The following is a 57671-nucleotide window of genomic DNA, read 5'->3' as shown; positions in this document are numbered from 1 at the left end:
GATGAACCGCTCGAACAGCACGTCCATCCGATCGGGATCGACCGACGTGATGCCCAGGCAATAGCACACGGCCGAGTTGGCCGCCGAGCCGCGGCCCTGGCACAGGATGTCGCGCCCACGCGCAAAACGCACCAGGTCCCAGATGGTGAGAAAATAGGCCTCGTAGTTCAGCTCGGCGATCAACCGCAGCTCGTGCACAAGCAATTGGCGGACCCGCTCGGGCACGCCCTCGGGCCAGCGCTGGCGGGCGCCCTCCCAGGTGAGCTGCTCCAGGTGCGCCGCCGGCGTCCGGCCGGTCGGGACCAGCTCCTCGGGATACTCGTAGCGCAGCTCGTCGAGCGAAAAACGGCAGCGGGCGGCCACCTCGACGGTACGGGCCACCAGCTCCGGCGCGGCGGCAAAGAGTGCGCGCAGCGCGGCGAGCGGCTTGAGGTGGCGCTGGGCGTTGGGAAACAGCCGCCGCCCGGCCTCGGCCACGGTGCAGCCGTGGCGCACGGCGTGCAACACGTCGCACAACGGCTGCCGCTGGGGAGTGTGAAAATGCACGTCGCCCGCCGCCACGACCCGGAGCCGCGCCGCCTCGGCCAGGCGCAGCATCTGGGCCAGCCGGGCCTCGTCGTCGGGGCCTTGGTGTAGCTCGGCCAGGGCATACAAGCGATCGCCAAACACCTCGCGATAGCCGTGCAACGAGGACGGGTGAACGAGTTTTTCGCCGCCTTGCCAGGCGGCGCTCGCCAAGTCGCCACGATCGGCAGGCAGGCTGCGCAAGCGGGCGCTGCCCGATGCGGCGCGCTCGGCGAGATCGGCCGAAGCGGGTTCCGCGTCGCGTTCGACCAAGGGCGCGCAGGCCAGCAGATCGTCGGCGTGCGCGGCGACGTCGGCGAACAACAGCTGGCACTGGCCCTTTTCGGCGCGCCGCCGGCCGAGAGTCAACAAACGGCACAGTCGCCCATAACCGCGACGATTCATGGCCAGCAGCACGACCGGCGAGGCATCGACCGGCGCGATCTCGGCCCCGATCAACAGCGGCAAGCCGACCTGCTTGGCGGCCGTGTGCGCACGCACCACACCGGCCACGCTGTGACGATCGGTGATCGCCAGCGCCTGATAGCCCAATTCGGCCGCGCGCTCGACGAGTTCGGCCGGATGCGCGGCGCCTTCGAGAAACGAAAAGTTCGACTTGCAGTGCAATTCGGCATAACCATCCACGGGATTGTTCCTCGCCTGCACGCGCCGCGATGGCCCTCCCTGCGCCGGCGGCGCGGCTCAATCGAACCAACCGTGCAAAAACCAACCGCCATCGGCCGAACGGCGAAACAGCCAGGCCCGGCGGCCGTCGTCGAGCTCGACGCGGTAATAGTCGCGGCGGACAAAACGCCCGCGCCACCAGCCGGTCTCGATGCACTCGGGCCCCCAGCAGTGCGCGACGGGCAATTCGCGACCCTGCCAGCGAAAAGCCTGCAACGCGCCCCGCGGCGAACAACGCACCGCCAACGGCCGTCGGGCCAGCGGCAGCAGGGTCGCCGGGCGCAAAGGCCACGACGCGGTCGCGGCGCGCCGGCGCCGGCCGCCGCGCGACACGGGCGCCACCACCGAGCGTGTGCGATAGGCACGCTCGGGCTGAGCCTCGGGCAGCAACTCGACGCGCGACACGGCCCGATATCCCAGGCGGCTGATCAAACGGCCCAGCAGTTCGTCGAGTTGCCGCGGAGCGGCGTCGCGCGTGCCGGTGGAAAACAACTCGAGCTGCCGCTGCTCGCGTGGCGCGATGCGACGGGCCTCGACGTGCGCCGACAGCACGCCCGAGCCTGGCCGCCGCCGGTCGAGCTGCAACCGGGCCAGCTCCAGCCAGTGCCGCACGTCGAGGCTGGGGCGAAACAAGTGCAGGTCGATCACGACCGGCTCGGCCGGGGCACAGCCCAAGGCAACGCGGACCTGCGTGGCTCCCCGATGGCGCGCGGCCAGTTGCTCGGCCACGCGGGCCAACAACCGCTCCAGTTCGCGCAGCAGGATTTCGAGATCTTCCAGGGGCAACTCCCAGGCCGCGGCGGCTTCGTGACGCGTGGCGGGCGCCACACCTTCGAGCACCTCGGCCGCGCGACCTTGCAAATCGTCGAGCCGGCGAGGAACCTGCGCGGCCACGTGCGCGGCGAGCGAGCCGCGCGGCAAGTCGATCAATTGTCCCACTTCGCGCAACCCCAACCGGGCCAGCGTCTGCCAGGTGTTGTCGTTCAATTGCAGCGCCTCGATCGGCAAACTGGCCACCGCCTCGGCCGTGGTTCCTGGCGCGATGATTTGCGGTGTGCCTGGCTGCGCGGCGAACCGGGCCAGCGCCCAGGCCGCGGCGAACGAGTCGGCAATGGCCACGGTATAAACCCAGCCCGCCGGCGCCAGGTGCGCGGCCAACTGGCTCAGCCACGGCTCTTCGCCACCCCACAAGCCGGCCAGGCCGGTGAGTTCCAGCCAGATCGCATCGTCGCGATCGTCGGCCACGGCCACTTGAGGACTGAAGACATGACACGCTTGGGCCAGCGCTACGAGCGCCTGGCGATCGGCCAACCGATCGTGTTCTTCGACGATCGGCGCCAGACCGCGGGCATCGTGGGCCAACAGGGCCTGCGCCTCGGCCAGCGGCAGGCCGGGATGCACGCCGCGCGCGACCAGTTCTTCGCTGGCCGCGACGATGACCAGCCCGCGCCGAGCATCGGCGCGCGACAAGATCAGCGGCCGCGCCCGCTCAACCTCCTGCGACGCGGCACGCCGGCGCTGGAGCGGCCACGCGGGGAACCACAGGCACGCCACACGCAGCGCCGCCGGCAAGGGAGGACTCGGGGCCACAGGCAGACAGGTGGTGCGTTTCATGATCGATCAGCAGCTCCAGACTGCGGCCGCGCCCCGGACCGCGGGCATGCCAGACTTCGACGCGAACCCGGGGACACCCCGCGCCGCTCGGACGCGGTTCGACCCCGAACCGCAGATCGGCCCACGTCGGTTCGCGGCGCGCCGGCGGTGGACGCAGCAACAAACCGATCGCTCCGCTTTGCTCGGCGGCCAACTGCCAGCGTCGAAACGTGTGGGGATCGAGCGTCTCGGGCCAGGCCACGACGGCAGCCAGCCCCGGGCAGCGCAGGGCCTGATCGGTTGCCCAACGGGCCTCGTCCGCACGGCCCGGCCGCACCAGGACCAGGCGATCCAAAGGCAGCCCCCAGGCCTGAGCGGCCGGTGGATAAAAAGTCTCGGCCGGATCGATCACGGCCCAATGCCCGGCGGCGCCACAGGCCTCGCGAGCCGCGACCAGGGCCAAGGTGGTGGCGACTCCCCCCTGTACGGCGGCGATCCACTCGATCAACGCACCACGGCGAAACCCTCTCTGCGGCAGCAGGCGATCGAGCGCCGTACAGCCCGTCCGTACGATGCCGGCCGGGTCGATGCGCGGGCTCTCGAAGCACCGGACCTGCTCGGCCAGGCGCTCGACAGTTTGACGGCGAGAATCGGCAGCCGAGATGGAACTCATGACGCCTGGCAAAATACTGAACTTTTGAACACTATTCAATGCTAGCACCCACCCCTGGCCGTGCAAGCGAGCTACCCCATGCAAGGCGACCGCCAACCCGAACCATTTGCTCTAACAGCTTTCAAACCCTAGGGTTTCCGCAAACCAATTGGGTTGGGCAAACTGGGACAGAAAACATTTCTTCCCAACCGAAAAATCACGGAGTACGTATTCGAGGGAAGTGTTCTCACCCGCCTGAAGTGCCGATACGATGGCTTGTTTCACCCCCACTCGTTTGGGGCACCTGGCAGTTCCTGAGGCATTGGCATCGACGAACGACTGGCGTTCATTTTCAGCAGAGAGCACAAGCCCATCACACGGGGGCCCTGGCAGCTCGACCCGGAGAACCAAACTGCAATGACCACCGCTACGATTGAAAGTCCCGCGCTCGAAGTCGACGTGATCGAGGAACTGCGGCTCCGCCGTTGGGCGCGCGAGAATTACGTGTCGGACGAGCTGCGCAATCGGGAATGGCACCCGATCGTGCTCGACGAGATGCAGAAGCGCGACCGCGAACTCAACGCCCTGTCGGCCGCGACGGCTTGAGCCGAACGACGCTCGATCGTTCGCGCACCTCTCCGCGCGCCCCGCTTCGAGCCGTGTCGAACCGAGGGCGCCGACACCGCCCAAGCACCGCTGCTACACGCGCACCTTCGCTATTGCGGCACAGCCGGACCAGGCGCGCTGCCCGGGGCGCGAAGATCGTAGCAGGCCATCTCCAGATGGTTGCGGATGTACAACCGGCCATCGACCAGCGCGGGATTGTTCCAGGTCCGCCCCTTCACGGCCTCGTTGAGCAGCGCCAATTCGACGTGCTTTTGGGGCTGCGCTTCGACCAGCGCCAACTGCCCTTCTTCGCCCAGCACGATCAACAAATCGCCGGACAAGAGCATCTGCCCGTGCCCATACCGGCCTTTCTTCCACTGACGTTTGCCGTCCTCGAGAGCCAGGCACGTCAGAATGCCCTTGTCGAGACCGTAGACGTAACCCTCGCGCACCACCGGGCACGCGTAGTCGCATTTCAGCTCGCGGTTGCGCCACCGCTGTTCGACGGCGAACTTGCCGTCGGCCGATTTTTTCACCTGCACCACGGCCGTACCGGCGTTCGACGATAACAGCAACCGATCATCAGGCAGCGCGATGGGCTGCGCGGCGTTGATGTCGAAATCGCTGCGCCAATCGAAGCGCCAAAGCTCGTGGCCGTCACCCGGATCGTGCGCCGCCAGACCGCCGGCATCGAAGATCAGGATCTGCCGCGCGCCGGCGAGGGTCACCAGCATGGGCGAGCCGTAGCTGCCCTGGGTATGGCCGGCGCTCCACACCAGATGGCCGTCCCCGGCATCAAAAGCCAGTACCCCGCGACTGTTCTCACTCCCCTTCTGCACGCCCGGGTTGACGATCACCAACTGGTCGCAAACGAGCGGCGAACCGCTCATGCCCCAGGTCAGATTGGCAACCTGCGCCGCGTCGAGAATATCGTGCTCCCAGAGCGGCTTGCCCGTGCGGCCTTCGAGGCAGGCCAGATGCCCGGTCGCACCCAGTGTGTAGACCTTGCCGAAGGCGACGCTCGGCGTGGCGCGTGGACCGTCGCCGCCCAGTTGCTCGCTGAACAACGCGTCGTATTCGTAACGCCAGTGCTCTTTGCCCGTGGCAGCGTCGTAGCACACGACCGTTTCCTTTGGGCCGCGCTGTTCGATGGTGATCGCGTTGCCGGCCACGACCACGAACGCCGCATAGCCGCCGCCGACCGGCTGGCGCCAGAGCGCCGGCGGCGGCGAATTCCAATCGCGCTGCAACGGCGGACTCTGCACGACGCCGTCTCGGGCGCGGCCGCGATACTCGGGACAATCGCCCGGCGCCGCCACCAGATCGACAGCCAAGGCCTCGGCTTCACCCACCTGTTGCCGATGCGCTGCCAGCAGACTGTCGCGCGAAGGCTCCCAGCGAAACTCCAGCTTCACTTGCATATCGCCGGTCAGATCCACCCGGCGCACCGCGGCAAACCACAGCCCGGCCGCCACGGCGAGCATTCCCAAGAAGCCCATGCGCGCCCACAGCGCATAGCGGCTCAGCGTTACAAACCAGGCTGCCAGCGCCGCCAGCGCACCGGCCACGACAAACGTCACGTACATCCCCGCGACATCGGCCGACATGCGATCTTCTGGCACCAAACGCAAACCGACGATCCCCGCCGCCGCGGCAGCAACGATCAATCCGGCCAACCAGAGGCGGTGAGAACGACGCACCGGAGCTTGTTGTTGCTCTTCCATCATGCAGACGAGCCTCCCATGACCTTCAACAGCAGCCCGTTGCCACCCCACGCGGCACGGAGCAGGCGAATGGTCTGGCGACATTCTAGAAATCGAACGACAACCCGCCAAACACGTCGCCGGCAAAAAAGGCCGCGGGCACAGCCCTGGCTTCGCTTCGAGGCGAAACCCAGGCCGTGCCCGCGAGATGCCGTCGCGCCGCCGGCGCGCCCGACTATTCTTCGCTTTGCAGGAACGGCTTCAGTTCCTTGGCCATAAACTCGGCGCCGTAGTGGGCGGCGTAAAACTCGTCTTCCAGGCTCAGCTTATCGGCCGTACGGAGCCAGAAATCACTGGCGTAGTAGATGCCGTACTTGTTGATGCAGCAACGGCCCAGATAGCGCGCGTCATTGATCTCATGAATCTTGCTGAGAAACTCGGCCGACGGCTTGAAGCCTTCCGGCAAATCGGCGATCCAGCGGAAGATGAAAACCGTCCGGACGTCGTTCCCTTCGTTGTCTTTCCAGAGCGACGGATCGGAGGCGATGATCACCGACACCGTGCCGCTCGATTCGACGGTCACGCGAAAGCGACCGTCTTCCATTTTCTTGTAAGCAAAGGCGCTCTGATCGAGCAATTCCTGCAGCGAGCCAGCCTTGGACGTGGCGGCCGGGGCCGCACCATCAGGGTTCGAGCGCTGGGCCAGCGCCACCGAGGTCCCGCAGAACAACATTCCGGCCACCGTGGCCGCGGAGAGAAATCGAGCAAACGGGCAGTGCGTCATGGAAGAAGTGCTCCTCGCGGAAAGTAGGGGCCGAAAGTCCGATGGTCCGATCCGTTCAACACATCCGAATTCCGTCTCGGCCCTGGCCCTGGATCATGAAATCCGGCCCTGCGGAGGGGCCGGAGCAAAACCTGCCAACGACAATCTGACTAATTGCCTGCGCCCATCGGCGGATTCGCGTTGGTCGGCGCGCCGCGCTCGCCGCCGATCGCCTCGCCCTGCGCAATCGGCTTCGCCACGGATGCACTGAGAGAACGCATCATGCCGCTCATCCGCGCCGCGCGGGCGGGATTCAATTTATTGACTTTTTCGCCCGGTGCGACTTTCACAGGCTTGGCAGCCGCAGCGGCTGCCTTGGCCTCGGGGGCCAGGCGGGTTTGTTTAACCGCGCCGGAATTGGTTGCCCCGGAACGCAGCGCCGGAGTGCGGGCCGTGTCAGGTTTCATCGCCACCGGATGAGTTGCCGACTTTACGGCCATCTTGAAGCCCTTGCGGACCTTCAAGTGATTGATCTCGGCGGGCGCCGCCTCGGCCTGTACGGCTTGGGCCGTTGGACGCTGCTGCTGGGAACTACGCGGGTCGTCGGCCACGGCCGGCTGCGCGGCCAGCACCAACCCTAGCCCGACAAAGCTCCATCGAAATGTTCGCATCACGTGACTCCTTGCGGTGAATCCCTGCATCCGGCGGAGGAACACCATATTACCCCGCCCATGGGGAGATTCCACCAGGGATTAGACGGAGACGTGGCGCGATTCGTTCCCTCGCCCTGGAAATAAACCTTTTCCTAATCTGCCACTGCAGCGGCCGGCCGCTGGGCTAACTGCCCCCGCGCCGCTGCATGTAGTACCGCTGAACGTCGGCAATACAACTACGGCCCGTCGGCGAACGCTCCAGGCAGCAAGCCTCAGGCGACTTGGCACGCTCGATCGTCGCTCGAACGCGTCGCACGCCGCCTTCGGCCAGGTCTTGATCGATGTCGTCGAGCGTAAGCCCGAAACATGGGCAGACCGGCGCGGCCGGGTCCTTGGGATAAACGGGCTGGCGCAGGGAATCGACGCTCACCACCCGCTCCAGCACGTTGAAATAGGCGGCATCGCAGCGCGGAAAAGGACAAAACCACGCGGCATCGCCCAGCGCCGCAGCCGCTTCGGGCATCAATTGTGCCGCGAGCGTTTCCCGTCCGACCGCAACTCCCGGCGAACCACAGCGCGGGCAGCGCGCCGTCTGCAGGTCGTCCGGTTCGCGGACAAAGGCCTTGTTCACGGCACGTCACTCCGGCGTCGCGATGGTCTAGAGCTGACGTCTCAGGCTAACTCATCCCTTGCGCATGGGCCAAGAGTGGCTGTTGGCGGAGACGTTGCGAGTTTTTTTGGCGGATGACCGTTGACGGGGCCGCAGAGCAGGCGTATTATCCGCAATCGATTTGCATCTGCAAGCATTTTGCCTCAACCGTTGCCGTGTCGTTTTCGCGCTCCATCGCCGCTCGCTACGTCGCCTTGGCCGCCTATGTGACCATGGGTGTGGCGAGCTATGGCTGGCACGGCCCGGCGGGCAATTGCGGCCACCCGTGTGCACACGCGGGACCGCACCTCCTCGCTGCCGAGCACAGTGAGTGTCACCATGGCCCTGGCGCGCACGAGCACGAAGAGCATCACCACGGCGATTCGGAGCATCGCTCCGGACACGAGCACGATGCGCCGTCCGACTCGCCGACATCCGACGAATGCTCGATTTGCAAACTCCTTTCGCAGGCCTGCGACCGCAACGTCACGACCGTCGTCTTGCATCTGCAAGGCCCGGCCGTAGACCGGCCCGTGGTCATCTCAGTCCAGGTAAGCGGTGTGCGCCTGCTTACCGTCCATCCGCGCGGGCCGCCCAAGGTCGTCTAGGCCGCGTTCCTCGGCATTCCTCGGCGCCGCAGTCTGCGCCGAGTGCTGCCCTCGTGGCGTGGCTGACGCTCTGCTCGCGCCGAAGGTCCGTCGCTTGCGTTTGAAGCTTTCGGCGCGGCATTCACGAGTCTAGCAGTCCTGCGCGAGGGTGAGGCCATGTTTGCGCGCCGCAGTGCATTTACGTTGATCGAACTGCTAATTGTCCTGGGCATCATCGGCCTGCTGATCGGGCTCTTGATCCCGGCCGTGCAAATGGCGCGTGCTTCGGGTCGCAAGACCGAGTGCGCGAACAATCTGCGCCAAATCGGGCTGGCCGTGACGATGTATGGAAACGCCTTCAACGGGCAGTTTCCAGGCACGATGCACGACAGCCTCGATCAGGATATCCGCGACTCGTGGATCCATCTGCTGGCGCCGTACTTGGAGAATGTCGACGAGGTCCGCATTTGTCCCGACGATCCGCAACGCGACAAACGGCTGGAAGCGCGGATGACCAGCTATGTGCTGAACGACTACGTCACCGTTTCCGACCCGGAGCCTGTGCGCCGTGCGGGCCTGCGCGTGGCCATCACCAATCGGAATTACATCAAGTCGATGTCGACGACGATTCTGGCGTTCGAGATCGCCGGCAAAGCCGATATCTCGCTGCACAACGAGCATATCCACGCCAAGACCTGGTTCTCGAAGAGCAACTTGCGTGACAAGACCATCTGGATAGCGATCACGAACGAGATTTCGCCCGATCGCCACTACGGCACCAACTACCTGAAGCACCAGACGCCGGATCACCAGACGAATGGTCTGGCGCATTACCTGTTCGCGGATGGCCACGTGCAACTGTGGCCCGACGCGATTCTTCACCGCTGGGCGGACGAGGGCTGGAACTTTGCCAAGCCCAACTCGGCCTTTCTGACTCAATGATCGTCGCGCCGTGGAAACGCTCGTGAACTAGCCGTTCGATCGCCTGGCACGATCGCTGGCCCTGCCGGCGACGGCTGCTCGGCGCCGCACTGCGTCCTGGAACGACGCTGCGGATCTAGCTGCGCGCTCGCCGGTGCGCAGAGCACGACGCTGTACGAGTTCTTTTCCCTGCTTGCATTTGTCTTACTTGGAGACCCTACGATGAGTCGCAACCTGTTCCAAAAACTTCTGCCGCTGATTACCGCCTTCGCCTGGATCGTCGGCACCCCACCCTCCGCGCTGGCACAGCACGCCGGGGACATCGTCCTCAAAGTGCAAGGCGGCCAGATCGTGCCCGGCGCGCTCGGCGCGAACGATGAGTTCGCCCAACAGTGTGTGTTTGGTGTCGAGCTCGGCGAAATTTTTCCCAACTTTGCCGATGAGCCGGGCTTCGATTCGACGGCCGGAACTTTTCCCGTGCCAAGCAGCAACGGCTTCAGGCTGCTCGACGCCGTGCGCGCCTGGGACGGCAGCGATTTTGACGCTTTTTCCAGCGAGCGGATGGGCGTCGGCTTCGGCCCGCTGCCCGATGTGCTGACGCCGATTTCGACGTCGACGGTGACGGGCTTCACTCTGCCGGTGGCCGCCGACGGTACCTGGCACCGGCACCTGGAGTATTTGCTCAGCTCGCCCGCCGACGACGGTATCTACCTGATGAAGATGTCAATCTTCAGCAACCATGCCGGCGTCGCCGAGTCGGATCCCTTCTATCTCGTCTTCAACAACAACATGTCCGAAGTCGATCACGACGCGGCCATCGCCTGGGTCGAAGAGAATATGTGCAACCCGGTGCCGGAGCCGAGTTCGCTGATGTTGGCCGCGATCGGCGCGGCGGGCCTCGCGGTCACCTGGCGGCGACGGCGGCGCCGCGCCGGCTAATCGCTCGTCCGAATAGCGGATGGATTCGCGGCTGGATGTTTCCTGACGGCCTCTTCTTGCCCGTCGTCGCGGATACCCTAACGGGCCCGCGGCGGCGGGCGGTTTTGTTCGATTGGGTGTATGATCGCCTCCCGCTGGGCAGGAACATCCGAGTCACGAAGTCCTCCAGGTCGATGCCGTGAAGCTTTCCCCTCGTCACGAGAAGTTGCTGGCCCGCACGTTTCTCGACTACCGCGCGACGAGCGACTTTGTCGACTTGCCGCTGGTCGTCGAGCGCGCCGAAGGGCTGTATTACTGGGACGTCGAGGGCAAACGATACTTCGACGCCATTGGCGGCATTTTCGTGGCGGTGCTCGGACACGGGCACCCGCGGGTCGTCGAGGCGGTCCGCCGGCAATTGGGGCAACTGACACTCGCGCCGCCGCTGCACGGCATTGCCACCATCACGCTCGATTTCATTGAACGGCTCGGCGAAGTCGCACCGGCAGGGCTGAATTTCGCCAAGCCCTTCAGCGGCGGCAGCGAATCGGTCGAAGCCGCACTGAAATTCGCCCGCCAGTACTTTCGCCAATCGGATCACCCGCACAAGCACAAGTTCGTCAGCCTGTACCGCGGCTATCACGGCGGCACGTTCGGAGCGATGGCCGCCAGCGGCACCGGCAAGCGCACGGCCAAGTTCGAGCCGCTGCCGGGCGGGTTCTTGAAGGTCATGCCCCCGCTGGCTTATCGCGATCGGTTCGGCGATTGGGAAGCGTGCAACCGGTTTTGTGCCCAGTTGTTCGAAGACGTCATCGTTCATGAAGACCCGGACACAGTCGCCGGGGTGATTCTCGAACCGATCAGCAATACGGGCGGCATCAGCACGCCGACTGACGATTACTTTCGCCTGATCCGCGAAATCTGTGATCGCCACCAGGTGTTATTGATTTTCGACGAGATCATCACCGGCTTTGCCCGTACCGGAGGGATGTTTGCGGCGCAGGCGATCGGCGTCACGCCCGATCTGATCTGCTCCGGCAAGGGACTGTCGAGCGGCGTCGTGCCCTTGGGCGCCATGATCGCCCGCGGCGACATGGCGGCGGCGTTTGTCGGACGCGCGGACAGCGATCGTCACTTTGCGCACGGGCACACCTATTCGGGGAACCCATTAGCGGCGGCGGCCGGGTTGGCCGTGATCGATGAGATCGTCGAGCAACGGCTGGTCGAACGCGCCCGCGTGCTCGGCGAGTACCTGGCAGCCAAGCTCGAAGGCCTCAAGCGGCTGGGGTGTATTCGAGAAGTTCGCGGACGTGGACTGCTGCGCGGCGTCGAACTGGTCGAAGACCCGGTCACCGGCCGGCCCTTCCCGCCCGAACGCAAGCTCGGCAACGCGTTGCGGCGCGCGGCCATCGAGCGCGGAATCATCCTACGGATCGATCCCGATTGGTTTGCTGTGGCACCGGCCGTCATCGCCACCGAGGCGCAAATCGACGAACTTTGCGCGCTGGTGGAACAGTGCTTGATCGACGCACTGGAACAGGTGGCCAATCGTCCCTAAGCCCTTGGCCCTGTTTGCGTTGTGCAGCCGACGCGACAATCCGCCAAATTGACCGTCACCCCGGCTTCCGCGTAGACTATCGCACAACAGATCGACGGGCGTTGATGGATCGGCGCTCGATTGCGATATGCAACCGGGGAACGAGGCAATTGATGGCCACGATGGAACATCGCCGCTTTACGCCATCGGTTTTGCTCGCCGGGGCCGTTTGGCTGATCTCGTTTTGGGTGTTTTCACCCGCGGCGACTCTCGCCGATGAGCCCGTGGCCGCCGCCGATCCCGCGGCGATTGAGTTCTTCGAGACCAAGATCCGCCCGCTGCTCGCGAACCAGTGCTGGGAGTGTCATGGTCCGGGCAAGCAGGAGTCGAGCCTGCGGCTGGACAGCCGCGAGGGCATCGCTCGGGGTGGCGACTCTGGCGCCGCCGCGGTGCCGGGAGATCCGCGTACGAGCCGCCTGATCGAAGCGGTCGCCTATACGGGGGATCTGCAAATGCCCCCCGCCGGCAAGCTGACCGACGCTGAAATCGCCGACCTTACGGCCTGGGTTGCCATGGGAATGCCCTGGCCTGCTGACGCCGCCCAGCATGTGGAAACGCTGGACGAGCGGACGCAACGTTTCCGCCAGGATCACTGGTCGCTGCGCCCTGTGAAGATGCCAGCACCGCCGCCGGTCGCCGACGGCGAATGGCCGTTGACCGGCGTAGATCACTTCGTGCTCAGCCACTTGGAGCAAGCCAAGTTACGTCCTTCGGCACCGGCGGACCGACGCACGCTGCTCCGGCGCGTGACGGTCGATCTCACCGGTTTGCCGCCGACCTATGAAGACGTCGTGGCGTTCGAAAATGATCGCTCGCCCCAGGCATACGAAGACGCCGTCGATCGGCTGCTCGAATCGCCGCTTTATGGGCAACGCTGGGCGCGACACTGGCTCGACGTGGCACGTTACGCCGACACCAAGGGCTACGTCTTCACGCAGGACCCGAAGTATGCGTTTTCCTACACCTATCGCGATTACGTCGTCCGGGCCTTCAACGACGATCTGCCGTACGACCAGTTCCTGATCGAACAACTCGCGGCCGACCTGCTGCCGCTGGGCGATGACAAGCGCCCGCTGGCGGGCCTGGGCTTTTTGACGCTCGGCCGGCGGTTCATGTTCAATCCGCACGACATTATCGACGATCGCATTGATGTCACGACGCGCGGGCTGATGGGCCTGACCGTCGGCTGCGCCCGTTGCCACGATCACAAGTACGATCCGATCCCGCAGGCCGATTACTACTCGCTGTACGGTGTGTTTGCCAGCACGCACGAGCCGGAGGAGCTGCCGCTGGTCGGAATGCCGGAGGAAACCGCGGCCTATCAAGCCTTCCAAGCGGAGCTGGGCAAACGCCAGGCGGCACTCGACGAGTTTTTGAACACGGAGCATCCGCGCCTGTTGGACGAGCTGCGCACCAGCGCAGGCGCCTATCTGGCCGAGGCCCTGAAGCCGGCGGTCGTCGTCGACAAGGACGATGCCATGCTTTCGTTCTCGCCTGGCGAAGTCCGGCCGGCGGTCGTCGAACGCTGGCGGCGCTTCCTCAAAGAGAAAACGAACGCAGCGCATCCGGTGTTCGGCCTTTGGCATGCCTTCGCTGCCCTGCCGGGCGAGCAATTCGCTGATGCCGCGCGCGATCTTTCGAGCAAACTGGCCGCGGCGGCCGCCGGCAAAGGCGAAGTCGCCGGCACGACGTTGCCCGTGGCCAATGCCAACCCGTTGGTGCGCCAGGCGCTCACCGATCGCCCGCCGCAGTCACCGGCCGATCTCGCGGCCCGCTATGGCGAATTGCTCGTGAACAGTTACCGTGCCTGGCAATCTCTGCCGCCGGGGCCGGACGGTCAGCAACCGGCCGCGCTACCCGACGCGGCGGCCGAGGAGTTGCGCCAGGTGCTCTTCGGCGAGGGGACGCCGACCGCCATGACTCGCGACGAGATCTCGGGGCTCCTCGACCGCCAGACACAAGCCAAGTACGGCCAGCTCGCGCGGGTCATCGAGGAGTTGCAATCGCAAAGCCCCGAGTCGCCGCCGCGAGCCATGGCCTTGGCCGACAACCCCACGCCACATCAGCCGCACGTTTTCCTTCGGGGCAACCCGGGCCGGCCAGGCGATGAAGTGCCGCGGCGATTCCTCGGAGTCTTGTCGAGCCAGCAACGGGCCAATTTCGGCCCAGGCAGCGGCCGGCTGGAGATGGCCAGGGCCATTGCCAGCGCCGACAACCCGCTCACGGCGCGGGTCATGGTCAACCGGGTGTGGATGCACCATTTTGGGGCATCGCTGGTGCCGACGCCGGGCGATTTTGGCGCCCGCGGCGAACCGCCGACAAATCCCGAGCTGCTCGACTACCTGGCCGCGCGCTTCGTGGCCACGGGCTGGTCGGTCAAGCAGTTGCATCGCGAAATCGTCTTATCGCGGACCTATCAGCAGGCCAGCCTGCCTCGCGAAGATGCGATGGCGGTAGATCCTGAAAATCGGCTGTGGTGGCGCACGCTCCCGCGGCGGCTCGAGTGGGAGGCCCTGCGGGATTCGCTATTGGCGGTTTCGGGCACGTTGGATCTGTCGCTCGGCGGCCGTCCGGTCGATCTGTTCGCCGAGCCGTTTACCGGCCGTCGCACGCTGTACGGTTTTCTCGATCGGCAAGACTTGCCGGGACTGCTGCGGATCTTCGATTTTGCGAACCCCGACGTCAGCACGCCGCAGCGGTCGGTCACCACCGTACCCCAACAAGCGCTGTTCTTGATGAACTCGCAGTTCGTGATTGCCCAGGCCAAGCAGTTGGCGGCGCGAACGACGAGCTCGGCCGGCGACGTGCGACCGCGCGTGACGGCGCTGTACCGTCTGGCCCTGGCGCGCGACCCGCAAGAGAATGAGTTCGCCGCGGCCGAGCAGTTCCTCACCGCGGCCGCCGCCGACGCCACGCCCGAGCTTGCTCCGTGGGAGCAGTTTGCCCAAGTGCTCCTGTGTTCCAACGAGTTTGCGTTTGTCGACTGATCGCACCCACAGTCAGGCCGATTCGCCCGAGGCGAGTATGAACCAGCCCCCGCCATTCGATCTGCCACGCCTGAGTCGCCGCGAGCTCCTCCAACGCGGTGGCACCGGGCTGGGGCTGCTGGGCCTGGCCGGGCTGTTGTCGGCCGAGACGCAAGCCGCTGCGCCGATCGATGCGCTGGCCGTGCGGCCGCCCCATTTTCCAGCCAAGGCGAAGCACGTCATCCACCTGTTCATGAACGGCGGCCCTTCGCACGTCGACACGTTCGATCCCAAGCCGTCGCTGGCCAAGTATGCCGGCCAGGCGCTGCCGACCGAGAATTTGCGCACCGAGCGCAAGACCGGGGCGGCGATGCCCTCGCCCTACAAGTTCACCCGGCATGGCGACAGCGGGCTGGAGATCAGCGAGATCTTTCCGCAGGTGGCGCGGCATGCCGACGAATTGTGCGTGATCCGCTCGTTGCATGCCGACGTGCCGAATCACGAACCTTCGCTGATGCTGATGAACTGCGGCGATGGACGTCTGGTGCGCCCGAGCATGGGCTCCTGGGTGACCTACGGCCTCGGCACCGAGAATCAGAACCTGCCCGGCTTCATCGCCATGTGCCCGGGCGGCTACCCGATCAAGAGCACCGAGAACTGGCAATCGGCCTTTTTGCCCGGCGCCTACCAGGCGACCTACATCGACAGTCAGCACGCCGAAATCGAGCGGCTGATCCAGAACATTCGCAACAACGCGCTGGGCCTGGAGCCGCAGCGCCGCCAGCTCGACTTGTTGGCCGAGTTGAATGCCCGGCATGCGGCCGAGCGGCGCGAGGAAGCGGCCCTCGAAGCGCGGATCCACTCGTTCGAGCTGGCCTATCGCATGCAGATCGAAGCCGCCGAGGCCTTCGACGTCAGCCGCGAGCCGCAGCACATCCTCGATCTGTACGGCCCCGGCGTTCAGGCCCGCCAGATTCTCATCGCCCGGCGGCTCGTCGAGCGCGGCGTGCGGTTCGTGCAGCTCTGGCACGGCGCCGGCCAGCCGTGGGACAACCACGACGACTTGGAAGCCAATCACCGCACTCTCGCGCGGCAATGCGACCAGGCCATCGGCGCGCTGTTGACCGATCTCAAGCAGCGCGGGCTGCTCGAATCGACGCTCGTGCTCTGGGGCGGCGAATTCGGAAGGACGCCCACCGTCGAGCTGCCGCAGGCCGGGGCCAATGCCGGCAAGGTGAACGGCCGCGACCACAACCACTACGGCTTCAGCGTGTGGCTGGCCGGGGGCGGAGCGCGCGGCGGCCAGGCCTATGGGGCCACCGACGAGTTCGGCTTCCAGGCCGTCGAGAACAAGGTCCACGTTCACGACCTGCACGCCACGATGCTCTCGCTGCTCGGCTTCGACCACACCCGGCTCACCTACCGCTTTGCCGGCCGCGATTTCCGGCTGACCGACATTCACGGTCGCATCGTACCGGAACTGATCGCGTAGCAGCGCAGCCGGATCACGGGCCGGAACGTAGCGTAGCTGCCCCCGGCGACTCGCTGCGAGCTGCCGGGGGCCAATCAGCTACCTGGACCTTCCACGCGACGCCGGCTCAGCGCTCTTTCGGCTGCCAGAGGCCCAGCACGGCGCCCTGAGGGTCGGTAAAGATTGTCAACGACCCAAAATCGCCGGCCGGATGGTTTTCGAGCATGATCGTCGCGCCCAGCTTGCGGGCCTTGTCGGTCGCGGCCTTCAAGTCGTCGACGAGCACATACGACAGCCAGAACGAAGGCACGTTGGGCATCGGGTTCTGCATGATCCCGCCCCCGGTCCCTTCGCCGGCGTGAATCATGTAGTACATGCGATCGGGCATCTGAATGCCCTCAATCTTCCAATCGAACAGTTTGCCGTAGAACTCGCGGGCCACGTCGAGATCGTTGGCGTTCAACTCGCAGTGACAGAATGGATTTCCCACGATGCGTAACTCCTGGGGGTAAAGAAAAAAGATGTCTGATGTCTAGCAGAGCGACGGCAGGAAGCGCTCGAGCCGATCGAGGCAGCCGGTCCAGCCTTCGCCGTGTTTGGTGCGGTCGATTTCAGTCGGCAGCAGCTCGTGCGTGAGCACCAGTCGGGTGCCGCCGTCGTGATCCAAGAGCTCGACCGTGACGAGGGTCTCATCGCGCAGGCTGCCTTCGTTCTGCCACTGCCAGGTGAACACCAGCCGCCGCGGCGGGCTGATCTCGCGGTATTCGCCGGCCACGATGTAGAGCGGCGCGCCCGGCCGCTGCATCCCAATCCGATACCGGCCGCCGACGCGGAAGTCGACCTCCATGATCGGATGGTCCATGTCCGGCGCTGGCGCAAACCATTGGGACAACTGCTGCGGATCGGTCCAGGCGCGAAAGACGCGTTCGCGCGGCGCCCGCAAGGTGCGGTGCAGCACAAGTTTTGGCGGGCTGTCCGTCGTAGACTCTGCCATGAGGGGCCTCCATTAATTTAACCGTCTGGTTAAATGATAGCCGCGACCCATGTGCAGTCAATAGCCGCATGGACCACGGCCCGCCGATTTTGTAGGGCGGGCCCGACGGTGGTTCTTGAACCTAGACGATCTCGCCGATCAATCGGGCCGTGTCGGGGAGCAGTCTTTGCGGTCGGTTTTGGGCGTCGCGCAACAGCGTTTCGAGCGAGATTCCCGGGCGGTCGTAGAGCGTGGCCAGCACGTCGCAGGAACTAACAGTACCAAAGGTTCCTGGAACCTTTTCTGCTTTAGGTCCTCGACCAATGGTAGACCTCTTGGCTTGGCAGTTCGGGCAATGATCAACCGATCCGACGATGACTCGACCTCCACAAATTGGGCATCTCGACGTCGCCGACATGTTGATGGACCTCGATTAGAAACGTCTGCCGCGCCTTAGCCATCGTTGACTTGCCCGTCAGGAGCCTCACTGCTTTGGTTTGCTCACCGAGCGTATCTTAAGTCGCGGTCCACTGTCGCCATTGACGTACACGATATATTTCACACCTGCCTTAGGAACCCAAATCACGACACTGACGTGGTCCCGACCACGTCCATTACCCCCGTCCACACTGATCTCTTGTCCCTTAGGGTGACCGAGGTCCCCGCTGAACTCGTACACGCTGATGTCGAGGGTCGCGGGCGGAGCCTCCATTCCAGCAATGGCCATTGGGACCCCGGCCTCGCATTCCAATACCAGAGTCACAGAAGATCCATAAGAATGCGATCCACTCCTCTTTGGCACTTCTGCGGGAGCCAGTTTCAGAACAGGGCTATCTAAATCCACTGGTACGACCCGCCACATCTTTGTGACCTCCGCCCTCCCGAATGATGCCGACCACAACACCAGCACGCAACACAAGCACCACCGGATCATCCATCGCGTACTTTCGCGTCCCACGTTATTTTCAATCATCCTTGTGCATTCCTCTCTAAAGTGTCCAGCTGATCAATACGCGGTCCCTTGTAGAGGACATCGGTTAACGCGCGGCGGTTTATTGGTCCCCACCAGTTCGGCCCATCTTCGGTAATAGGTCCGGCCGCTCTACACGAATGTACTCTTCGATCGTCCCTGTGTTCAGGGGCAACAAGGACTTACTCTTCCCTGCGCTCTCTCTGAACCGACCCTATCGCTAGCACCGTAGTACGGTGCATGAGCCCTTCTTCTTCGCGCAGCCGGGAGGACTTGGATGGTCCTCCGTCGTGTGGCCGTGGAGTTGCTCCAAGATGGATCGACCCAGGATGCTGTCGCCGAGCGGCTGCACGTCAGCCGTTCGAGTGTGAAACGCTGGATCAAGGCCTTTCGCGGCGGTGGCGTCGCGGCCTTGAAGCCCAAGACTCCCAAGCCCGCCGCGCGCCGCTTGTCGGAAGACTAATGCCACCAGCTCTGCGACATCCTCGTCGCCGGGCCGCTGGCTGCCAGGGGGAATAAACGGGGGGGAATAAACGGGGACAGGTCCAGGGAATAAACGGGGATAGGTCCAATTTACGAATCCGAGAGCGAAGCCTTGCGCGGGCGGCCGGGCGCGCGGAGCGTGGCTTGGAGCCCAAGGGCGGCGGCGGTCGACGCGATCCATGACGTGCTGCCGTAGGGTGTGCCGCGCTGCGGGAAGAAACGGGGACAGGTCCAATTCTTGCCTGGTTGCGGGATCGTGGTTCCGATCAAGGCCATGCCAGGAACCGCGCGAGCCGCACCGGGTGGGTTCGTTTATCATGTGCTGAATCGTGGCGTGGGGCGGATGCGGTTGTTCGACAAGGCCCGCGACTACGAAGCGTTCGAAGAGGCACTGGCGGAGACCTTGGCCAAGGTGCCGCTACGGGTCTGCGGCTTTTGGGCAGCAGAAAAGGTGTCAGGAATGCTCTGTAGAAAACCCCTGATCTTGGTCGCATCACTCCGCGGTGCGCAAGTTGGTTGCCCCGAATTCCTCGAGAGAATAGCAATTGGCATTTGCGGACATGATACGAGCGAGGCGTTGCAAGGTAGCTTTTCTACAGAGCATGTCAGGAACCAAATGCGATCCGAACGCAGCCGCGGTTAGGCAACGCGCCCCGGGAAGCGGGAGCCGGGGCTGAATCACCTTGCGGCTGCCTGAGAACACTTTTGCTGGCTCGGTGGATTGCCGCATGTCCTCAAGATCCTCCACTGTGCGCCACGGATTTGGACGAATACCCACTCGCCGAGGCACGAGGCGCGTGCTGTAACGTGGCCACTCGACGGGCACGCTTGCGGTATCAGGCGCGAGGCGAGCTAGACGATCTCGCCGATCACGCGGGCCGTGTCGGGGAGCAGTCTTTGCGGCCGGTTTTGGGCGTCGCGCAACAGCGTCTCGAGCGAGATTCCCAGGCGGTCGTACAGCGTGGCCAGCACGTCATGAAAATGGATCGGACGCTCGAGGGCATAGGCGGCCAGCTTGTCGGTCGAGCCGACCACTTGTCCGGTGCGCAAGCCCCCGCCGGCCAACAGCGCGCCGTTCACCGGCGCCCAGTGGTCGCGGCCGGCGTTGGCGTTGATCTTCGGTGTCCGGCCGAACTCGCCCCAGACGCACACCGTGACGTCGCGATCGAGCCCGCGGGCGTGCAGATCATCGATCAGCGTCGAGATGCCGGCATCGAACACCGGCAGGTTGCCGCGCAGATGGCCGAAATTGTTGCCGTGCGTATCCCAGAAGCCGTAGGCCACGGTCACCACGCGCACGCCTGCCTCGACCAGGCGGCGAGCCATCAGGAAGTGCTCGTTGAGCAAGGGCGCCCCGTCGCCTTGATGATTGGCCGAGCCACCGGCGTAGCGCTCGCGGACCTGGGGATATTCCTTGGCGAGATCGAGCGCGTCGACCAGCCGGTTCGAGTCGAGCACGTCGAACGCCCGGCGATAGACCGGGTCCATATCCGTGGCGGCGGTCTCCGGGTTCGTGGCTGCCGCGTCGAGTTCGTGTCGCAAGCGGTCGATCTCGCCGAGCAAGGCGCGGCGGTTGCGCATCTGTTCGTGCGAGACGAAGCGCGGCTTCATACTGGCCAGGTCTTCACCGTCGGCCTTGACCCCGGCAAAATCGCGCCCCAACACGCCCGGCCCCGGGCTGTTGTACGGACGATGCTGCATCGTCGGGAACAAGTCGACAAACGGGGGCATGATGGGGCTCGTGGCCCCCTGCACGCGCGCCACGACCGAGCCTAGATTCGGCCGGCCCTCGCGCTGGCTGACGTCCATCGGATAACCGGTCAGGGTCTGAAAGCTCGAATGTTCGTCGCGCTGGCCGACGATGCTGCGCAAGACGACCAGTTTGTCGGCCATGGCGGCCAGCCGTGGCAGGTGCTCGGTGAATTGCACGCCCGGCAGCCGCGTCGAAATCGGCGCGAACTCGCCGCGGGCCTCGGCCGGGGCATCGGGCTTCGGATCGAAAGAATCCTGATGCGCGAGCCCACCGCTGAGGTAGACCATGATCAGCGCCTTGTGCGGTCCGCCGCCCGCGGGACCGGCCACTTGGTTGGCGACCGCAGCGATCGAATCGCCGGCGAAAAGCTGCGGCCGGATCGCTCCTCCGGCGAGCAAACCTCCGACGGCCCCTGCGCCGATGCGCAAAAACGAACGCCGCGAAAGGCCGTCGCAGTAACGCTGCCGCGGACCGTAGATCGTCAGCACGGGGGGTTATCTCCGAGGTGGGACGGCAAGGCGGGACCGCTTCGGTGTCGAGCCTCGCGGCAGCCAAAAGTCTAATTGCCCGAGGCGCATTCGACTACCCCGCGCGCCGTCCTAGGCACGCCATAAGCCGCACCTTGCATAGACTTTGCGCGGGCCGCGCGATTGGATGCTCGCGACCCGGGCTAGGCTCCGAAAGATTCTCTCGAGGTTCAAGTTTTGTTGCTCTTCGCCTCGTCCCAGCGGTATGATCAACAACCACTTATGGATAAATCGTCTCTTGACCCCGGCGGAGACGAGGGGTTCGGTCTCGGTCGCCCCCTGGAGAAAGTACCATGCTGACCCTTTCTGGCCCGATCGTCCGCGGCCGTTGCGACGGAGTTCGCCGGCGCGACATGCTCAAAATAGGGCTGCTAGGGTTCTCGGGACTCAGCCTGGCCGATGTCTTGCGCAGCAAGGCGGCAGCCAACACGGCCGGCCGGCCGTCGAACGGCAAGTCGGTCATTCTCTACTGGCTCGACGGCGGACCGAGCCACATGGAAACCTACGATCCCAAGCCCGACGCCCCGGCCGAATTTCGCGGCCCATTTAGCGCCATCGAGACGACGGCCCCCGGGATCCGCGTCAACGAATTGTTGACCCACCAGGCACGCGTCATGGATCGCGTGTCGGTGATTCGCTCGGTGCATCACGACAACGGCGACCATTTCGCCGCGGCCCACTGGATGCTCACCGGCTATCTGGGCTCGAACTCACAAAATCTCGATCCGCAGTATCCTTCGGCCGGCTCGATCATCACCAAGCTGCGCGGCCCGAATCGTCCCGGCATGCCGGCCTATGTCGCGGTGCCACACTCGATGACCGTTGGTCTGCGGCCGGGCTACAACAGCGGGGCCTTTCTCGGCGCCAGCTACGATCCGTTCGAAACGGGGGGCGATCCGAACGCCGACAATTTCAGCGTGCCGAATTTGAATCTGCCCGGGGAAATGCCACTGGGCCGATTGGAAAACCGCGGCCAATTGCTGGCGTCGCTCGATCGCGTCGAACGCGAGGCCGATCGCTCCGGCTTGATGCAAAGTCTGGACGCGTTCAACCAGGCGGCCTTCTCGATGCTGACCGGCGACACGGCCCGGGTGGCGTTCGATATCAGCCGCGAGCCCGCGGAAGTGCGCGAGCGTTACGGCCGCAATTCGTTCGGCCAGTCGGCGCTGCTCGCCCGGCGACTCGTCGAGGCCGGCGTGACGTTCGTCACCATCCACAACGGTGGCTGGGACCATCACTGGGATCTCGAAGGGGGCCTGAAGAATCGCTTTCCGGCGATGGACCAATCGATCGGGACGTTGATTGCCGACCTGTCGGAGCGCGGCATGCTCGACGACGTCGTGGTGGTGGTGATGGGCGAATTCGGCCGCACGCCGCGGCTCAACAACGGCGGCAACGGCGGACCGCCGCTCAGCATGGGCACGCCCGGCCGCGACCACTGGGGCAACGCGATGAGCGTGCTGATGGGCGGCGGCGGACTCAACGGCGGCATTGCGGTCGGGGCGACCAATTCGCGCGGGGAGTTCCCTGCCGAACGACCGATCAAACCGGCCGATATCCTGGCGACGCTCTACCACGTGCTGGGCATCGACGCGACGGGGCATTTCGTGAACCGCTCGGGTCGCCCCGTGCCGGTGAACAACTCGGGTGAAGTCATCGCCGAGCTGGTTTGACGCAACAGGCAGCCCACACGTTCTTAGCGGGATTGATGGACCTTCATGGCGCACCGGTGGCCCCAACTCGCTCCGCCGCCACACGATTTAATTCGCGTCGGTTCGCGCCGTTGGTTTCTACAAACAGGTCTCGCCGGCCTGGCGGGGCTTTCGGCGGCCGACGCCTTGCGACTGCGCGCCGCGGCGGCCGATAGCGCGCCGACAAAATCGAACGACCACAAGGCCGTGATCATGTTCTGGCTTTCGGGTGGTCCCAGTCACATCGACATGTGGGACCCCAAGCCGAACGCGCCGGCCGAAATCCGCGGCCCCTACCAGCCGATCGCCACGCGCTTGCCAGGTGTGCAGTTCTCCGAGCATTTGCCGCTCCAGGCGGCCCTGCTGGACAAGTTGACGGTCATTCGGTCAGTCGATTGTTCGGCGAGCAATCACACTCCCATCACCTTTCAGTCCGGCAACGAGTTGGCCCGGCGCACCGACGACGGCAACGACGGCGCCGGCTACCCCTCGATGGGCTCGATCGCCGCGCGGTTCCGTGGCCCGAACGACCCCAGCATGCCGGCGTTTGTCGGCCTGGCCGATTCCTGGGTCTCGGATATCTGGGGCGCGGGGCAATTGGGCAACGCCTTCCAACCGGTGAAGGGCGCCGAATTGGGGGGCCGGCTCAAGATGCCCAAGGGCATCAGTGCCCCGCGCTTGCAGGACCGCAGCGTGCTGCGCCACCAATTCGATCAATTGCGCCGTACCACCGATCAGACTGGCACGCTCGACCATCTTGACCGGTATCAACAGATGGCATTCGAGATGGTGCTCGACGGGCGCGTCGAGCAGGCCTTCGACGTTGCCCGAGAAACCGACGCCGTACGCGATGCCTACGGGCGCACCAGCATCGGCGAAAAAGGACTCTTGGCGCGGCGCCTGGTGGAAGCCGGCGTGACCTTTGTCGTCGTCAGCGGCGCCTGGGGCTATTTCGATCACCACGGTGACGACGTGCGCTGGGGCGGCATCGAAAAGGGCCTGACGCCGATTCTGCCAACGATCGACCGGGTGCTGCACGCCCTGGTGCACGATCTTGAGGACCGTGGCCTGCTCGACTCGACGTTGGTGCTGATGCTGGGCGAATTTGGCCGTGGGCCAGTGATCAACAAGCAACGCGGTCGAGATCATTGGACCAACTGCATGTCGATGGTCGTGGCCGGCGGCGGCATGCGCCACGGGCAGGTCATCGGCAGCACGGATGCGCGGGGCTACGCAATTGCCAGCGACCGGGTGCGCCCCGGCGACCTGGCCGCGACCGTCTTTACCCATCTGGGCATCGATCCGGCGGCACACTGGACGAGCCCCCAGGGCCGCCCGACCCCGATCGTCACCGAAGGTGGTCAGCCGATCCGACAATTGGTCGGATAGCGGCCCCGTCGGCTACACTAGCGGCCCCCGTCGTTCCCGCCGCAGAAACTTCTTGCTGGAGGTCTATCCGATGATCCGCTGGTCGCTTGCCGCCATGGTGTTGGCCGTTTGCCTGACGTCGCAGACCGCGCGTGCCGAAGACGCAGCCCCGCGCTACTACGAACTGCGGACCTATATCTGCCACGAAGGGCGACTCGAGGCCCTGCACAAGCGGTTCCGCGAGCATACGACCAAGCTGTTCGAAAAGCACGGCATGACGAACATTGGCTACTGGGTGCCGGCCGACGGCCCCGAGGCCGCCGATACGCTGATCTACCTGCTGGCCTACCCGAGCGCCGAGGCCCGGGCCGCGTCGTGGAAGGCGTTCATGGCCGATCCCGAGTGGAAGACCGTGCGCGAGGCCTCCGAAAAGGACGGCCCCATCGTCAAGAAAGTCATTTCCAAGTTTCTGACGCCCACCGATTATTCGGCGCTCAAGTAATTGCGCGCTGCGCGCTTCGAGGCACCGAGCAGCGTGCCCATCGGCGAAGCGCAGCGAGCGGGATCCAGCAGGGAGTGTTTGATGCCCGAGAAACATTGGACGCTGCTCGAATCGCAGACGGTGTCCGATCACACGATTTTTCAGCTCGAGCACGACCTGTATCGCGTCGAGCCCGAGGGGAACCAACGGCGGTTCGTGCGGTTGAATTGCCCCGACTGGATCAACATCGTGCCGCTGACAGCCGATGGGCAGATGGTGCTGATTCGGCAATTCCGCCACGGCGTTCGCGAGGTGACGCTGGAGATACCCGGCGGCATGATCGACGGCACCGAAGCGCCGATCGTGGCCGCGGCGCGCGAGTTGCGCGAGGAAACCGGCTACGAGGCCGAGCGGATCGCGCCGCTGGGCTCGGTCTGGCCGAATCCGGCGATTCAAAACAACCTCTGCCACTTCTTCGTCGCCGAAAACGCGGTGCGCGTCGCGGCGCCCGAGCCCGACCTGTTCGAACGCATTGAGGTGGTGACGGTGCCGGTCGTCGATGTGCCGAAACTGGTTCGCGACGGAGCCATCCGGCATGGGCTGGTGCTCAATGCCTTGGCCATGTTGGGCCTGCCGCTGGGCCGGCCCAGCTCGTAGCCGGGGAAGAATGCGGTCGTCGAATGCTTTCCCTGTCGCCAGGTTCGCCGGGGGCACGGGTTGACACGCCGCCGCGGCTCGGGACATTTGGGGTGCCCGCCCGGGCGATCTTTTTATCCTTCCTGTCCCCCCTGACGATCACGCGAACATGCCTCAGCTTGCCCTCCGCGGCGGTCCAGCGACCAAGACCAAGCCGTTTCCCCAGTGGCCGATCTTCGACGAACGCGAGCGCACGGCCTTGCTCGAAGTGCTCGAAAGCCGCGTCTGGTGGCGCACGCCGGGCACGCGCACGCTGAAGTTCGAGCAGGATTTTGCCGCGTACCATCAGGCCAAGCACGGCATCGCCATCACCAACGGCACGCACGCCATCGAGGTGGTGCTGGCAGCGCTGGGCGTCGGTCCCGGGGACGAGGTGATCGTGCCCGACTCGACCTTCGTCGCTACGGCCAGCGCCGTGCTGTTCGCGGGCGCCATGCCGGTGATGGTCGATATTTGCCGGGATACGGAATGCATCGACCCGGACTTGGTCGAGGCGGCCATTACGCCGCGCACCAAGGGCATCATCGCCGTACACCTCGGCGGCCATCCGGCGGACCTCGACCGGCTCAACGAGATCGCCGCGCGTCACAGCCTGTTCCTGGTCGAGGACTGTGCCCATGCCCACGGCAGCGAATGGCGCGGCAAGAAGGTGGGCACGCACGGCATTTGCGGTACTTTCAGCTTCCAGTCGAGCAAGCTGATGACGGCCGGCGAAGGCGGCCTCATCATCACGAACGACGACGAGTTCGAGCGCAAGGCCCGCAGCGCCCACGATTGCGGCCGGCTACCCGGCGAGTGGTTCTATGCCCATTTCAGCTATGGCTCGAACTACCGGCTGAGCGAATGGCAGGGCGCGGTGCTCAGCGCGCAACTCACGCGACTCGACGAACAGACCAGCCGCCGGCATGCAAATGCCCAATTGCTCGATCGGCTGCTGGCCGAGATCCCCGGCGTGACGCCGCAGCGCTGCGACGAGCGGTGTACCCGCAACGGACATTACGCGTATATCTTCCGTTATCATGCCGACGCATTTGGCGGCGCACCGACCGAAAAGTTCATCGCCGCGATGAAGGCCGAAGGCATTCCCAATCAGGCCGCCTATCCGCCCGTGCACGACCTGGCCTTGTTCCAGAATGGCAGCTATCGCCATCGACTGTGCGGAGATCAGGCCCGGCAAGACCATGCCTTTTTGCGCGCGGCGTATCCAAACACCAAGAGTGCCGCCTGGGAAAGCTACTGGCTGCCGCAATATGCCCTGCTCGGCGACGAGCAGGACATGCGCGAAGTTGCCGCGGCGATCCGCAAGATCCAGGCTCATGCGGCCGAGCTGGCCGGCTGACGCGTAGCTGCTACGGGGCGCTTTGCTGCTCGGCGCGAGGCTGTTGACGGGCGCGGACCAGAGGCGCCACGTCTTGGGCCAGGCGCTGGCCGATCTTGGCGTTCGCAGCCTCGAACGTGTGGCAATAGTCGATAAACGCCGCGCCACGTTCTTCGTCGAACAGCCCGCTCAGATCATGCCACCCGGGCACACGGACTTCGGCCAGAGCGCGCCGGTAGACGTCGCGAAAAAAATCGCGCACGGCATAGCCCGTGAAGAAGACCTCTTCGGTACCGCCATAGCTCAGGGCATCCTCGAACAACTGCCGCTGCTCCTCGGCCGTGGTGAGATGAGGTTTGCTGAACAACACCGGCTGCCAAAAAAACAGGGCCGTGAACCCGTACGTTTCGCTCAGCCGGCGCACCAGGTCGATGTTCGCCTGGTATTGGCTGACCACGCCGGCGGCCAGCTCGCCGTCGACCGTGGCACTGTCGATCCATTCTGCACGATGGGCCAGGAACCGCACCACGCGGACGACGGCCAGGCTGTTGCGGAGGCCGTTCCAAGAGCCGTCGGCCAGCGGCTTCTCGATCATCGATACTCCGGCGCGACCATTGAGACAGGCCGAAACGACGTCGTTGGCACCGTCGTAGAACACGACCACGTCGGGCACATTACCGGACCGCAATTCCTGCGTCAGGCGGATGACTTCCTGCGCGCTGACATAGCCTGGCACGCCAAAATTCTCGACCGTGAAGTCCTCGACCCCGCTGGCCGCGAGCGATCGGGCCAGACACGAGGGAATCGTATAGTCGTCGCGGGCGCCTTCGCCCCACGTCGTCGACCCTCCGAACATGAACACGCGCACTTTTCGCGGGGGGTTCGCTGTTTCGGCCTGCGCGTCCGGAGGATTCCAGGACGCGCGCACACCCCGGTCGTCGATGTGAAAATGCCGGCCGGCAAAGGGGCGGCTGTTCCAATAGGCCTCGGGCCACCAGCGCGTGACAACCACCTGCTCCAACTCGCGGACATACTCTTCGGCCCAGGGCGCGCCGCCATAGCTTTCGGCCTGGGAAAACGATTCGGCCTTTTCGGCCCGACTCGCCAGCACCACGCGCGTCACCAGCTCCAGCACGATTAACAAGGCCAGCGACAGCCCCAGCATCAGCCAGCCGGCGCGTACGCCGCGGGCCACTCTCAGGATGAAGCTCCGCATCGTCATGCATCCGCCTCGGAAACTCGCCTCGTGCCCGCCGCGCATCTTGCGAGGGTGCATGCAAAGTGTCAAGCAGCACGGCGACACGCGCACTCAGACCCGGCGAATCTCGCAGAACCACGCCCGCGGGCCGCTCTTGCTGAAGGTCAAGTCGTCCGGGACCGGAGTCACTTCGTAGCGCGTCGGGCGGATCGATTCGATCGTCCAGCCGCTCGTGAAGCTGTCGCGCAGCTCACTTTCACTGACGCGACGCGGCCCTTCTCCCGGTGGCTCGGCATCGCTGAAACAAGACAAGAACAGCCACCCGCCGGGCCGGACGACCTGGGCCAATTGATCGACGTATCGTGCACGGTCGGCGTCGTCGAACACGTGGAACAGGCCCGAATCGAAAGCCTGGTCGAACACACGGTTCAGCGCGGCGAGTTGCAGCGCGTCGTAAACGAGGAATTCGACGGCCACGCGCCGGGCTTCGGCTTTGGCACGGGCTTGAGCGATCGCGGCGGGGATAAAGTCGACGCCGAGCACTTCGTGACCTCGGGCCGCGTAGGCCAGCGAGTTTTCCCCAGTGCCGCAGCCGACGTCGACGATCGATCCGTTGATCCGGTCGGCCAACACCTCGAAAGCCCGGTGAGGCCGGCCGATGTCCCAGCGCGGCTGCCCTTCGTATAAGCGTTCGAAATCAATCTGCCGGGGAATGGCGTTCATCGTCCAGCTCCGGTGCGAGCTACGGTCAACCTGCCGAACTGAAATCGCCGGTCCCGTCGACGTGTTGTCGGTCCAATTCGAAGCTCACCGAATCGACGAGGTTTTCGACCTCGTTCTTGGCCTTGACCATCCAGGCGACGAGCTTGCCGTCCTGAACGCGAAGCACGCCGCTCGTCTTCGAGCCGAGCCGCAGCTTGAGGCGCTGGCCGTAGAACTCGATCCACTTGTCGTGCTGGCCGGCGGCATCGAAGTTGAAGAAGAACACGAAGTAGTCGCGCTCGCTGCGGTGCACGTAGGCCCGCATGTTTTCGGCGTAGGTCACGTTTGTATTCACACCGGCCGCACGCAGCACCTCGGCGAATCGTCCGTCGGCAAAGAGGTTCTCGCGGCGATAGTGCACCTTGGACCCCGGCCCGGCGGCCGCAGCGCGCTCGACCGCCGCCTTCAAGATCGTGCAGGAGCGCCACTGCAGATCGACCTCGGGCAGCTCACCCGAGATGAACAGCCGGCCGCCCGACTCGATGAACTCGGCCAAACGGCGCTGCTCTGGCTCGTCCATGAAGAACGCCGTGTGGATGGCCAGCGCCCCGGGCTGATGCAGCCGTGCCGGCGTCGCGGCCTCCAGCTCGAACATGCCGAAAGAATAGCCCGCCGCTTGCAGCGACTTGGAAAACGCTTCGAAGGCTTGGTGACCGCAACGCGGAATCGCATGTCCGGCGACGTGCCAGTACCGTTCGTCGGGCACCCACGAGGAAACCGCCGCATACGGCGCGTAGAGCAGATAGGCGACGTCGATCTCCGGCTCGCACTGGAGCAGCGCTTCGCCGTGCTCCGCAAACCAACGGTTGAGCATCGTCATCGTGTCGTACATGGGCCGCAGGTTGCCGTGCTCGTCGATCGGGGCGTGCGACGGAAACGTCGGGCATTGCAGCTTCGTGATGCGGTCCAGCTCGTCGTCCCAGTAGTCGGTGCTGACGCCGACGAAAATGTCGTACCCCGTCGCGCCACCGGCCAGCGAAGCCAGCGTCTGGAAAAACGGCACGATCGGGTCGCGGCTGCGGGCGTCGTACAAGGTGCCGAAGCCCCAGTTCTCCTCCATGTTCACGCCGCGGGCGCGGCGGGCCGTATTGATATAGCGGTCGAACACGTCGCGATCGTAGGCCGCGACGCCGAGCCAACTGATCATGCCGTATTCGTATGCGTCGAGATCCTGATCGACGCGGTTATGGGCAAACCACCACTCGGAATACAGTCGCGCATAATCGCCGGGAATCGGCTCCTTTGCCTCGTCCTTCAAGTCGGGCACGTTTTCTTCGATGGGCGGGGTGATGCCGGCGTAGTTGGTCAGGTAGGGCAGCTTGATGCCCAGGTACTGCTCGTAGCGGACATACAAGTCGCGCCGCAGCCGCCATTGATACTCGGCCCAATCGACGTAGAGCAGCAGGTCTTCGCTGCGCTGCGGGCCGGGGCGTTCGGGGGCCCCGGGCTGGCCGATAACCGGCAATTTCGGGCCCGGCACGAACTCCCAGGCTGCGTAGCTGGTGCCGTGCAGGCGGTTGTAAGTGGCCAGGTCGCCGTAACGTTCGGTCAACAGACCGTGGTAATAGCGCATGCCCGACGGTTCGTACCCGATGTGCCACGGTGGATCGTTCGACGTGCAATAGATCGTCTCGTCGTTCATCTGGATCGCGATCACCGGCCCGCCGGGGCGGCAGTACGGCTCAATCTCGCGGCCCACCGCGCCGAGATATTCGGCGACGAGTCCGTCGAACGTCGGATCGAACGGGGCCGGCAGCTCGCTGTTGTCGTAGGTCCAGCGGCAGGCCCGGCCGTGATGCCGCCGGGCCGGCGGAATCTCCTTGTTGTGTTGCGGGCAGACGAAGTCGGGCAGCCCGCCGACGTTCAGTTCCGAGTGCACGAACGGCCCCGGCTTGACGATCATCAGCAGTTGCAGCTCTTCAATCAGCTTGAGAAACGTGCGCAGGTCGCGGCTGTCCTTGGTGCGGCCGTCGAAATCGACGGTCCGCACGCCGTCGACGATCCGCAGGTGATGACGCCACGGCGTGTAGAACGTGATCACGTTGACGCCGGCAGCCTTGAGCTTCTCCAGACGATCGCGCCAATTGTCGCGGCGGTCGCGGTAGTACTGGTAGTCGCTGCAAATGGCAAAGAAAGGGCGGCCGTCTTTCCAGAATCGACCGTCGCGATATTGGTAGTCGCTCATCGAGGCTTGCTCAGGGGAGTGGGGGCAATTCAGCGGCGCGGGCCGGTGCGTCCGGCCGCTCGACCGACGCCAGCGCGGTCAGATAAGCCGCTTTGACACGCGCACCGACCGCACAAGCTGCCCAGGCGTCGTACAAAGAGACGTCCAGGATACCTTTGCCCCGCTCGCAGTAGTAGGCCCAGAAGGGGTAATAAACAGGCTCGACGGCGGCCAGCCCGATCTGGGTCGGCCGCCAACTCCAGCGCGCATACCGATCACTCATTTGACGAATCAGGCGCTCGGCCGAAGTAGCCGCTTGTGCAGCGTCGATCAGCGGCTTGAACGGCGTGGCGATCGACTCGGTTTCGAGGTCCAGCAAGGGGCCCTTGAGCAGCGAGGCGACACCGTCGATCGCGTCGACCAAGGCATGCACCTGCCAGGCTTGATCGCCGCGCTGCACGTTGGCCCCGACCAGGTAACGAGGCAAGTAGACCAGCCGCAACAGGGGCGCACCCTTGGTCCGCAGCGGATCCAGCCGCGGATCGGGGTGCCGGCGCACCCAGGCCCACGCGATGGCCAGCCCGCCGGGGCGATGCAGCTTGCGCCAGGCCGTCGCGCGATCGACCGTGGGCTGGATGAAGCGAGACACGTGTTTCTCGAGTGAGCCGCGAGTGCGGTCGCGTCAGTTCGACCGGCCGTGATCTCGCGCGGCGGCGCGCTGGCGGCGTCCGAGCGAGTACATGCCGATTCCGATGAGACTCAATAGCGTGCCGGCACAAACATTGACCACCATGGCATGAAATCGCCCGACCGTCCAATACGTGGCCACCAGGACCAGCACGCCCATCGCCGCGAAGAACGCCCCCAACATGAGCAGCGAAGTGGCGTCGCGATCATCGATCTCGTCGTGACTCATACCAGTTAACCCAGCCACCAGTAGATCAGCACATAGGGCGCCAAGACTGCCAAGGCCCACAAACGCAGGTCGCGCCAGCGCGCCTGGTCCGGTGCGCCCAGATAGACAAACGACCGCTTGAGCGACATTGACCAGATGGCCGCCGAGATGAACAGGCCCATCAATGCCACTTTGCCGGCCCACAGGGGCAGAGCATTGAAAAAGTCGTCCATCGGCAGCTGCAGGGAACGCAGCGCAGGGGCGAGGTGTTCGTGCAACACCGCGGTCACTTGGTGCCAGGCGTCCGCGAGCCGATCGGTGATCGTCGCCAGCAGCGTCACGAGGCGTCTCCCACCTGGTCGCGCAGCAGCCGCTGCGCGTCTTGATCGCTGAGCACCTGGCGATAGACCAGGCCGCGCAACCTTTCGGGAGGCTCGGGTTTGGTCAGCAGACTGACCACCGTGGTGACAACCATCGTGACGACGAACGACCAGAAGGCCACGAACAGGAACGGATTTTGCGACGGAAAGACCTCGTCGCCGATGATTTTCAGCGTGCCCGTCGTCGCCACGCCGGAGAGCAATCCGGCCAGCGCGCCCCAGCCCGTCGTCCGCGCCCAGAGAATACCCAAGAGCAAGATGGCGAGCGTCGGTCCCTGGAACAGGCTGAGCATGTCTTGCACGAGAATATAGGTGGCTTCGCGACGTTCCTTGAGGACGGGGGCATACAGCACGGCCCCCACCAGCAAGACCGCCGTCAAGATGCGCCCGAGGAGCAGGCCGGCCCGATCGGTGAGCGGCCGCTTGAAAATCGCATGATGCACCCGGTGATAGATATCCGACAGGAACACGGTGACGCAGGAGTTGAGATACGAATCGACGCTCGACATGAGCGCGGCGAAGAACGCCGCAAACATCAAGCCCTTGAGCCCCGAGGGCATCAGCTCGTTGACCATCAGCGGCACGGCGCGATCGGGTTGTTCGAGATTCGGATATAGCGCCCGCGCGGCCAGGCCGGGCACAAACATCAGCAGCGGAATCAACAGCTTCAACAGCCCGGCGACGATCATCCCGGCCTTGGCGTCCCATTCGGTCCGCGCGCCGAGGACACGTTGTAGCACCGCCTGGTTACCAACGAAGTAGGCGGTCGACATGACCAGCCCCAGGCCAAAGACGATGCCCGTCCAGGGGTAGGGCGAATCGGCATTGTGCGGCACGACGAGGCGAAAGAAATGCTCCGTGGCCGGTCCCTGGGCCTGGATCTTGTCGACCATGGCCTGTGGTCCGCCGGCTTCCCAAACGCTCAAGAACACGAGCGACCCGGCGCCGACGAGCATCACCACGACCTGCATGATGTCGGTAATGACGATCGCCCCTAAGCCGCCCGAGATCGTGTACAGCCCGATCATGATGGCCGTGGTCCAGATGGCGAGGTCCTCTTGCCAGGGCTCACGGAGGTTGAGCACCTCTTTGAGCACCGTGGCCGCGGCCACGAGCATGATCGCCACGTTGACGGCCATGTAGATGAACCAGATGATCGCCTGGATCCACTGCACGGTGCCGTTGTAGCGCCGGCCCAGAAACTCAGGGATCGTGAAGACGCCGGCCCGCCAGTAATAGGGCACAAAGATAAAGGCCGCCACGAGCAGCGCCGGCATCGAGCCGAGCCAGTCGAAATTGAACTGGGCAATACCGAAGCGGTACGTGCCGCCCGAACCAAAGATCAGATCGACGGCCCCGATATCGCTGGCCACGATCGAAATGCCAATGGCCCAAAAAGGCAGGGTCTTGCCGGCGAGAAAGAAGTCGCCCGTCGAGGACACGTAGCGGCTGTAGAAAATGCCGATCAGCAGCACGCCGACCATATAGGCCAGCACAATGACCAGATCGATCGGTAAGAGCTGGCGAAAGACGTCGTCCATCGTCGTATGGCGGCAGGTTGCAGAGCGTCGTGCCCAGTCCGCCCAGCAGGATGAAGGGGGCGGGGCGAACGGTGGCCGATCGTACCACACCGCGCCGACGAAAGGGAACGGTCTCCCCGATCGCAACCGCCTGCGAGCGCGGAGCCGGCATCGCAAAAAAACGAAGGAGCCGGTCAAGGCGATGCCTCGGCCGGCTCCTTCTGAATCGATCGTCAGACTGTGGCTGCGGATAGCAGGAAACGTCACGAGGACGCGCCGCGGGCAGCCCGTCGGCTGCTCGTTATCCGAGCCACCTCTGGTCACCACTACACATGCGGATCACCTCCTTTCTTACTAAATCCAATCCCGGTCCTGCCGCACCAGAAGCGGCTCCCCAGGATCTTCTCTAGCCAAGCCGAGACCACGTTAGCCCCGACTCCGAAAGCCAGGGCATCCTATGCAAGAGGGCGGTCAACGGTCAAGAGAATTGCGCGCCGGACAAAACCCGAGAAATCTCGCACTTTGCTGCAAGACGCCGCGTCCCAGGCTCGGCCAGAATCGGGTCGCGCCAGGGGTCCGCACAACAACGGTTTCGAATTGGACCACGGTCCGATTTATTTACTCGAATCGTACGCAATCGACGCGATCGTCGGTGCCGCGCGCGAACCTGACGTTGTCCAATCGTGTCGGGCGGCGGCTCGCTGCCGCCGAAAATGGGATCGGTGCCAGGCGAACTGCGCATCAGAAAACTGGACACTTGGCGGATCGCAACCAAAGCGGCGGCGGACGAACACGCGTTCGCCGCCTACGGCTTGATCACGACCTTGCCGATGTTCCGACGGTTCTGCATCAGATTGAATGCGGCCACGGCTTCGGTCAGGGGGAACGTCTGCCCCACGATCAATTTCAGCTTGCCCTCGCCCAGCAATTGCATCAGTTTGCCCGTGGCCAGGGCGACGCGATCAAGATGCCTGGGGAAATAGCTGCCCAGATAGTAGCCGCCGATGGTCTTGTTCGAAGCCAGCAGATCGATCGAGGCCAACTGGACCATCTGGCCGCTGGAGAGGCCGTAGACGACCATCCGGCCGAAGTCGGCCAACGCCTCGAAGAACGAGCGGCGAAACACGTCGCCGCCGACACTCTCGAGGATCACGTCGGCGCCGCGGCCGCCGGTCAGATCGCGCAACCGGGCCACCCAATCGCCCTCCGAGTAATTGATTGCCTCGGCACCCAGTTCGCGGATCTGGCGACATTTGGCTTCGCTCGACGCGGTGCCGAAGACCTTCGCGCCGCGGGCTTGGGCAATCTGGATGGCGATCGTGCCCACGCCGCCGGCGGCGGCATGAATCAGCACCGTCTCGCCCGCTTGCACACGCGTGCAGTCGTCGATGCAGTGCATCGCGGTCAGGCCGGCGATCAGGAATGCGGCACCATGCTCGGGGGACAGACCCTCGGGGCACGGCAACAGCGCCGGCGTCGGTGCGCAGACGAACTCGCCCATCGCGCCGCCCGGCACCGTGCCGACGACGCGTTGCCCCACGGTCCACGGCCCGGGCGACTCGCCGAGTGCATCGATCACGCCGCAAAACTCGCGCCCCAAGCGCAGCGGAGGATTCATCCGGTCGAGGTACTTGCCCTCGCGAATCATGATGTCCGAGTAATTCAGTCCCGCCGCCTCGACCCGGATGCGCGCTTGCTTGAGCCCCGGCTGTGGCACGGGTGCATCGTTCAACTGCATGACCTCCGGGCCGCCAAAACGCTGAATCTCGAGCACCTTCATCGGGGCTGACTTTCCACAACGCGGATCGAATTTGTCCCAGTCGGTTGCCGCATTCGCGAATCGTGGCGCCTGCGGCGGGTCAATCATGATCCTCGCCGGCGCGCTTCGCAACAGCCGAGCCACGAGAGATTTTAGACGCGCGTCGGCCACCGGCGAGCTACGATGAGGCCCTGCTGGAGAAACCCGCGATGCAACGCCTGACCCTCGGACCGCTGTACTACGAATTCAGCCGCTTCAGCGAGCCACGGCTCCAGATCGACCCGGGCGAAACCGTCGCGGTCGAGACCGAGGACGCCTTCAGCGGCCAGATCCGCACCGACGCCGATCGGCGCGACAAGCGCAAGGCGCCTTTGGGAAATCCCCAGACCGGCCCAATCTGGATCAATGGTGCCGAGCCGGGCGATGCCCTGGCGGTGACCATCGACGCGATTGAACCGCTGATCGGCCAATGCGCCACGCGCACAAGCGACCCGCGGCAACTCGCCGAATGGCTCGGCGACGAGTGCCCGCACGGCACGCACGTGTGCCCGATTCGCGACGGCCAGATTTATTGGAGCGAGACGTGCACCATTCCGTATCGCCCCATGCTGGGTTGCATCGGCACCGCGCCGGAGTTCGGCGTGCCGACGACCCTGCCCGCCGGCATCCATGGCGGCAATCTCGACCTGGTCGAGGTGCGGCCCGGCAGCACGATCTACTTGCCGGTGTTCGTACCCGGCGGCCTGCTCTACGTGGGCGATGCGCACGCCGCGATGGGCCACGGTGAGCTCTCGGCGAGCGGGCTGGAGATGCCCGCAGTATCGACCTTGCGCATCGACCTGCGCAAGGCGCACTTGCTGCCCGGCCCGCGCATCGAAACGGCCGACGAGATCATGACCGTGGCGACCGGCTGCCCGATGGAACGCTCGATCGCCCAGGCTTATGCCTGGCTGATTCAGTGGCTGGAAGCCGACTATGGCTGGGATCGCTGGCGAGCCTATGACCTGCTCACGCACGTGGGCCAGATCTCGGTCGGCTACTACGCCTACGGCACCGTGGCCACGAAGCTCGCCAAGCGCTACCTCGCGGCGCGCTGATCGCCCACCGTCACCACGCTCCGAGTCAGGGCTCGCGATCTTCCGGCCCGCGATAAATGGGCAGTTCGATGTGCGACGCCCGGTCGGCGGCCAGGTGCAGCGTGTTCGTCGCCACGCGCTGCTCCTTGTCGGCCCGAAACGCGTGGCCCGTGTTCGGATTGGGCTCGAATCGCGGACTGTTCGAACTCGACACGGCGACGCGCAGACGATGCCCCCGCGCGAAGACCAGCGAAGTGCTCCACAGATCGACCGCCAGCTCGTAGACCTCGCCGGGCGTCAGAAAATCCTCGCTCGCCAGCGATACGCGATGCCGGGCTCGCAAGATTCCATCGGTCACCAGCATCGAGCGACCATCGGGATAGACGTCGCACAGCTTGACCGTGAAGTCCGTATCGGGGCAATCCGAGGAGACGAACAGCCGTGCCGTGATGCGCCCGGTGACTTCGAGCGGCTCGGCCAGCAGGTCGCTGGTGAAGAGCAGCACGTCTTCGCGCTCCTCGATGCGCCGCTGGTCCATGGGCCCCTTGGGAATCAGCAGGTTTTGTCCGCCGATCGTGTGCACCGGGTTCCCCGGATCGTAGCGGTAGCTGCGCGACGTGCCGGCGCTGGTGGGCGGCTGCCGCGTGAGCTTGCCATCGGCGTGAAAAAAGAACGCGGTCGCCTCGGCCGGCGGCGGCCAGTCGGCCGCGGCGCGCCAGTAGTTGCCTGGTGCTTCCTTGTCCGTCGGGTCACCCATCACGTAGTAGTGCACCGGCCGATCCTGCGCGACGCCGTTGTCCGTGTCTTTCAGCAGGGCGTCGAACCAGCGGTAATGATCCGCCGCTTTGACGTGGCGCCGCTCCGAGTTCGGCGGATAGGTCAGCTCGTCAAAAGTGCCGTGCGCCCAGGGCCCCAGAACCAGCCGGCAGCGTCCGCGCGCGCCGGGCTCCCCTTGTTGTTGAATCGAAGTGAACGAATTGATCGTGCCTTGTACGAAGATGTCGTACCACCCGCCGACGTACACGCCGGGCGCGTTGACGCGCGCGGCCTGCGATTCGGGATCGAGTTCGGCCCAGAAGGCGTCCTTGTTGGGATGCGCGACAAAGGACGCGAGATTCTCCGGGTCCATCTGCGTGGCCTTCAGCCAGCCCTCCAAGAGGCATTGGCGAAAACACCCGCCCTGATAGGCGCATTGGCTATACATGTCGGAAAACGCCACTTCGACGTACTGCGCCTGCAAACATTCGGGGGCACCGGGCGCCTGCATGTTCTGTGTGATGCCGACGGCCGATCCGCCGTAGGACCCGACGCGGCCGTTCGACCACTCTTGCGCGGCGATCCAACGGAGCAGGTCGTGGCCGTCGTGGTTCTTGGCCCAGCCGTGATGGTGAAAGATGATCGCGTCGTTGCCTTCCGATTTGAATCGGCCGCGAATATCGGCGACGACCAGCGCATAGCCGCGCGACAGAAAACCGTCGGCGAATCCCTTCACGCCCGACTTGTTGTAAGGCGTGCTGACGAAGATGGCCGGCAGCTTCGCCGCGCGGTTCTCCGGCAAATAGACGTCGACCGCCAGCCGTGTGCCGTCGGTCATGGTCACCATCGACTCGGTCGGTCCGCCGGCCGCCGGCGAAACGGCCCACCCCATCAGCACCACGGCCGCGGCAAGCAAAATCCACTGCGGGCGGCGCGACTTGACCAAGGACATCTTCAACCCTCCCCAGACAATCAAAAGTCAACTCCCGCGGCGCAGACGCGCAGCCGCCGGCGCGGTCGATGATAGCCTTGCCGCACCCTGGCCGCCAACGTTGGCCAGCGGGTACATTGCAGCGGCCCCGGACCGCCCGTGAAACGCAGATTGGTCGCCTCGAGCCAGATCGCCATGCCCACTGCCGAAACTCCGCCCGACGACAAACCCACGCGTTGGAACCTGGCCAATATCTACCCGTCGCTCGCCTCGCCCGAATTCCAGGCGGACGTCGCGCGGCTCGGTCAGGACCTGGCCGCCTGTGAGGCGTTTTTCGATCAAGGGCAAGTGCGCCGGCGCGAGCTTGCGCCCGCGGAATCGCCGATCACGCTGGCCGACGTGCTTGAATCCGCGCTCCAGCGCACCAGCGCCCTGGTCTTGCTTTCCAGCACGCTGGAGTCGTTCGTCTACGGCGTGCTGACGACCGATAGTTACGATGTGCAGGCCCAGCGTGAATTGTCGCGGTTAGAAGCGTTGAACACCCGCATGCGTACGCTGCTCGTGCGATTGCAGGGCTGGATCGGATCGCTCGAAGCGCGGCTGACCGAGTTGATCGCGGGCCGCGAACTGCTCGCGCGTCACGGTTTCTTTCTCCGCCGCGCGGCCGAGCAAAGCCGGTACCTGATGAGCGAGCCGCTCGAGGAGCTCGCGGCTGAATTGTGCGTCGATGGACCGGTCGCCTTCGGCAAGCTACAGGGCAATCTCACCAGCCAGATCAAGGTGCAGTTGCGGCGCGGCGACCAGGAAGAGACGCTGCCGATCACGGCGGTGCGCAATCTCTGCTCCGACCCCGACCCCGCGGTGCGCGAGGCCGCGTATCACGCTGAACTCGCCGGCTGGCGAAGTGCGCAAACCGCCGTGGCCGCGTGCCTGAACAGCGTCAAGGGGGCGGCGATCAACCTGGCCCGTCGCCGGGGGCGCGACAGCGTGCTGGCAGCGGCGCTCGACGCCAACCTGATCGACCGGCCGACTCTCGACGCTCTGCTGGACACGATTCGCGAATACTTCCCGGCGTTCCGTCGGTATCTGCGCAGCAAGGCTCAAAAGCTCGGGCGCGAGAAGCTGCCATGGTGGGACCTGTTCGCCCCGATGGGAGCTTCGCAGCGGCGCTTCACCTGGAGCCAGGCGCGTGCACTCATCGTCGAAAAGTTCGCTCAATTCACCCCCGAGCTAGGCGAGTTTGCGGCCCGGGCCTTTGACGAGCATTGGATCGACGGCGAGACGCGCGACGGCAAACGCGGCGGCGCGTTTTGCATGGAAGTGATGCGCGTCGAGCAGAGCCGGATTCTCGCCAACTTCGACGGCAGCTTCGACGGCGTGAGCACCTTGGCCCACGAATTGGGCCACGCCTATCACAACTTCTGCCAAACGGGCCTCGACCCTTTGCTGCGCGGCGCCCCGATGATCCTGGCCGAAACGGCGAGCATTTTCTGCGAGACGCTGATCACCGAGGCGGCCCTGGCCACGGCCGGGCCCGACGAGCAGTTGGCGATCCTCGAAACGCAGCTCACCGGGGCGACGCAGGTCTGCCTCGATATCAGTTCCCGGTTCCTGTTCGAGACGGCCTTGCTCGAACGAAGGGCCGCGAGCGAATTGGCGCCCGAGGAACTTTGCGAACTGATGCTCGCGGCGCAGCGCGAGACCTATGCCGACGCGGTCGACGAGGCCACTTATCACCCCTTCATGTGGCTTTGGAAGCCACATTACTACGCGTACCAGGACAACTTCTACAACTTTCCGTACGCGTTCGGCCATCTGTTCGCGACCGGCCTGTATGCCATCTATCGCCGCGAGGGCGCGAGCTTCTTGCCGCGTTACGGGGAACTGCTGCGCGATACCGGGCAGGACTACGCCGCGCCCTTGGCGGCGCGGTTCGGGATCGACATTCGCCAGCCGGACTTTTGGCGCGGCAGCCTGCGGCTGGTCGGCGCGCAAATTACACGCTATGAAAGTCTCGGATCCGGCTGACGAGGATCGCGGGTCCGACAACCGGTTCGAACGCACGAGGTGTACATGACTCGTCCCCAGGTGTTTGTGACCCGGAGGATTCCCGAGGCGGGGTTGGCGCGCGTCCTCGAAGCCTGCGACGCGGAGGTGTGGAACGAGCCGCTGCCGCCGCCGCGCGACGTGCTGCTCGAAAAGGTCGCCCGCTGCGATGGCCTGCTGGCACTGCTCACCGAGAAGATCGACGGCGAGCTGCTCGACGCCGCGCCGCGGTTGAAGGTCGTCAGCAACTTCGCCGTGGGTTTCAACAACATCGACGTTTCGGCCGCCACGGCTCGGGGCGTCTGCGTGGGCAACACGCCTGGAGTTTTGACCGAGGCCACGGCCGACCTGGCCGTGGCGCTGTTGCTCGCCGCCTCGCGACGGATTCTCGAAAGCCATCTCTACGCGCGGCAAGGGCACTGGAAGACCTGGGAACCGCTAGGCCACATCGGCCAGGACCTGGAAGGCAAGACGCTGGGCATCCTGGGCATGGGCCGCATCGGCTCCGCCGTGGCGCGGCGCATGTACTGGGGTTGGGGCATGCAGATCGTCTACTGCGATCCGCACCACAACCGCGATGCGGAACAACAATTGGGGGCCCGCCGGGTCGAATTCGACGAGCTGCTCTCGTTGTCCGATTTCGTGTCCATTCATGCCGATCTCAATGACACCACGCGCGGAGTGTTCAACGCGGCCGCGTTTCGCAAGATGAAGCCGACCGCGGTGCTGGTCAACACGGCGCGCGGACCGTTGGTGGTCGAGGCGGACCTGATCGAGGCGCTCCAGCGCGGCACGATCTTTGCCGCGGGCCTGGATGTGACCGATCCCGAGCCGCCCGATCCGCAGACGCCGTTACTGTTCTTACCCAATTGTGTGCTCGTCCCGCACATCGCCAGCGCTACGGTCACCAGCCGCAACGGCATGGCCGAGATCGCCGCGGCAAACCTGCTGGCCGGAGTGCGCGGCGAGCCGCTGCCGCATTGGGTCAATCCTGAGGTCGCATCGCGGCGCCGCCCGTGAACGACGCATCGCATTCCGCCGAGCCGTCTTCGCCCGTCGGAAACACCGCCGGCCGACAGATCGCGTTGCTGGCGGCGTCTCTCGTCGCCGCGCTGCCGTTTGCTGCCTCCTGGAACTTTGCCTTGTTGAACTGGGACGACCTGTTCAACATCGCCCAGAATCCGCATTTCAATCCGCCGACCTTCGCGAGTCTGTTACGGTTCTGGCAAGAGCCCTACGGCTATCTGTACATCCCGGTCACCTATCTGGTGATGGGCGTCGAGGCGGCCGTCGCCCGGCAGGTCACAACCGATGCGGTCACGTTCAACCCGGCCGTGTTTCATGGAACGAGCCTCGTGCTACATACGGTGTGCACGGGGCTCGTGGCAGTCCTGTTGTGGCAGCTCGTGCGCAATCGGCGCGCGGCGGTAGTGAGTGCGTTTGCGTTTGCCTGGCATCCCTTGCAGACCGAAACGGTTTGCTGGGTATCGGAGCAAAAAGGTTTGCTGGCGGCCGCCTTGGGGTTGACCGCGCTGAACTTGTACGTGTACTGCCAACAGCGCGGCAGCCGCGCGGCACTGTCTTACGTTGCAGCAACCATCGCTTTTGGATTGGCCCTGTTGTGTAAGCCGGCAGCCGTCGCGGTTCCGCTCGTGGCTTTGGCGTTGTCGCTGGGCGTCTTGGCGCGTCCCTGGCGCGCGGCCCTGTTGTCGGTCGTGCCTTGGCTCGCCCTGGCCGCCTTGCTGGCGTATGCCACCAACCGCTTACAAACCGCCGAAGGTGGCACGCCCCAGGTCGTACCCTGGGCTCGGCCCATGATCGCCGGTGACGCACTGACCTTCTATGCGTGGAAAACGCTGCTACCGGCGCGGCTTTCGCCCGACTATGGACGCTCGCCGGCGTCGGTCCTCCAGAGCGGCTGGGTTTACCTGATGTGGCCGCTGCCGCTCATCGCGCTGGCGGCGCTGACTCGATTGCCGCACGCGCGCGGGTTTCTGACTGCGGCCCTGGTGTTCGTCGCTGCGTTGCTCCCGGTGTGCGGACTGATCCCCTTCGGCTTTCAAGCGATCTCGACCGTGGGCGACCGCTATGCCTACCTGGCCATGCTGGGCCCGGCCTTGGCCATGGCACTGCTGTTCAATCTCGTTCCGCGTCCCGGCATCAAGATCGCCGCCGGCATCCTGCTCGCGGCCTGGGCCCTGCTCTCCTGGAAGCAGACGGACATCTGGCGCAACGATGCTACGCTGTTTCGCCATGTCTTGAGCATCAACGGACGCAGTTGGGTTGCACACGAGCGGCTCGCGGCCGTGGCCGTGCGCGACGGCGACTATGCGTCGGCCGCCAGCCACTACCTGGCGGCCCTGGCGATTAAACCGCACAGTGCCTTGGACGAGGGCAACCTGGGGCTGGCCCTCGAGGCGCTCGCCCGGTACGACGAGTCCGAGACCCATTTCCGAGCCGCACTTGAGATCGAGCCGCAGAATGTCGCGGCCTTGCGCGGCCTGGGCCTGGCCGAGCTACGCCGCGGTCAGCCAAGCACCGCGATTGAGTATTTCAATCGACTCCTCGAAGTCGCACCTCAAGACGCGATTTTGCACTACAACCTGGGCCAGTCACTGGTCCGGTCCAATGAACGTGTGGCCGCGGTCGTGCATCTGCGACAGGCGTGCAATGCTGCTCCGGCCTTTGCGGGTGCACGCTTGGCGCTGGCACGCCTGCACGCGACCGGGGCCGAGTTCGAGCCCGCGATCGAGGCCTACCGGGCTGTCGTGCGGGCGCGTCCCGACTGGCTGACCGCAGCCGCAGAGCTGGCCTGGATCCTGTCGACGCAAAAGGCGGCGGAATTCCGCAATGGCCCCGAGGCCGTGCGTTTGACCGATCCGCTCGTGGCAGTCGAGCCCCCCTCGGCCGTGGCGCTCGACTTGCGCGCAGCCGCTCTGGCCGAAAACCAGCAATTCGACGAGGCCGCCGCGACGGCCACGCGCGCCGCAGAACTGGCCGCTGCATCTGGAAACGCCGCACTGGCCGCGGCCATCCGCGAGCGCGCCCTCGGCTATAAGAACAAGACGCCGTACCGGGCCACCGACTTGGCGCTGCCGGATCTCAACTTGCCCGGCGATCCAACGCCCGCGCGCTCTTGAACAGGTTCAAAGCCCGGGCAGCTCTTACGATCCACGGCGGCAACTAGGCCGCCGGCTCTTCGACTGCTGTAAGATCCGGCGCGGCGCTTATGCGATCGCGCAGCCAGCCCCAGCCTGCCGCGGTGGCTAGCCCGATCGCGCAACCAACCAGGTCGGCGCACCAGTCGAGCAGGTCGGCGCTGCGCATCACCAGCGGCTGGGTGATTTCGTCGAAGACGCCGTAGGCTGCGATCACGACCGCGACCAGCAAAAATCCTCGCAGGCGAGCGCGCCTTGACTCGGCGCGATGCCATGCCACGGTGCCCGCCAGCGCGGCCAACAGCGCATAGGCGCCGCAATGCAGGATTTTGTCGTTCGAGAACAGGGCCACGGAGCTGTCCAGGTGCAGCTTCGGCCAATGCGTGGCCAGAAACATGGCGGGCCAATACGTGGCCAGCAGGCGTCGTGCCCAATGACGCTCGAGACTTTGACGCCGGGACATCACAAACTCAACGCGGCCGCAAATTGCACAACGCCACCTTCACTGTACCCGACGCCGTCGTTCCTGGCCACCGGCGAGAGGTTGCGCGGCGCGAGACGCCCCGCGGGAATAGGCACTTCGCACGCCGCGGCGCGGCAAGCGTCGCTCCAAACCTTATAATCGGCGCGCCTGCCTCTCGAGGTGCAATCTCCGTGCAAACCCCGGTCAATTCCTTGGGCCCGTTCGAATTCGCCGCGCCAGGCCGCATCGTGTTCGGTTGGCAATCGCGTAGCGCACTGGGCGCGCTGCTGGCGTCGCTTTGCCAGCGAGCCATCCTGGTGGTTGGCTCGCGCGGCTTGGCGGCCAGTGGCGTGGTCGAACGGATTGTTGACGACGTGCAAGCGTGCGGGACACGTGTCGTCACGCTGCAAGCGCCATCGCGCGAGCCCACAGTCGAAGACGTCGATCGAATCGTCGAACAACTCCGTCACGACGGCGCAGGGCACGGCGACGCGCTGGTCGCCTTGGGGGGTGGTTCGACCATCGATCTTGTGAAGGCGTCGGCCGCGCTGGTGCCACAAAGCTCGCGGGCCAGCGTGCGCGACTATCTCGAAGGCGTCGGCCGCGGGTTGCAATTGGCGGCCAGCCCCCTGCCCTGGATCGCGATGCCCACCACCGCGGGAACCGGGAGCGAAGCGACCAAGAACGCCGTAATCGGCGTTGCCCAGCCGCCGTGCAAGAAGAGCCTACGCTCCGAGGCGATGCTGGCGCGGATTGCCCTGGTCGATCCGGAGCTTTGTGTGTCGGCACCGCCAATCGTCACGGCACACTCCGGCATGGACGCGATCGCGCAATTAATCGAAAGCTACGTGTCGCGCCGGGCAACGCCGCTGTCGCGCAATCTCGCGCTCGAGGGAATGCCCGGCGTCGTCTCGGCGCTGGCCACCGCGTTTGTCGATCCTCTGGATCAGCCGGCCCGGATGCGGATGTCGTACGCCGCGATGCTGTCGGGTCTGGCTCTGGCCAACGGCGGATTGGGGCTGGCCCACGGCGTGGCAGCGGCCCTCGGGGTCGTGTGCGACGTGCCGCACGGCCTGGCGTGCTCGCTGATGCTGCCTGCCGCGATGCGGTTCAACCTGTCCGAGCGCCGCGAAGACCTGGCCTGCATCGGCGAGGTGCTGGCCGGCGCACTGGGAAGCAGCGCGTCGCGGGCAGAGGCGGCAATCGCGGCGGTCGAACAACTGCAATGCGAGCTGGGCCTGCCGCAGAGGCTAAACGAGGTCGGGGTGCGAGCGGAACAGCTCGACGAGTTGGTTCGCCAGTCGCGCGGCAACAGCATGAGCGGCAACCCGGTCGAGGTATCCGACGCGGCACTGCGGAACCTCTTGGAGCAACTCTTATGATCGTGGCCGCGGGACTCAGTCCGGCCTGGCAGCAGATTCTCGTGTTCGAACAATGGCAACGGGGCGCCGTCAATCGCGCGCAGGCCGCGACGTGGTGCGCCTCGGGCAAAGTGATCAACGTCGCCTGGGCACTCGCCCAGGTGCGCGCAGCCGCGAAGACCGTGTGCACGCTGGGCGGCGATACCGGGCGGGCCATCGCCGACGAGTTTGCCGCGGCCGGCATCGACGCCGAATGGATCTGGACGCACGGACGGACCCGCGTCTGTACGACGCTGCTCGAAGCGGGCGGCGAGCCCACGACCGAGCTGGTCGAGAACGCCGCCGCGGTTTCGGCCGACGAACTGGAGCGATTTCTTGACGTTTATCGCGCGGCCGCGCTCGAGGCCCCGATGGCCGTGCTCTCGGGCTCGCTGCCCCAGGGAACGCCCTACACGTTTTACGACGATCTGCTGGGCAACACGCCTGGCGAGAGCGTGCTCGATTTTCGCGGAGCCGAGTTGATGGCCTGCCTGCACCGCCGGCCGCGTCTGGTCAAGCCAAACCGGCACGAGCTCGAGCAAACGCTGGGCCATCCGCTCGCCGACGACGCGGACGCCGTCGGCGCCGCGCGCCAGCTCAACGAACGCGGCGCCCAATGGGTGCTCCTTTCGCACGGCGCGCAGCCGGCCCTGCTGTGTTCCGCGACGGCCGCTTATCGGCTCGCGCCGCCGTCGATTCAGGCCGTCAATCCGATCGGCTCGGGCGACTCGCTGGCCGCGATCGCGGCCTGGTCGCTGACGCGCGGTGCCGAAATGCCCGAGGCCGTTCGGCTGGGCATGGCGGCCGCGACCGAAAATGCCCTGGAGCTACTGCCGGCTCGTTTCGACCCGGCGCGGCTGGAAGCCCGCGCGCGAGAAATCAACGTCGCGCGGTTGGATTAGCCTGCCGCTCGAAGCACCGCGACTCGAAGCGCCGCTATTCGTCGAGCAAGTACGCAAAGATCAGCGGCGCCACGATCGAGGCGTCGGAGTTGATCATGAACTTCGGCGCGTCCGGATCGAGCTTCCACCAGGTGATCTTTTCGTTCGGGACGGCGCCCGAGTACGAACCAAACGACGTGGTCGAATCGGAGATCTGCGCGAAGTAACCCCAGAGCTTCACGTCGAGCTCCAGGTCCTGCACGATCAGCGGCACCGCGCAAATCGCGAAATCGCCGGCGATCCCCCCGCCGATCTGGAAGAAGCCGATCGAGCTTTGCTGCTGTGTCTCGACGTACCAGCGCACCAGGTGCTCCATCTGCTGCGTGCCCGACTTGATCACGTTGTGCGACTTGATTTTGCCTTCGTAGCAGCGGGCCGCGAAGATATTGCCCAGGGTGGAGTCTTCGTAGCCGGGCGAGTAAATCGCGACGTTCATCTCGGCCGCCGCGGCCACCCAGGAGTGCTCGCGCGGAATCTGGAAGTGCTCGTCGAGAGCCCCTTCGCGCAGGGCGCGGAAAAAATACTCGTAGGGGAAATACGATTCGCCCTTCTGGCCCGCTTCGGCCCAGTAATCGAGCATCACCGCTTCGAGATGGCGGATGACGGTCTCGGGAATGCAGGTGTCGGTCACGCGGTTGAAACCGTCGTCGCGCAATTGCGTTTCGTCGGCCGGCGACAAGTCTCGGTAGTGCGGCACCATCCGATACTCGTTATGGGCCACGAGGTTGAAAATGTCTTCCTCGAGGTTGGCCGCCGTCGACGAGATCGCGTGGACCTTGCCCGCGCGAATGATCTTGGCCAGCGACAGGCCCAGTTCGGCCGTGCTCATCGCACCGGCGATCGACATCAGCATCTTGCCGCCGCCGTCGAGATGCCGCTTCCAGGCCTTGGCGGCGTCGAGCATCTCCCGGGCGTTGAAGTGCCGGTAGTGGTGCTCCATGAACCGGCTGATGGCCCCCGTCGCCTGAGACTGGGGAACCGACACGGCAGCGGGCGATACGGTCTTCGTGCTCATCGCGGGCAAGTCCTTTGCGGCCGGGCAATCGCCGGACGGAAAACAGGGCCTCGAGTACCGGCCGAACGCCAGCGTTCGCCGAATTCCAAGCTTATCCTGCGTTCAGAATAGGGTTTAGCTCGATTCTTTCAACCCCGACCGATCGCCGCGATCGCCGGCAGGTCTGTTAGAATCACGTGTCTTGCTCGACGCCGCATCGCACACGCTCCCGGGAGATTGCCATGAAACTGTCAGGCCAGACTGCCGTCATCACCGGGGGAGGCGCCGGGATCGGAAGGGCCATGGCCCTGCGCTTTGCCGCCGAGGGCGCGCGCATCGTGATCGCCGAACTGGTCCGCGAGCGGGGCGAGGAAGTGGCCGAGCAGGTCCGCAAACTCGGCCGCGAAGCGCTGGTCGTCGAGACCGACGTGGCCCGTGCCGAAGATTGCGAGCGGCTGTTTGCCGAACTGGACCAGCGCGACTGGCCGGTCGACATCCTGGTGTGCAACGCCGGCAACGTGGTCGGCGGTCTGCGCCCGCTGGAAGAAGTCACCGATGAGATCTGGAACGCCACGGTCGACGTCCACCTGGGCGGCACCTATCGCTGCTGTCGCGCCGCGGTGCGACGGATGAAACCGCGCGGCCGAGGCAACATCATCACGCTCGGCTCGGTGGCCGGTCTGCGCGGCCTGCCCGGCTCGGCACCCTACACCGCGGCCAAGGGGGCGATCATCGCCTTTACCAAGGGTCTGTCGCACGAGGTCGCCCCGCACGGCATCCGGGTCAACTGCATCGCGCCGGGCTGGATCGACACCGAGATGCTCGCACAATTGCCCGAGAAATGGCGACCCGGCATGCTGCAGAACACACCGCTGGGGCGCCTCGGCACGGCGGAAGAGGTGGCCGGGGTCGCACTGTTTTTCGCCAGCGACGACAGCGCCTATGTCACGGGCCAGGTGATCAGCCCCAACGGGGGTATGTACCGCTGATCGCGAACACAGGGCCGTCGCTCAGCGCTTCAGCAGTTTTTCGAACTCGGCCTCGCTGAGGATCGGCACACCCAACTGCTGGGCCTTGTCCAACTTGCTGCCGGGGTTCTCCCCGACCACGACGTAATCAGTCTTTTTCGAGACGCTCGACGAAGCCCGGCCGCCATGCGCGGCGATGACCTCGTTGATGTCGTCGCGTCCGTAGTTGACCAGCGTGCCCGTCACGACGACCGTCTTCCCGGCCAGGGGCCCGCGCGGTTTGGACGTGCGCGGCGCGGTCATCTTCACCCCCAGCGAGCGCAGCTCCTCGACGACCTGGTGTCCCGGGCGATGATGCAGGTAGTGATGGACGCTGTGCGCGATGATCGGGCCCACCTCTTCGACCTCGCTCAATTCCGATTCGTCGGCGGCCAGCAGCGCATCAATGTCGCCAAAATGCGCGGCCAACACGCTGGCGACGCGAGTTCCCACGTGGCGGATGCTCAACGCGTTCAGCAGCCGCGCCAGGCCGCGATCCTTGCTGGCCTCGATTTGGGCCACGAGGTTCTCGGAGCTTTTCTGGCCCATCCGTTCGAGCTCCGTGAGCTGCGCCGCGGTCAGCCGATACAAGTCGCCATAGCCTTTCACCAGGCCGTCACGCACCAGTTGATCGACAAGCTTGTCGCCGAGCCCCTCGATGTCCATCGCGTTGCGCGTGGCGAAATAGCGAATCCGTTCGCGCACCTGGGCCGGGCACTGGTAGTTCGGGCAGCGGATGTAGACGCCCCCTTCGTCCTTGACGACCGGCGTGTGGCACTCGGGACACTTCTTCGGGAAATGAAAACGCGGCAGCTCGCCCTTGCGCTCATGCTTTTCGACGCGCACGACGTGCGGAATGATCTTGCCGGCCTTTTCGACGACCACCACGTCGCCCACGCGGATGTCCTTGCGCTCGATCTCGTCAGCGTTGTGCAGGCTGGCGCGGCTGACCACCGTGCCCGCCAGTTCGATCGGCTGCAAGTCGGCCACGGGCGTGATGGCGCCGGTCTTGCCCACCTGCACGCGAATCTGGAGCAGCTTGGTGGCCCCTTCGAACTTCTCGAACTTGTAGGCGATCACCCAGCGGGGACTTTTCGTGGTCGATCCGAGCCGTTCGCGCTGGTCGAAGCGATCGACCTTGAGGACCAGGCCGTCGACCTCGAAATCGAGCTCGTGCAGCCGCTCGATCAGTTCGTCGCAATGGGCCACGGCCGCGTCGAAGCTGCTAAACCGCTCGACGTGCGGCGTCGGCGGCAGGCCATATCCGCCGATTTCGTGGAGAAAATCGAGATGGTTCTTGGCCTTCAGCCCGCGTGTCGCGCCGACGCCGTGGCAAAACAGCCGCAAGTGCCGTTGCGCGCAAATCCGCGGGTCGAGCAGCCGAATCGCCCCGGCCGCGGCGTTGCGCGGATTGGCAAACAACGGCTCGCCCAGGGCCTTCTGCCGCTCGTTGAGGGCCACGAGCGTGCTGTTAGCCATGTAAACCTCGCCGCGCACTTCGAGCAGCTCGGGCGGCCGGCCCGAAAGCCGCAGCGGGACGTCGGCCATCGTCCGCAAATTGTGCGTGATGTCGTCGCCCACGCGGCCGTTGCCCCGCGTCGCCCCGCGCACCAGCAGCCCGTCTTCGTAGGTGATCGCGATGGCCACGCCGTCGATCTTCAGTTCGACGATCCAATCGATCGATTCGTCCGGCAGTAGCTTGGCGACCCGCTCGCCGTACTTGCGCAGCTCGTCGACGTTGTAGGTATTGTCGATCGAGAGCATCGGCACGACGTGGTCGACCGGAACCAGGCCGGTGACCGGCTCGTCGCCGACGCGCTGCGTAGGGCTGTCGGGCGTGATCCACTCGGGCCACTGGGCCTCGAGTTGCTCGAGCCGTTCGAGCAGGGCGTCGTAGGCGCGGTCCGAGATTTCCGGAGCCGCGTCGACGTAGTACTTGCGGTCGTGGTAGCGAATTTGCTCGCGCAGCTTCTCGATTTCGCCTCGGGCAGCGTCGCGCGCCGATTTGGTCATCACAGCCGTTTCCCACCGGGCCGATGCACCAGGCCGACCGCCCCAGGTGCCAACAAAAAAACCTCGAGGGACGACTCCCAGCGCCGTCGGGCCACCAACAAGGTCGCCCTTCAGCCGTCGTTCTCGAGGTTGTCGATCGCGCTTACGAATCGCAAGCGGACGGACAACTGGACTCTAACGAAGCCGATAGCGCCCTGCAAGAGTTTTCTCGCGCCGCCAGTTCGTGCACCAACGCGACAAACGCAGCGCCTCGTGCGCGGTAGTCCGCAAACTGATCCCAGCTTGCGCAACCAGGTGACAAAACGATCGCGCCGTCTGCCGGTGCGCGCTCCACGCACCAGGCGAATGCCTCGGCGAGCGACGGTCGGACGCCAAGCGCAACCTCGCGACGTTGCCGCTGGAGCACCTGATACCATGCGTCGCGGCAGGCGCCAAACAGCGCCACGCCGGCGACGTGTTCGACAATGCCGGGAACCACGTTGGCAAAATCGCCCCCTTTGTCGACGCCGCCGAGCAACAGCCACACCGGACGCTGACCAGAAACGGCTTCGACGGCAGCCAAAGTCGCCGCGGGCGTCGTAGACTTCGAGTCGTCGAAAAACTCGCGGCCGGAAAACTCGGCCACCCACTGCAAGCGATGGGGCAAACCACGAAACTCGCCCAGGGCCCGTTCGATCGCCGAGCGAGAGCAGCCAAGCCCTGCCGCCACGGCCGCAGCGCAAGCCGCGTTTCGCCGCTGATGTGCGCCCGGCACGCGTAGCGCAGGAATGCGGTCGTCCTGCCAAGCCGCGACGACGGGCGCCGCCGCCTGCTTCCGCCAATCGCAGGTACCAGCGGAACCCGGATCGAGCACCGCAAAGCCCCGGGGCTGGATCAAGCGCAACAATCGCTGCTTGGCGGCCGCGTAGTGAACTGCATCGGGATGCCAATCGAGGTGATTCGGCGTGCAGTTAGTGACCACCGCGGCTGCGAAGCGCGGCGCGGACTGCTCCAAGTGAAACAATTGAAAGCTGCTCAGTTCGAGCACGACCCAATCGTCGCGAGTCATCTGCGCCACGTCGTCCAGCAGACTCCCGCCGAGGTTGCCCCCTTGCCAGGTGCGGCGGCCGTCGGCCGTGAGCATGGCCGCGAGCATGGCTGTCGTCGAGGACTTGCCCGTGGTGCCGGTTACGCCGACGATCGGCGCCGGGCACGCCTGCAGGAACAGGTCAATCTCGGTGAGCCGGCGGATGCCCGCGGCGGCCAACGCCGCCAGGCACTCGTCGTCCGGACGCACGGCCGGGTTGACCACGACGGCCTGCGCTCCGAGCAGATCGTCGACCGTATAGCCGCCCAGGCGCCATTCGATCGCCGGACAGTCGGCCAGATCGGTCACCGAGCGTCCGAGCGCCTCGACCGGAAGACGGTCAGCCACGATGACCCGCGCACCGCAGCGCGACAAATAGCGTGCGGCACCCACGCCGCCGCCATGCGTGCCCAGGCCGAGTACGACGACGCATTGTTGGGCCCAATCCATGGCGCCGCTCATCCGGGAGGCGTTTTCGTCCGCAGATTCTAGCTCGTTCGGCGCGGTTTTCGCCAGCACACTTCGTCGCGCGCGGCTACAGCCAATCCGCGCATGATGGTAGAATCGTGGGTTTCGCTGCCGCGATCCGGACACAAGCCATGCCCCCACCGGTCCGCCCGACGATCGAACGCACGATCAGCCTCCGCGGGGTCGAGGTCCATAACCTGAAGCGGATCGATCTCGACCTGCCGCATCGCCGGCTGATCGTGTTTTGCGGCGTGAGTGGCAGCGGCAAGAGCAGCCTGGCGTTCGACACGCTGTATGCCGAGGGGCAACGGCGGTACATCGAAACGTTTTCGGCGTATACGCGGCAATTTCTCGAGCAGCTCGAGAAGCCCACGGCCGAACGCATCGACGGCATCCCGGCGGCGATCGCCGTAGGGCGCACGGCTCCCGGCCGCTCGAGCCGTTCGACCGTCGGCACGGTGACCGAGACCACCGACTACCTGCGGCTGCTCATGGCCCGGATTGGCCAGGTGGTGTGTCTCGATTGCCGATTGCCGGTGCGCCGCGAAACGCCGCAGTCCGTGGCCGCCACGCTGGCCGGGCTGCCGCAAGGGACACGGTTCATGCTGGCATTCGCGCGGACCCCGGAGAGCGGCGACCGCCAGGAACTCGTCGCGGCCCTGCGCGAAGACGGCCTGGTGCGAGTCGTCGCCGGCGGCCACATGCGAAACCTGACCAACGAGACGGCGGCCCTGGACGACGTGGAGGGCGAATGGCTCGTGATCGTCGATCGCCTGACCGCGGGCCAAACAACCGCCGAACGCCTGCGCGATTCGCTCGAAACGGCCTTTGCCAAAGGCGACGGTTCGTGCGTGGTGCTGGTCGATGCCTCGAATGGCGCCGGCGATTCGGCGCCCCCGGGCCACGAGACGTTGTTCGACGGTACAAGTTGGCGCCGCAGCGCCTTTAGCAACCGGCTGCAATGCGACCACTGCGGTCGGGAATACCCCCTGCCTGAGCCGCGACTGTACAGCTTCAACAGCCCCTTGGGGGCCTGCCCTACCTGCGAAGGCTTCGGCAACGTGATGGACGTCGACATGGAACTCGTCGTTCCCGACGCCAACAAATCGCTTCGCGAAGGGGCGATCGCCCCTTGGAATACGCCCTCGTATGCCCACGAGCTGGAAGAGTTGCTGACGCTGGCCGGCGACTATGGCATCGACGTCGACGTGCCCTATGCCACGCTCGGCGAAGAGGCGCGCCGACTGATCGACGAAGGCGTCCCGGACCGCAAGTTCGGCGGCCTGCGCGGCTTCTTTGCCTGGCTCGAGCGGCGCAAGTACAAGATGCACATCCGCGTGTTTCTCAGCCGCTGGCGAAGTTACCACCCGTGCCCGGACTGCAACGGCGCCCGACTGCGACCCGAGTCGCTGGCCACGGAAATCGGCAGTCGCAATCTGGCCCAGATCTGCGCGCTGAAAATCCGCGACGCTGCCGACTTCTTTGCCCGGCTCGAGCTCAATGCCTGGCAACAGACGGTCGGCCGCATGATGCTCGAACAGGTCCGCGCCCGGCTGGGATTCCTTTGCGCCGTCGGGCTCGACTACTTGACGCTCGACCGCACGATGCGCACGACCAGCGGCGGCGAGGCCCAACGGATCGCCCTGACCACGGCCCTGGGCTCGAGCCTGGTCAACATGCTCTATGTGCTCGATGAACCATCGGTGGGCCTGCATCCGCGCGACACTGAGCGACTGTTGGGGGCGCTGCGGTCGCTGCGCGACCGGGGCAACACCGTCGTGGTGGTCGAACACGAGGAAGCGATCATCCGAGCCGCCGATCATGTCGTCGAAATCGGCCCGGGCGCCGGCGAACGTGGCGGCCAGGTAGTCTTCCAGGGGACGCCGCGGGATATCGAGGCCGACACGCGCAGCGCGACGGGCGACTACCTGTCGGGCCGAAGGCAGATCCGGCCGCCCCAGCAGCGGCGTAAGCCGAATCACGGCTGGATCAGGCTGGTGAACGCCCGCGGGAACAATCTGCAGAACCTGACGGTCGAATTTCCGCTCGGCGTGCTCTGCGTGGTCAGTGGTGTGAGCGGCGCAGGCAAGAGCACGCTGGTGCAAGACACGCTGTACCCGGCGCTGTGCCGCCGCATGCGGAAAGAAGCTGCCCAGTCGGCCTTGTGCGACGACGTGCTGGGCGACGGCCAGCTCGACGACGTGATTCTGGTCGACCAGAGCCCCGTGGGACGAACGCCCCGTTCGAACCCGGTGACCTATCTCAAGGCGTTCGACGAAATCCGCGCGGTCTTTGCCGACACGTTCGATGCCCGGATGCGAAACTACACGCCCAGCCATTTCAGCTTCAACGTCGACGGCGGCCGCTGCCCGGGCTGCGAAGGCGACGGTTATGTCGAGATCGACATGCAGTTCCTGCCCGACGTGTTCATGAAGTGCAGCCAGTGCGATGGTCAGCGCTACCGGCCGGAAATTCTCGAGGTGCTCTACCGGGGACGTTCGATTGCCGACGTGCTGCAGATGACCGTCCGCGAGGCGTTTACCTTCTTCCGCGGCTCGCCAAAGGTGCAGGTCCGGCTGAAACGGCTGATCGACGTGGGGCTCGACTACCTGCGCCTGGGACAACCGGCGAATACCTTGAGCGGCGGCGAGGCCCAGCGCCTGAAACTGGCCGCCTACCTCTCGACCGCCAAGCGCGGCCGCTGTCTGTTTCTGCTCGACGAACCCACGACCGGCCTGCACTTTCAGGACATTGTGCAGTTGCTCGATTGCTTCGATGCCCTGTTGGCCGTAGGACATTCGTTGATCGTCGTCGAGCACAACCTGCAGATGATCGCCGCGGCAGATTACATTATCGACCTGGGACCGGGCGCGGCCGACGAAGGCGGACGCCTGGTCGCGACGGGCACGCCCGAGGCGGTCTCGCGCAATTCGAAAAGCATCACGGGAAAGTTTTTGAGCAAATCTCTGGCGCAAAGCGCTCAGGAACGCTCGGCATAGCCATCCGCAAACTCAGACATGTAAAGGCACCCTGGCAATGCAGCGACCATCGTACGGCTGGAGAGCTTTGATCCTCGCGGCAATCATTGTTCCCGCGGTTGGCTCAAGTGGCTGCGGCCCGGCCCCCCATTTGCCGGGCTCGGTCCCATCGCCTGCGACCGCTCCGCTCCCAGCGCCGGCCCCCGCTGCGCCGCAGGCTCAAGGCTGGCCCGCCGGTAGCGACGCGGCCCAGAGCCTCGACGAGCTGGCCGCGCATCTCCGCAAGACGGTCGACGAATTCGTCGAGATGCACGAGAGCAGCTACTACCCCACGGGCTGGTCGAAGATGCGGCGCGTGGTCAGCGACGTGACCGTCGAACGGCACGAGGCCGCAGGCAAGCAGACCGCCATCGTGCACGTGACCTATGTGAAACACTTCTCCCGAATGCACAAGTTGCGGGAAGATGCCGCGAAAGAAACCGAGCTGCTGCCCGCCAGTCCCGGACCGACGTTCGAGTCGATGCGCTCGTCGAAGAATGTGCAGTCGGAGCCCATGGAGTTGGCCTTGTCGTATGAGTTGCAAGGCGACACCTGGCGGCGCGTCGGCGAGACGATCAAGCCACCGTTCAAGGAAGGTCGCGACCTGGCCGACAAGCTCGGTCTGCCGTAAGCGCGAACCCGTTCCCGGAGAAGTTTCCCGTTCCATGCCGGACGCCCCCGATTCGCCTGATTCCCTGGCGCGCTATGCGCGCCAGATGCTGTACCCGCCACTGGGCCGCGAGGGACAAGAACGCCTGGCGCGCGGGCGGGCGCTCGTCTGCGGGTGCGGGGCCCTGGGCAGTGTGATCGCCAATACCCTGGCCCGCGCCGGCGTCGGTCACCTGCGTCTGGTCGATCGCGATTTCCTCGAGCTGAACAACCTGCAGCGTCAGGTGCTGTATGACGAGGACGACGTGGCGGGCGATCTGCCCAAGGCCATTGCCGCGGCGAACAAGCTACGCCGCATCAACTCGGCCATCGAGATCGAGCCCGTGGTCGCCGACGTCGATAGCGGCAACGTGCTCGAGCTGGCCCGGGACGTCGACGTGATCGTCGACGGGACCGACAATTTCGAGACGCGATTCCTGCTGAACGACATTGCCTTGCGCGAGCGCATCCCCTGGGTATATGGCGGCTGCATCGGGGCCGAAGGCCAGACGATGACCATCTTGCCGGGCGAGACACCCTGCCTGCGCTGCCTGGTCCGCGACACGCCCCCCCCGGGGACGACGCCCACCTGCGACACGGCTGGCATCCTGGGCCCGGTGATCAATGTGATTGCCTCGCTCGAGGCGCTCGAAGCGATGAAGATCCTGGCCGGCCGCCGCGAGGCGGTCAGTCGGACCCTGACGGTCGTGCACCTCTGGGACAATCGCATCCGGCAGGTAAAGCTCGATGCGCTATCGAGCAGCGACTGCCCGGCCTGCCAGGGCCGGGAGTTTCCCTGGCTCGAAGGCACCCGCGGCAGCCGTTCGGCCGTGCTCTGCGGTCGCAATGCCGTGCAGCTTAATCCGGCCGAACCGACGCTCATCTCGCTCGATGAAATGGCCGCGCGCCTGGCCGGTACGGGCGAGATCCGCCGCAACGCGTTCCTCTTGCGGCTGGCCGTGGACGACTACACGTTAACGCTGTTTCCCGACGGCCGGGCCATCATCGCTGGCACCGACGATCCGGCGGTTGCGCGGACGGTTTATGCGCGCTACGTCGGGGCCTAATCGGCGAGCGCCGCCACCCGGGTCGCCGCTTCCATGATCCGCTGTTCGGTGGCCTCGCCGCGGACAAATTCGCCAGTCAAACGCCCCTCGCAAAGCACCAGGATCCGATCGCTCACGGCCAACAGCTCGGGCAGTTCGCTCGAGGTGACCAGGATCGCCAAACCCTGGCGGCAGAGCTGGTCCATGAGCCGATACAGCTCAGCCTTCGCGCCCACGTCCACGCCGCGCGTCGGGTCGTCGAGCAGCAGCACCTTGGGCCTCGTCAGCAGCCAGCGCGCGATGATCGACTTCTGCTGGTTGCCCCCACTCAGGCTGGTGATCGCCGCGTCGGGGCCGGACGTCTTGATTCCCAGCTCTCCGATCGCTCCTTGGGCGAGTCGCTGCTCCAGGGGCGGATAAATCAGCCCTGCGGAGAGCGTCTGCGCCAGCGCGCGGAGCGTAATGTTCTGCCCGACGTTCATCCGCTCGAAGATGCCCAGGCGCTTGCGGTCCTCGGTGACCAGGGCCATGCCCGCGCGGCACGCCTCGGACGGATTAGCAAACTTGACCGGGCAGCCGTCGAGCAGGATCTGGCCCAGGGGTACCTCGCGGCTCGCCCCGAACAGACATTCGAGTAGTTCGGTGCGCCCCGCACCCACCAGGCCGGCGATGCCGACGATCTCACCCCGGCGCAGCTCAAGACTCACCTCGTGCAGGCGCCAGTGCCGGGCGTGTCCCGGCCAGGGCAAGCTGAGGCGATCGACGCTCAGCACCACTTCGCCCGGGGGGCCCGGCGTACGGGCTTCGGCCGCTTCGATCTCGCGCCCGACCATCAGATGCGTGACTTCGCGCGGCGTCGTCTCGGCACGGGGCATCGTCCGCACGTGCCTCCCGTCGCGCAAGACGGTGATCGTATCGGCCAGGCGAAACACCTCGTCCATTTTGTGCGAGATATAGAGCATGGTGACCCCGCGCTGTCGCAGCCTGGCCAGGATGCGCTCCAACCGCGCCGATTCAGCTTCGGTCAGTGCACTGGTCGGTTCGTCGAGAATCAAGACGTCGGCCGCAAGCGACAACGCCTTGGCGATCTCGACTAATTGCTGGTCGCCCACGCGCAATCGCCCGACGGGCCGATCCGCGGGCACGGCGCATTCGAGCTCGGCCAGCAGGGCCGTCGCCTCGCGCAGCATGGCGCGCTCGTCGAGTAGCCCCCACGCGGTGCGCCGCTCGCGGCCCAAGAACACGTTCGCGGCGACCGACAGTTCTTCCACCAGGTTCAATTCCTGGTGGATGATGCTGATGCCGGCCGCCTCGGCATCGCGCGTGCCGCGGAATTGCATCTCGCGACCGGCGACGCGCACGCAACCCTCGTACTG

The 57671-nt window shown here is 65.3% G+C and carries 48 protein-coding genes (2 of these 48 cut by a window edge); 24 read left to right on the top strand and 24 right to left on the bottom strand.

The window, feature by feature from the left end:
- The 3 genes in view from K1X74_09715 to K1X74_09705 are tightly spaced (at most 36 nt apart) and all read right to left on the bottom strand, a layout consistent with a single transcriptional unit that may run on beyond the window.
- Positions 1-1230, bottom strand: partial view of an error-prone DNA polymerase gene (locus tag K1X74_09715; GenBank protein MBX7166610.1) — the beginning only. 2064 nt of this gene lie to the left of the window's left edge; only the first 1230 of its 3294 coding nucleotides appear in the window; its start codon is at positions 1228-1230; its stop codon lies off the left edge, out of view.
- Positions 1231-1266: 36 nt separating this feature from the next.
- Positions 1267-2718: a DNA polymerase Y family protein gene (locus tag K1X74_09710; GenBank protein MBX7166609.1), complete on the bottom strand. Its 1452-nt coding sequence runs from the start codon at positions 2716-2718 to the stop codon at positions 1267-1269.
- 19 nt (positions 2719-2737) lie between these two features.
- Positions 2738-3514: a hypothetical protein gene (locus K1X74_09705; protein ID MBX7166608.1), complete on the bottom strand. Its 777-nt coding sequence runs from the start codon at positions 3512-3514 to the stop codon at positions 2738-2740.
- 396 nt (positions 3515-3910) lie between these two features.
- On the opposite strand from K1X74_09705, the gene K1X74_09700 reads away from it, so the two are divergent.
- Positions 3911-4099, top strand: a complete 189-nt coding sequence (locus tag K1X74_09700) for a hypothetical protein (GenBank protein MBX7166607.1) — start codon at positions 3911-3913, stop codon at positions 4097-4099.
- Positions 4100-4209: 110 nt separating this feature from the next.
- Here the strand turns inward: K1X74_09700 and K1X74_09695 are convergent, their stop codons facing one another.
- From K1X74_09695 to K1X74_09680, 4 genes are all read right to left on the bottom strand, one after another.
- Positions 4210-5826: a PQQ-like beta-propeller repeat protein gene (locus K1X74_09695; protein ID MBX7166606.1), complete on the bottom strand. Its 1617-nt coding sequence runs from the start codon at positions 5824-5826 to the stop codon at positions 4210-4212.
- Positions 5827-6037: 211 nt separating this feature from the next.
- The gene (locus K1X74_09690) at positions 6038-6586 is read right to left on the bottom strand and encodes a hypothetical protein (GenBank protein MBX7166605.1); all 549 of its coding nucleotides are present in this window, start codon (positions 6584-6586) and stop codon (positions 6038-6040) included.
- Between the two features lie 149 nt (positions 6587-6735).
- Positions 6736-7284, bottom strand: coding sequence for a hypothetical protein (locus K1X74_09685; GenBank protein ID MBX7166604.1), 549 nt, complete (start codon positions 7282-7284; stop codon positions 6736-6738).
- A gap of 118 nt (positions 7285-7402) precedes the next feature.
- Positions 7403-7849 carry a hypothetical protein gene (locus tag K1X74_09680; protein ID MBX7166603.1) on the bottom strand — a complete coding sequence of 149 codons (447 nt, stop codon included), beginning with the start codon at positions 7847-7849 and terminating at the stop codon, positions 7403-7405.
- A gap of 113 nt (positions 7850-7962) precedes the next feature.
- Here K1X74_09680 and K1X74_09675 point away from each other — a divergent pair, with 113 nt between their 5' ends.
- From K1X74_09675 to K1X74_09650, 6 genes are all read left to right on the top strand, one after another.
- Positions 7963-8475 carry a hypothetical protein gene (locus tag K1X74_09675; GenBank protein ID MBX7166602.1) on the top strand — a complete coding sequence of 171 codons (513 nt, stop codon included), beginning with the start codon at positions 7963-7965 and terminating at the stop codon, positions 8473-8475.
- Between the two features lie 156 nt (positions 8476-8631).
- On the top strand, positions 8632-9396 hold the full coding sequence (locus tag K1X74_09670; GenBank protein ID MBX7166601.1) for a DUF1559 domain-containing protein: 765 nt from the start codon (positions 8632-8634) through the stop codon (positions 9394-9396).
- 201 nt (positions 9397-9597) lie between these two features.
- On the top strand, positions 9598-10314 hold the full coding sequence (locus K1X74_09665) for a PEP-CTERM sorting domain-containing protein (GenBank protein MBX7166600.1): 717 nt from the start codon (positions 9598-9600) through the stop codon (positions 10312-10314).
- 178 nt (positions 10315-10492) lie between these two features.
- Positions 10493-11851 carry an aminotransferase class III-fold pyridoxal phosphate-dependent enzyme gene (locus K1X74_09660; protein MBX7166599.1) on the top strand — a complete coding sequence of 453 codons (1359 nt, stop codon included), beginning with the start codon at positions 10493-10495 and terminating at the stop codon, positions 11849-11851.
- 152 nt (positions 11852-12003) lie between these two features.
- Positions 12004-14877, top strand: coding sequence for a PSD1 and planctomycete cytochrome C domain-containing protein (locus K1X74_09655; GenBank protein MBX7166598.1), 2874 nt, complete (start codon positions 12004-12006; stop codon positions 14875-14877).
- Between the two features lie 37 nt (positions 14878-14914).
- Positions 14915-16348 (top strand): DUF1501 domain-containing protein, encoded by a 1434-nt coding sequence (locus K1X74_09650; protein MBX7166597.1) that lies wholly within the window; start codon positions 14915-14917, stop codon positions 16346-16348.
- Between the two features lie 106 nt (positions 16349-16454).
- Here the strand turns inward: K1X74_09650 and K1X74_09645 are convergent, their stop codons facing one another.
- Both K1X74_09645 and K1X74_09640 read right to left on the bottom strand, forming a co-directional pair.
- Positions 16455-16817 (bottom strand): VOC family protein, encoded by a 363-nt coding sequence (locus K1X74_09645; GenBank protein ID MBX7166596.1) that lies wholly within the window; start codon positions 16815-16817, stop codon positions 16455-16457.
- A gap of 42 nt (positions 16818-16859) precedes the next feature.
- On the bottom strand, positions 16860-17321 hold the full coding sequence (locus tag K1X74_09640; GenBank protein MBX7166595.1) for an SRPBCC domain-containing protein: 462 nt from the start codon (positions 17319-17321) through the stop codon (positions 16860-16862).
- Between the two features lie 1226 nt (positions 17322-18547).
- On the opposite strand from K1X74_09640, the gene K1X74_09635 reads away from it, so the two are divergent.
- Both K1X74_09635 and K1X74_09630 read left to right on the top strand, forming a co-directional pair.
- The gene (locus tag K1X74_09635; protein MBX7166594.1) at positions 18548-18733 is read left to right on the top strand and encodes a helix-turn-helix domain-containing protein; all 186 of its coding nucleotides are present in this window, start codon (positions 18548-18550) and stop codon (positions 18731-18733) included.
- A gap of 276 nt (positions 18734-19009) precedes the next feature.
- Positions 19010-19396 carry a hypothetical protein gene (locus K1X74_09630; GenBank protein ID MBX7166593.1) on the top strand — a complete coding sequence of 129 codons (387 nt, stop codon included), beginning with the start codon at positions 19010-19012 and terminating at the stop codon, positions 19394-19396.
- A 209-nt stretch (positions 19397-19605) separates the two neighbouring features.
- Here K1X74_09630 and K1X74_09625 read toward each other — a convergent pair whose 3' ends face one another.
- Complete coding sequence (locus tag K1X74_09625; GenBank protein MBX7166592.1) at positions 19606-20994, bottom strand: DUF1501 domain-containing protein; 1389 nt, start codon at positions 20992-20994, stop codon at positions 19606-19608.
- A gap of 332 nt (positions 20995-21326) precedes the next feature.
- On the opposite strand from K1X74_09625, the gene K1X74_09620 reads away from it, so the two are divergent.
- From K1X74_09620 to K1X74_09600, 5 genes are all read left to right on the top strand, one after another.
- Positions 21327-22706, top strand: a complete 1380-nt coding sequence (locus K1X74_09620) for a DUF1501 domain-containing protein (GenBank protein MBX7166591.1) — start codon at positions 21327-21329, stop codon at positions 22704-22706.
- Between the two features lie 45 nt (positions 22707-22751).
- Positions 22752-24113 (top strand): DUF1501 domain-containing protein, encoded by a 1362-nt coding sequence (locus K1X74_09615; GenBank protein ID MBX7166590.1) that lies wholly within the window; start codon positions 22752-22754, stop codon positions 24111-24113.
- A 70-nt stretch (positions 24114-24183) separates the two neighbouring features.
- Complete coding sequence (locus K1X74_09610) at positions 24184-24594, top strand: NIPSNAP family protein (GenBank protein MBX7166589.1); 411 nt, start codon at positions 24184-24186, stop codon at positions 24592-24594.
- 81 nt (positions 24595-24675) lie between these two features.
- The gene (locus tag K1X74_09605; protein MBX7166588.1) at positions 24676-25230 is read left to right on the top strand and encodes an NUDIX hydrolase; all 555 of its coding nucleotides are present in this window, start codon (positions 24676-24678) and stop codon (positions 25228-25230) included.
- 148 nt (positions 25231-25378) lie between these two features.
- Complete coding sequence (locus tag K1X74_09600) at positions 25379-26608, top strand: DegT/DnrJ/EryC1/StrS family aminotransferase (GenBank protein ID MBX7166587.1); 1230 nt, start codon at positions 25379-25381, stop codon at positions 26606-26608.
- Between the two features lie 10 nt (positions 26609-26618).
- Here the strand turns inward: K1X74_09600 and K1X74_09595 are convergent, their stop codons facing one another.
- The 8 genes from K1X74_09595 to K1X74_09560 all read right to left on the bottom strand — a co-directional run bounded on the left by K1X74_09595 (position 26619) and on the right by K1X74_09560 (position 35286).
- Complete coding sequence (locus K1X74_09595; protein MBX7166586.1) at positions 26619-27803, bottom strand: SGNH/GDSL hydrolase family protein; 1185 nt, start codon at positions 27801-27803, stop codon at positions 26619-26621.
- Between the two features lie 93 nt (positions 27804-27896).
- Positions 27897-28508 carry a class I SAM-dependent methyltransferase gene (locus K1X74_09590; protein MBX7166585.1) on the bottom strand — a complete coding sequence of 204 codons (612 nt, stop codon included), beginning with the start codon at positions 28506-28508 and terminating at the stop codon, positions 27897-27899.
- A gap of 25 nt (positions 28509-28533) precedes the next feature.
- Positions 28534-30732 (bottom strand): beta-galactosidase, encoded by a 2199-nt coding sequence (locus K1X74_09585; protein ID MBX7166584.1) that lies wholly within the window; start codon positions 30730-30732, stop codon positions 28534-28536.
- Between the two features lie 10 nt (positions 30733-30742).
- Entirely contained in the window at positions 30743-31360 is a 618-nt protein-coding gene (locus tag K1X74_09580) for a hypothetical protein (GenBank protein MBX7166583.1), read from the bottom strand.
- A gap of 33 nt (positions 31361-31393) precedes the next feature.
- Positions 31394-31627, bottom strand: a complete 234-nt coding sequence (locus K1X74_09575) for a hypothetical protein (GenBank protein ID MBX7166582.1) — start codon at positions 31625-31627, stop codon at positions 31394-31396.
- A 5-nt stretch (positions 31628-31632) separates the two neighbouring features.
- Complete coding sequence (locus K1X74_09570; GenBank protein ID MBX7166581.1) at positions 31633-31947, bottom strand: hypothetical protein; 315 nt, start codon at positions 31945-31947, stop codon at positions 31633-31635.
- Entirely contained in the window at positions 31944-33527 is a 1584-nt protein-coding gene (locus K1X74_09565; GenBank protein MBX7166580.1) for a sodium/solute symporter, read from the bottom strand. Before K1X74_09565 ends, K1X74_09570 begins: the two co-directional genes overlap by 4 nt.
- A gap of 784 nt (positions 33528-34311) precedes the next feature.
- Positions 34312-35286: an NADPH:quinone oxidoreductase family protein gene (locus K1X74_09560; GenBank protein MBX7166579.1), complete on the bottom strand. Its 975-nt coding sequence runs from the start codon at positions 35284-35286 to the stop codon at positions 34312-34314.
- Between the two features lie 188 nt (positions 35287-35474).
- On the opposite strand from K1X74_09560, the gene K1X74_09555 reads away from it, so the two are divergent.
- Entirely contained in the window at positions 35475-36362 is an 888-nt protein-coding gene (locus K1X74_09555) for an acetamidase/formamidase family protein (GenBank protein MBX7166578.1), read from the top strand.
- A 25-nt stretch (positions 36363-36387) separates the two neighbouring features.
- On the opposite strand, the gene K1X74_09550 is transcribed toward K1X74_09555, so the two are convergent.
- Positions 36388-38049, bottom strand: a complete 1662-nt coding sequence (locus tag K1X74_09550; GenBank protein ID MBX7166577.1) for a CocE/NonD family hydrolase — start codon at positions 38047-38049, stop codon at positions 36388-36390.
- Between the two features lie 174 nt (positions 38050-38223).
- Between K1X74_09550 and K1X74_09545 the strand changes: the two genes are divergently transcribed.
- The 3 genes from K1X74_09545 to K1X74_09535 are packed head-to-tail and all read left to right on the top strand — an operon-like array spanning position 38224 to position 43214.
- Positions 38224-40056 (top strand): M3 family oligoendopeptidase, encoded by a 1833-nt coding sequence (locus K1X74_09545; protein ID MBX7166576.1) that lies wholly within the window; start codon positions 38224-38226, stop codon positions 40054-40056.
- A 45-nt stretch (positions 40057-40101) separates the two neighbouring features.
- Positions 40102-41094, top strand: coding sequence for a D-glycerate dehydrogenase (locus tag K1X74_09540; protein MBX7166575.1), 993 nt, complete (start codon positions 40102-40104; stop codon positions 41092-41094).
- Complete coding sequence (locus tag K1X74_09535) at positions 41091-43214, top strand: tetratricopeptide repeat protein (GenBank protein MBX7166574.1); 2124 nt, start codon at positions 41091-41093, stop codon at positions 43212-43214. Before K1X74_09540 ends, K1X74_09535 begins: the two co-directional genes overlap by 4 nt.
- A gap of 43 nt (positions 43215-43257) precedes the next feature.
- Here K1X74_09535 and K1X74_09530 read toward each other — a convergent pair whose 3' ends face one another.
- Positions 43258-43695: a VanZ family protein gene (locus K1X74_09530; protein ID MBX7166573.1), complete on the bottom strand. Its 438-nt coding sequence runs from the start codon at positions 43693-43695 to the stop codon at positions 43258-43260.
- Between the two features lie 191 nt (positions 43696-43886).
- Between K1X74_09530 and K1X74_09525 the strand changes: the two genes are divergently transcribed.
- Both K1X74_09525 and K1X74_09520 read left to right on the top strand, forming a co-directional pair.
- Positions 43887-45077 (top strand): iron-containing alcohol dehydrogenase, encoded by a 1191-nt coding sequence (locus K1X74_09525; protein MBX7166572.1) that lies wholly within the window; start codon positions 43887-43889, stop codon positions 45075-45077.
- Positions 45074-45997, top strand: a complete 924-nt coding sequence (locus tag K1X74_09520; GenBank protein ID MBX7166571.1) for a hexose kinase — start codon at positions 45074-45076, stop codon at positions 45995-45997. The genes K1X74_09525 and K1X74_09520 overlap by 4 nt, the downstream gene beginning before the upstream one ends.
- Before the next feature lie 34 nt (positions 45998-46031).
- Here K1X74_09520 and K1X74_09515 read toward each other — a convergent pair whose 3' ends face one another.
- Positions 46032-47051: a deoxyhypusine synthase family protein gene (locus K1X74_09515; protein MBX7166570.1), complete on the bottom strand. Its 1020-nt coding sequence runs from the start codon at positions 47049-47051 to the stop codon at positions 46032-46034.
- A gap of 221 nt (positions 47052-47272) precedes the next feature.
- Here K1X74_09515 and K1X74_09510 point away from each other — a divergent pair, with 221 nt between their 5' ends.
- Positions 47273-48019, top strand: coding sequence for an SDR family oxidoreductase (locus K1X74_09510; protein ID MBX7166569.1), 747 nt, complete (start codon positions 47273-47275; stop codon positions 48017-48019).
- Positions 48020-48040: 21 nt separating this feature from the next.
- Here the strand turns inward: K1X74_09510 and ligA are convergent, their stop codons facing one another.
- Entirely contained in the window at positions 48041-50050 is a 2010-nt protein-coding gene (gene ligA, locus K1X74_09505) for an NAD-dependent DNA ligase LigA (GenBank protein ID MBX7166568.1), read from the bottom strand.
- Positions 50051-50192: 142 nt separating this feature from the next.
- Complete coding sequence (gene murD / locus K1X74_09500) at positions 50193-51566, bottom strand: UDP-N-acetylmuramoyl-L-alanine--D-glutamate ligase (protein MBX7166567.1); 1374 nt, start codon at positions 51564-51566, stop codon at positions 50193-50195.
- Between the two features lie 149 nt (positions 51567-51715).
- Here murD and uvrA point away from each other — a divergent pair, with 149 nt between their 5' ends.
- The 3 genes from uvrA (at position 51716) to K1X74_09485 (ending at position 56316) form a co-directional block, all read left to right on the top strand.
- Complete coding sequence (uvrA, locus tag K1X74_09495; GenBank protein MBX7166566.1) at positions 51716-54583, top strand: excinuclease ABC subunit UvrA; 2868 nt, start codon at positions 51716-51718, stop codon at positions 54581-54583.
- A 130-nt stretch (positions 54584-54713) separates the two neighbouring features.
- The gene (locus K1X74_09490; protein MBX7166565.1) at positions 54714-55232 is read left to right on the top strand and encodes a hypothetical protein; all 519 of its coding nucleotides are present in this window, start codon (positions 54714-54716) and stop codon (positions 55230-55232) included.
- Between the two features lie 34 nt (positions 55233-55266).
- The gene (locus tag K1X74_09485) at positions 55267-56316 is read left to right on the top strand and encodes a ThiF family adenylyltransferase (protein MBX7166564.1); all 1050 of its coding nucleotides are present in this window, start codon (positions 55267-55269) and stop codon (positions 56314-56316) included.
- On the opposite strand, the gene K1X74_09480 is transcribed toward K1X74_09485, so the two are convergent.
- A protein-coding gene (locus K1X74_09480; GenBank protein ID MBX7166563.1) for a sugar ABC transporter ATP-binding protein crosses the window boundary here: on the bottom strand, positions 56313-57671 show its 3' portion. Its footprint extends 171 nt past the window's final position; the window shows 1359 of its 1530 coding nt (coding positions 172-1530); its start codon lies beyond the right edge, outside the window; it ends in the stop codon at positions 56313-56315. The genes K1X74_09485 and K1X74_09480 overlap by 4 nt on opposite strands.

The sequence above is a fragment of the Pirellulales bacterium genome (genome assembly GCA_019694435.1).
Lineage (GTDB): Bacteria > Planctomycetota > Planctomycetia > Pirellulales > JAEUIK01 > JAIBBZ01.
Note: the sequence above shows the minus strand (reverse complement) of the source record. Positions and strands in the feature narration are given on the sequence as shown.

Coding starts and splice junctions, on each gene's coding strand:
- K1X74_09705 (MBX7166608.1), bottom strand. CDS start 3,514: ATGAGTTCCATCTCGGCTGCCGATTCTCGCCGTCAAACTGTCGAGCGC.
- K1X74_09700 (MBX7166607.1), top strand. CDS start 3,911: ATGACCACCGCTACGATTGAAAGTCCCGCGCTCGAAGTCGACGTGATC.
- K1X74_09695 (MBX7166606.1), bottom strand. CDS start 5,826: ATGATGGAAGAGCAACAACAAGCTCCGGTGCGTCGTTCTCACCGCCTC.
- K1X74_09690 (MBX7166605.1), bottom strand. CDS start 6,586: ATGACGCACTGCCCGTTTGCTCGATTTCTCTCCGCGGCCACGGTGGCC.
- K1X74_09685 (MBX7166604.1), bottom strand. CDS start 7,284: ATGGTGTTCCTCCGCCGGATGCAGGGATTCACCGCAAGGAGTCACGTG.
- K1X74_09675 (MBX7166602.1), top strand. CDS start 7,963: ATGACCGTTGACGGGGCCGCAGAGCAGGCGTATTATCCGCAATCGATT.
- K1X74_09670 (MBX7166601.1), top strand. CDS start 8,632: ATGTTTGCGCGCCGCAGTGCATTTACGTTGATCGAACTGCTAATTGTC.
- K1X74_09665 (MBX7166600.1), top strand. CDS start 9,598: ATGAGTCGCAACCTGTTCCAAAAACTTCTGCCGCTGATTACCGCCTTC.
- K1X74_09655 (MBX7166598.1), top strand. CDS start 12,004: ATGGCCACGATGGAACATCGCCGCTTTACGCCATCGGTTTTGCTCGCC.
- K1X74_09650 (MBX7166597.1), top strand. CDS start 14,915: ATGAACCAGCCCCCGCCATTCGATCTGCCACGCCTGAGTCGCCGCGAG.
- K1X74_09640 (MBX7166595.1), bottom strand. CDS start 17,321: ATGGCAGAGTCTACGACGGACAGCCCGCCAAAACTTGTGCTGCACCGC.
- K1X74_09635 (MBX7166594.1), top strand. CDS start 18,548: ATGGTCCTCCGTCGTGTGGCCGTGGAGTTGCTCCAAGATGGATCGACC.
- K1X74_09620 (MBX7166591.1), top strand. CDS start 21,327: ATGCTGACCCTTTCTGGCCCGATCGTCCGCGGCCGTTGCGACGGAGTT.
- K1X74_09615 (MBX7166590.1), top strand. CDS start 22,752: ATGGCGCACCGGTGGCCCCAACTCGCTCCGCCGCCACACGATTTAATT.
- K1X74_09610 (MBX7166589.1), top strand. CDS start 24,184: ATGATCCGCTGGTCGCTTGCCGCCATGGTGTTGGCCGTTTGCCTGACG.
- K1X74_09605 (MBX7166588.1), top strand. CDS start 24,676: ATGCCCGAGAAACATTGGACGCTGCTCGAATCGCAGACGGTGTCCGAT.
- K1X74_09600 (MBX7166587.1), top strand. CDS start 25,379: ATGCCTCAGCTTGCCCTCCGCGGCGGTCCAGCGACCAAGACCAAGCCG.
- K1X74_09595 (MBX7166586.1), bottom strand. CDS start 27,803: ATGCGGAGCTTCATCCTGAGAGTGGCCCGCGGCGTACGCGCCGGCTGG.
- K1X74_09590 (MBX7166585.1), bottom strand. CDS start 28,508: ATGAACGCCATTCCCCGGCAGATTGATTTCGAACGCTTATACGAAGGG.
- K1X74_09585 (MBX7166584.1), bottom strand. CDS start 30,732: ATGAGCGACTACCAATATCGCGACGGTCGATTCTGGAAAGACGGCCGC.
- K1X74_09575 (MBX7166582.1), bottom strand. CDS start 31,627: ATGAGTCACGACGAGATCGATGATCGCGACGCCACTTCGCTGCTCATG.
- K1X74_09565 (MBX7166580.1), bottom strand. CDS start 33,527: ATGGACGACGTCTTTCGCCAGCTCTTACCGATCGATCTGGTCATTGTG.
- K1X74_09560 (MBX7166579.1), bottom strand. CDS start 35,286: ATGAAGGTGCTCGAGATTCAGCGTTTTGGCGGCCCGGAGGTCATGCAG.
- K1X74_09555 (MBX7166578.1), top strand. CDS start 35,475: ATGCAACGCCTGACCCTCGGACCGCTGTACTACGAATTCAGCCGCTTC.
- K1X74_09550 (MBX7166577.1), bottom strand. CDS start 38,049: ATGTCCTTGGTCAAGTCGCGCCGCCCGCAGTGGATTTTGCTTGCCGCG.
- K1X74_09545 (MBX7166576.1), top strand. CDS start 38,224: ATGCCCACTGCCGAAACTCCGCCCGACGACAAACCCACGCGTTGGAAC.
- K1X74_09540 (MBX7166575.1), top strand. CDS start 40,102: ATGACTCGTCCCCAGGTGTTTGTGACCCGGAGGATTCCCGAGGCGGGG.
- K1X74_09530 (MBX7166573.1), bottom strand. CDS start 43,695: ATGTCCCGGCGTCAAAGTCTCGAGCGTCATTGGGCACGACGCCTGCTG.
- K1X74_09520 (MBX7166571.1), top strand. CDS start 45,074: ATGATCGTGGCCGCGGGACTCAGTCCGGCCTGGCAGCAGATTCTCGTG.
- K1X74_09515 (MBX7166570.1), bottom strand. CDS start 47,051: ATGAGCACGAAGACCGTATCGCCCGCTGCCGTGTCGGTTCCCCAGTCT.
- K1X74_09510 (MBX7166569.1), top strand. CDS start 47,273: ATGAAACTGTCAGGCCAGACTGCCGTCATCACCGGGGGAGGCGCCGGG.
- ligA (MBX7166568.1), bottom strand. CDS start 50,050: ATGACCAAATCGGCGCGCGACGCTGCCCGAGGCGAAATCGAGAAGCTG.
- murD (MBX7166567.1), bottom strand. CDS start 51,566: ATGGATTGGGCCCAACAATGCGTCGTCGTACTCGGCCTGGGCACGCAT.
- uvrA (MBX7166566.1), top strand. CDS start 51,716: ATGCCCCCACCGGTCCGCCCGACGATCGAACGCACGATCAGCCTCCGC.
- K1X74_09485 (MBX7166564.1), top strand. CDS start 55,267: ATGCCGGACGCCCCCGATTCGCCTGATTCCCTGGCGCGCTATGCGCGC.